The sequence below is a fragment of the Alicyclobacillus herbarius DSM 13609 genome (genome assembly GCF_000430585.1).
Lineage (GTDB): Bacteria > Bacillota > Bacilli > Alicyclobacillales > Alicyclobacillaceae > Alicyclobacillus_G > Alicyclobacillus_G herbarius.
On sequence record NZ_AUMH01000017.1, the window covers coordinates 1 to 55620 of the forward strand.

The window sequence follows — 55620 nt, forward strand, 5'->3', positions numbered from 1 at the left end:
CCACGCGTACCCATACCGAACACGACCGTTAAGCCCTCCAGCGCCGATGATACTTGGAGCGGGAGCTCCTGGGAAAGTAGGACGTTGCCAGGCGAGGGAAGGACACCGAAAGAAAGCACCCTGAGGTGAGCAGGACTCATCTCAGGGTGCTTTTTTTGGTGATGCTGCGGGGCTATTCGGTAGGCTCAATCTCGAAGCCGAAATCCTCAATCATCCCCCAATCGGCCTCGGCCGCCTGTCCTGGTGCGCCTGGTTCAGACGCCGCCCGCCGAGCGTCGCTTAGCGGGCACCCGGCGCCCTAGCGCTGCATGCAAAGCAGCCTCAGACGGCGCCTTTAGCCGCATCCTTAATCAGAGGTCTCTTTCGTGCTCGCCGCACTCTCTCTGCCGCCATCAGCCAGGAGTCCATGCAGGAACAAGTCACCGAACACCTTGGTGATTTCCTTCGCGTCGAGCGCACCTTCTGGACGGTACCAGCGATACACCCAGTTGCATGCGCCGAGCAGCGCCAACGCCGTAATCTTGGGCTCCTCGACGGTAAATTCGCCGCTCTCCTTCCCGTCAATCAAAATCTGCGTCCACAAATTGAGATAACGGTCCGTCAAGTCCTGAATCACCCGATGTTGCGGTTCTCCAAGCGAGAACGCTTCCCGCAGCAATACCGTCGTGGTCTGCAAATTTGAGATGGAAACCGTAAGATGGTTTTCGATGGCTTGAACGAGTTTTTCACGCGCGGACATCTCCGAGTGTAGAACTTGCTCAAGCCGTTGGTTAAAGTCGGTAATCGCCTGGTGCGCGATTTGCAACAACAGGTCCTCTTTCGAATGAATATAATGGTATAAACTGCCCTTTTGCAGTCCGACTTCGTCCGCGATGTCCTGGACCGAAGTGGCGTGGTACCCTTTCTGCTCAAACAACTTTACAGCCGCAAGCGCAATCTCTTTTTGTTTATTTGAAGCCACCGAAGGACCAACCTTTCTTCCGTGATTCAACAAACGACTTGCAAAAAAGTGTAGCGCCAAAATCCCAGAGGGTCAACGACCGGTTGGTCGGCCGGGAAGCGTCGTGCCTGATCGCAAATTTCATGGTTTGACACGGTCGGAAAGCGGGCAACCTAAAATGTGTTTAGTTTTTTTCACCACGGGTTGCAATTCTCAGTGCAAGCGATATAATAAGGTCAAGGTTAGTCAAAGTCAATGAAGGACAAAGTCAAACGACGTTTATCCGGGTCGGCGTTCATCGATCGGATCATCGAGACGTTCATCGGAACGTCATCCAGGTCTTCGGTGTCGATCCGCTCGTTTGACCGAGTGACCCGAAGCGAGGGGGAGTTCATTGGCTGGGAGCATGTCTGACTACATCGAGCAGCACCTCAAGCGGATTTTGGAACAAAGTCCGTCTGGGGTGATTGAGTTGCAGCGAAGTGAATTGGCTGAGCTTTTCGAGTGCGTACCATCGCAGATCAACTACGTCATCAGTACTCGTTTTTCGGCGGAGCAAGGCTATATCGTCGAGTCCAAGCGGGGCGGCGGCGGATACATTCGCATTCGCCGCGTACGGTTCGGGGGTGACCAGCCGTTGGTCCACGCCGCGCGGACGGTCGGCGACAGCCTGTCCCAGCGGGAGGCGGAGGGCCTCATCCAACGGTTGCAGCAGGAAGGGCTACTCAGTGCGCGCGAAGCCGCAGTGTTTAAAGCAGCCGTCAGTCGGGACGCACTGTATGTCGATCTCCCCTATCGAGATCAACTGCGCGCCCGTTTGATGGTCCGCATGCTGCTCGCGCTGGCGGTCGAAAGCGAGTGATTCAGGGAGGGGACAGCGGTGCTCTGTCAACGTTGTCAACAGCGGCCGGCAAGTGTTCAGTTTACCAAGATTGTCAACGGACAAAAGAGCGTTCAGCACTTATGCGAACAATGTGCTCGTGAGCAGGGCAACTTCTTCGCAGCACCGATGCAGGCGCTCGATTTCAATCACCTGCTCAGCGGGCTCTTGAACATGGAGTCGTCGCCAGGTTATGCGCCGGTTCAGGTCCAGGCTCGCTGCAGCAACTGCGGCATGACCTATCAGCAGTTCACCAAAGTCGGCCGCTTGGGCTGCCCAACGTGCTACGAGAGTTTCGCCGCCCGGTTGGAGCCGTTATTGAAGAGGATTCAAAACGGGACCGAGCACATTGGCAAGATTCCTATCCACGCCGGGAAACAGGTGCAGCTGCGAAAGAACCTCGAACGCCTGCGCCAGCAGTTGAAGCAAGCGGTCGCGTTCGAGCACTTTGAGGAAGCCGCCCGGCTTCGCGACGAAATTCGCAGCCTCGAGCAGCAACTGGAATCGAATCGGGGGTGAGCCGATGTCTCTGAGCGATTTTCTCCGCAACGCCACCAGTCGGTGGATGAAAGACGGGGGGCCGGAAGACGACATTGTCGTCACCAGCCGTGTGCGCATCGCTCGGAATCTCGAGGGTGTGCCGTTTCCAATACTCCAGACGGACAGTCACGCCAATCAGGTGATTGAAACCGTGCGCCAGGCGATGCAGGCCCCGGAGTTTCAAGCCCTAGGCAAGTTTGACCTGCTGCGGTGCTCCGACACCTCGGCGCTCGATCGCCAGGTACTGGTTGAGAAACACCTCATCAGCAAGGACCTGGCGGCCGCCGAACGGCACGGTGCCGTCGCCCTGCGTGAGGATGAACTCGTTAGCATCATGCTGAATGAGGAGGATCACCTCCGTATCCAGTGCATTCTCCCAGGGCTGCGCCTACAGGAGGCGTGGGACCTCGCGAACAAAGTGGATGACGCTCTGGAAAGCCACATCGTCTACGCGTTTGACGAACGGCTCGGGTACCTGACGGCCTGCCCGACCAATGTCGGTACGGGCATCCGGGCCTCGGTCATGATGCACGTCCCCGGTCTTGTCCTGACCGGCCAGGTAGAGCGCATGCTGGGCGCCGTGTCCCATGTCGGGTTGACCGTCCGGGGAATTTACGGAGAAGGCACCGACTCGGCAGGAAACCTGTTCCAGGTGTCGAATCAAGTGACACTTGGCGAATCCGAACAGGAAATCATTCAGAACCTGAGCAGTGTTGTACAGCAGTTAATCGACCATGAACGATCCGCCCGCCGCTATCTCCTCTCGGAGATGCGCGAAGGCCTGGAGGACCGGGTTTGCCGCTCGTTTGGCATTCTTGCCTACGCGCGGCGGATGGACTCCAAGGAATCCCTGCAGCGACTGTCGGACGTACGTCTTGGGATTGACTTAGGCATCATCAAGGGCGTCTCGGCGGGCATCCTCAAAGAATTGATGGTCATGACTCAGCCGGCGTTCTTGCAGAAATATTATAATGAAGAGCTTTCACCCGCTGAACGAGACATCCGGCGTGCCGCATTGATTCGTGAACGACTCAGAATGGATGATATGGAGGTGCGTTGACATGTACGCTCGTTTTACCGAGAGAGCCCAAAAGGTGTTGGCTTTGGCACAGGAAGAGGCGGCTCGTCTGCGTCACCCGGGAGTCGGCACAGAGCACATCCTGCTCGGCCTGGTCCGGGAAGGCGAGGGCATCGCCGCGAAGGCGTTGGCGAGCCTCGGCGTCAGCGCGGACAAGGTGCAGGCGGAGGTGGAGAAGATTATCGGGCCTGGGCAGAGCCAGGTTGGCCCAATGACCTATACGCCGCGTGCGAAGAAAGTGATTGAACTGTCGATTGACGAAGCGCGCAAACTGAACCATACGTACGTCGGAACGGAGCACATCCTCCTTGGTCTCATCCGCGAAGGCGAGGGCGTGGCGGCCCGCGTACTGGGCAACCTGGGCGTCAGTTTGAACAAGGCCCGCCAGCAGGTCCTGCAGCTGTTGGGTGGGGATGTGGTTGACGGCGGTCCGGATAAGGAGGCCGCCGGCACGCCGACGCTGGACAGCTTGGCTCGCGACCTGACGCAGATGGCGCGGGACGGCAAGCTCGATCCGGTCATCGGACGCAACCAGGAGATTGAACGGGTCATTCAGGTGCTCTCTCGGCGGACGAAGAACAACCCGGTGCTGATTGGGGAACCGGGTGTCGGGAAAACGGCCATCGCCGAAGGGTTGGCTGAGCGCATCATTGCCGGCGAGATCCCAGAGACCTTGCGCAACAAGCGAGTCATGGTACTCGACATGGGCACGGTGGTCGCCGGCACCAAGTACCGCGGCGAGTTTGAGGACCGATTGAAGAAGATTATGGAAGAGATCCGCCAGGCGGGCAACGTCATTCTGTTTATCGACGAGCTGCATACCTTGATTGGCGCCGGCGGGGCGGAAGGCGCGATTGACGCTTCCAACATCCTCAAGCCGGCCTTGGCCCGCGGTGAGCTACAGTGCATCGGCGCCACTACGCTTGACGAATATCGCAAGCACATTGAGAAGGACGCCGCGTTGGAACGTCGCTTCCAGCCGATTATGGTCGACCAGCCGACCCCGGAAGAGGCGGTGCAAATCCTGCACGGCCTGCGCGACAGGTACGAGGCGCACCACCGCGTTAAGATTACCGATGAGGCCTTGGAGGCGGCCGTCAAGCTGTCTGACCGGTACATTACCGACCGGTTCCTGCCGGACAAGGCGATTGACCTCATTGACGAAGCCGCATCCCGCGTGCGCCTGCGCACCCGCACTGCACCGCCGAACTTGAAAGAGCTTGAACAACGGTTAGAGCGCGTGCGCAGCGAAAAAGACGCGGCGGTCCAGAGCCAGGAATTCGAAAAGGCTGCGGCCTTGCGCGACCAGGAGCAGAAACTCAAGCAAGAACTGGAGGAGCGCAAGGAAGAGTGGAAACGGCAGCAAAACGATAACGACGTCAAAGTGACCGCGGAGGATATCGCCTACATCGTGTCGTCGTGGACAGGCATTCCGGTCAAGCAGCTGGCCCAGGAAGAATCAGAACGCCTGATGAATCTGGAGCAAATCCTGCACGACCGGGTTATCGGCCAAGACGAAGCGGTGACCGCTGTGGCCCGCGCCATCCGACGCGCCCGGGCCGGGCTCAAAGACCCCAAGCGGCCCATCGGATCGTTCATCTTCCTCGGCCCCACCGGCGTGGGCAAGACCGAGCTGGCGCGCGCCTTGGCGGAGGCGATGTTCGGCGATGAAGACGCGATGATCCGCATTGACATGTCGGAGTTTATGGAGCGCCATTCGACCGCGCGGCTGGTCGGCGCGCCTCCCGGATATGTGGGTTATGAGGAGGGCGGCCAACTGACCGAAAAAGTCCGGCGCAAACCGTACTCGGTGGTTCTGCTCGACGAAGTTGAAAAGGCACACCCGGAGGTGTTCAACATCCTCCTGCAGGTGCTTGACGACGGCCGACTGACGGATGGTAAGGGGCGCACCGTGGATTTCCGTAACACGGTCATCATCATGACCTCCAACGTCGGCGCCGAGATGATTCGCAAAGGCGGCACGCTCGGCTTTAAGCCGGACACGGCGCACGAGTACCAGGGCATGAAAGACAAGGTGATGGACGAGCTCAAGCGCACCTTCCGGCCAGAGTTCCTCAACCGGATTGACGAAATCATCGTCTTCCATCCGCTAGATGAAGCGCAGATTTCGCGCATTGTCGACCTGATGGTGCGCGACCTGCAGAAGCGTCTGCAGGAGCAGGAGATTGAATTCACCTTGACCGACGCGGCGAAACAGTTCTTGGCCAAAGAAGGGTTCGATCCGCAGTACGGCGCGCGTCCGCTCAAGCGTGCGATTCAGCGCCACATTGAGGATAAGCTGTCCGAGGCGCTGCTCAGCGGCGAGGTCAAGCGGGGAGACAAGGTCCGTCTGGACGTGGAGGACGGAGCGCTCAAGGTGGAACCGGCGCTGGCCGAAACGACCTGATGAAATAGTCGTTTCGCTGAGTCCGTAGCGGTAGCATGATTCCGTCGCGGCGGGGAGAAATCCCCGCCGTTTGCATGTACAAGATTTGATACTTCATCGGCCCTCGCTTGCGGTATGATGAGTACGTATGGGGGCGGTGCCGGTGGCAAAAGTCAAGAGCCGTTATGTATGTCAAGCATGTGGATACGAGACCGTAAAGTGGTTTGGCCACTGCCCGGGTTGCGGCGAGTGGAATACCGCCACGGAGGAGAAGCCGCCTGTAAGGCCAGAACGCCGGTCATGGATAACGGGAGGCAGTGGCGTCTGTCCGCTCGTCTCCGTACCGGCGATGGAGAGTCACCGCGTGGCGAGTGGCATCAAGGAGCTGGACCGGGTGCTCGGGGGCGGCGTGGTGGCCGGATCGCTCATCCTGGTTGGCGGAGATCCGGGAATCGGCAAATCAACGTTGCTGCTCCAGGTTTCACAACAGGTGGCGAAAACCGGCGATGTCCTGTATGTATCAGGTGAGGAGTCGGTGCAGCAGATTAAGCTCAGGGCGGAGCGCCTGGGAACACTGAATGAGCACCTGTACGTCCTGGGGGAGACAGAGATGGAGCGGGCGCTGGCCGTCGTCGACGAGGTCAAGCCCCAGTTCGTTATCATCGACTCGATTCAGACGGTCTATTCGTCGGCGCTCTCCTCGGCGCCAGGCAGCGTCTCCCAGATCCGTGAGTGCACCGGGATGCTGCTTGAGGTGGCCAAGCGCCGGAACATTGCGACCTTCATCGTCGGGCACGTGACCAAAGAGGGCAATCTGGCCGGGCCCCGGGTGCTCGAACATATGGTTGACGCGGTGCTTTACTTTGAAGGGGAACGGCATCATACTTATAGAATATTGAGGGCAGTAAAGAACCGGTTTGGATCGACCAACGAGCTAGCGATTTTCGATATGAAAGAAGATGGGCTGCGGGAGGTCGCCAACCCTTCCGAGCTGTTTTTATCGGAACGCGGTCACCACGCACCTGGATCAGCCGTGACGGCTGCGATGGAAGGGTCACGCCCTTTGTTGGTGGAGGTTCAGGCGCTGATTGCGCCGTCCGGTTTTGCGAACCCGCGCCGGATGGTGACGGGAGCCGACTATAACCGGATGTGTCTCATCCTGGCGGTGCTGGAACGGCGGTTAGGGTTGCGTTTGCAAAACGCGGATGCTTATGTCAACATCGCAGGCGGGGTGAAAGTCGACGAGCCGGCCGTGGATCTGGGCCTGGCGTTGGCCTTGGTCTCGAGCTACCATGACCGGGCTTTGCCCAAAGACGACGTGTACATTGGTGAAGTGGGCTTGACGGGCGAAGTCCGCTCCGTCGGCCGTTTGGAGCAGCGTATCCGGGAGGCGGATAAGCTGGGCTTCGGTCGGTGTTTGGTCCCGGCGCGCAGCATGCGTGGCTTGAAATTGAATCTAAACATCGAGGTTGTTCCAGTAGAGTCGCTGCATGACGCGATGCAGCAGGTGATGTAGGGGTGTCGGAATGCGGGACGAGAGCAAGCGGGAAGTAACCTTCAACAAGACGCTGCGAATGGTGGCGCCTGGAACCGTACTGCGGGAAGGGATGGAAAATATCCTCCGGGCGAATACGGGCGCTTTGATTGTGGTTGGCGCCACGGAAATGGTTCTTAGCCTGATGGACGGCGGCTTTTCCATCCAGTGTGACTTGACGCCCTCGAATCTATACGAGCTGGCCAAAATGGATGGGGCCATCATTGTCAGTGAAGACCTGAAGAAGATCCATTATGCAAACACGAATCTCAACCCCGACCATAAACTGCCGACGTCGGAAACCGGGACGCGCCACCGAACGGCGGAACGGGTCGCGCGGCAAACCGGGCAGTTGGTCATATGTATCTCCCAGCGTCGAAACGTAATCACATTATATCAGGGCAACTTCAAATACGCCTTGAAAGACATCGGGGTCATCCTGACAAAAGCAAATCAGGCCATGCAAACCCTGGAGAAGTATAAGGCCGTCCTGGATCAAGCTCTGACCAACCTTAGCGCGTTGGAATTCGAGGAACTCGTCACCCTACAGGAAGTGACCACGGTCCTGCAGCGGGTTGAACTGGTCCTGCGCATCAAGGCGGAGATTCGCCGATACATCACAGAACTGGGGAGCGAAGGCCGGCTCATCAGCATGCAATTGGAGGAATTGGTATCCCGGGTCGATGAAGAAGCGTATCTGCTGGTGAAGGACTATATGGCCCCTGGACAGGAACGTACGCCGCACCAAATTTTGTCCGACATTCACGCCCTGGACTCGGAGCAGTTGCTGGACGGACTGGTGTTGGCGCGGATTCTGGGCTATCACAACGTGACCAACATCAGTGACGAGCCACTGTCATCCAGAGGTTACCGGATTTTGAATAAGATTTCGCGCTTGCCCCAGCCCATCATTGAGAATCTGGTGGAACACTTTACATCACTGAGCAACATCCTTTCGGCCAGCATCGAAGACCTCGATCAAGTCGAAGGGATTGGCGCGGTACGGGCGCGCACGACCCGCGAGGGGCTGAAACGAATCCAAGAGCAGGTCTTTATAGACCGCCATATCTGAGTACAAGGAAGTGCAGGTCAGGAAGCACAAGCCCGTAAATAGAAGTTGGGCCAGGTGATGGGGCGGATTGTCCAAGGAGGGTGTTCATTGTTCATTAAAGCCATCCCAAGTCTGCTGACCGTGGGAAATTTAATTATCGGGTTTCTGGCCATCGTCAGCGCGTTCCAAGGTCGTACGGCTGAAGCGGCTCTCCTTGTCATCGCGGGCATGATTCTGGACGGCCTGGATGGACGCGCCGCACGGTGGCTGCACGCGGAGAGCGCGTTTGGGAAAGAACTGGACTCATTATCGGATATTATTACCTTTGGCGTCGCCCCGTCCCTCATTATGTATCAGGAGGTGCTGCACGCCTTAGGGTGGGCGGGCACCCTGCTGGCGGTTTTGTTCCCGGTTTGCGGCGCCCTGCGTTTGGCGCGCTTTAACATCCAAACCCGATCCACGAACTATTTTGTCGGTCTCCCAATTACTGCGGCGGGCGGGATTTTGGCGACGATGGCTCTGTATGGGGATTTAATCCGTTACTCTCAGGTGGCTTTGCCGATTGGGATGTTGATTTTGGCGCTGCTCATGGTTAGCCGCGCTCGTTACCCGAATTTCAAGAAGGTGGCCTTTCCACGCTCGGCGATTGTCGGTGTACCGCTGCTGGTTGTCTGTGTATACCTGTTGTTTCGCTATCATTACGCCGGGCTGAACCGGCTGATTTTTGTGCCACTGGCATTGTACGCGGTGTATGGATTCAGCCGCGCCATACGGCGACGGTTGCGGCGCGCCCGGCATGATGCGGAGATGAAGCCGTATAAACCTGGAGTAAAGTAAGTCGATGAAAGTGGCTCAATGAAAGTGGCTCGACAGTCCTTCTGGAAAGGCCCCTAGAAAAAGGCCCCGGTCTGCGATAACCCGCAGACACGGGGCTTTTGACGCACCTGGCAGGGGGTGTTACACTAAGGGCATCACCCCAATATTTTGCAGGGATTTGGCCTTATTTTGGACTTATTGTTCGTTTTGTTATCCTTTTTCTTCCGCTATCACGCAAAGCCGCCCGGATTTTGAGAACGGTTCAAGGATGTTCGGATATGGTCAGAGGTATACGGGGGTTATTGGGATGCAAAACTTTTTCGTATGCCGACTCATTCGGAGCGGTTTGACCATCCGAATTTTGCCCATACTCGTATTAGGAGGTGAATCATTCGTATGTTGAAGAGATTTGTCCATCTGTTTTTTGCCGTGATTGGGGTGGTCCTCGGGTATACGTTTGCCCCGGACTTATTCACAGAAGTCTTCCATTTGTCTTCCAGGCTCTTTACCTCTCGCCTGTTCGGTGCGGCTTTAGGCGGTGCGATTTTCGTTTTGACGACAACCTGGCTGGTCAATTACTTGACCGCCCTCATTCGTTGGCTGGAAGACAAGTTGCAAAAAACACCGTTGGCGGATATCATCGGCGGCACCATTGGCATGGTTATCGGCCTGCTCGTGACGTACCTGTTTGCTCCGGCGCTGCGCACGATTCCTTTGGTGGGTCTGCCGATACAGTTTTTTGTCACGCTGCTATTGGCCTACATCGGCTTGCGCATCGGTTTCACCAAGCGAGAAGAACTGGTGGGGTTATTCGCCGGAAAGCTGTCCCATCGGGAGAAAGACAAAGACAAGGAACGGGATAAGAAAACTGGCTTCCGTCCGGGCGAAGCAAAACTGCTCGATACCAGTGTCATTATCGACGGGCGGATCGCCGACTTGGTGGAGACCGGTTTTCTGGACGGGGTCCTGGTGATTCCGTCGTTCGTCCTGGAGGAATTGCAGCATATCGCCGACTCCTCCGACGTTCTCAAGCGCAACCGCGGTCGCCGCGGGTTGGACGTACTGGGCCGTATCCAAAAAGACTCCAAGGTCCGCGTCCAGGTCATGGAAATAGACTTTGACGACATCCAAGAGGTCGACAGCAAGCTGGTGCGGCTGGCCAAACAGATTCAAGGCAAAGTCGTCACGAATGATTTCAACTTGAACAAGGTTTGTGAGTTGCAGGGCGTCCACGTCTTAAACATCAACGACCTAGCCAACGCACTCAAACCGATTGTGTTGCCGGGCGAGGAGCTGAACGTCCAGGTCATCAAAGATGGCAAAGAACACAACCAGGGTGTCGCCTATCTGGATGACGGCACGATGATTGTGATTGAGGGTGGCCGCGAGTACATCGGTGGCCGCGTGGAAGTGCTGGTTACCAGCGTGCTGCAAACCTCAGCGGGGCGGATGATTTTTGCCAAACCGAAGCTGCTGGAAAAAGCTTTATGAAACGGGGCCAGGGCGTATAACGCGGGTTTCCTGAGCCTGGCGGAGTCAGCCGCGCGATGTTGGTGCGAAACCAGCGATATGGTATATAATGAGTAGAGTACGCGATGAGCGATGTGTTACGGGACCGGCGCTGTCTGTGCCGGTCCTTTCGTAGGATGAGGGGGATTTCGGGTGCGAATCGGTCTGGGCTTTGACGTGCATCCGCTGGTGGAAGGGCGGCCGCTCGTCCTCGGCGGCGTGACCATCCCGTTTGAACGCGGACTGGATGGCCACTCCGACGCGGATGTGGTGCTGCATGCGGTGATGGACGCGATGCTGGGGGCTTTGGCGTTAGGGGATATTGGCCAGCACTTTCCGAATACGGACAGCCGGTATCGCGGCGCGGATAGCCGCGCACTGGCGCGCCAGGTGTATCAGTTGGTACAAGCGCGTGGCTACCGACTGGGCAACCTCGATGTGATGGTGCTGTGTGAGCGGCCCAAGCTGGCGCCCCACATTCCGCAGATGCGCCAGGGGATGGCGGAGCTGTACCAGGCGCGGGTGGAACAAATCAGCGTCAAGGCGACGACGGCAGAACGTTTGGGTTTTATTGGCCGTGAGGAGGGTATTGGGGCGCAGGCTGTGGTTTTATTGACGGCAGCGGAATAAAGTCTACGATACGGCGGGAGAGATGGGACACAATGAGCATCCGTGTGCGTTTTGCACCAAGCCCAACCGGGCACCTACATATCGGCGGGGTCAGGACCGCCTTGTTCAATTGGTTGTTTGCCCGTCACCATGGCGGAAAGTTCATTCTGCGCATAGAAGATACTGATTTGGAGCGCCACGTGGAGGGGGCCGAGGCGGAGATGCTCGCCGGCTTTCGCTGGCTGGGCATGGAATGGGATGAGGGCCCAGACATCGGCGGTCCTAAGGGGCCCTACCGATGTACCGAGCGGCTGCCTCGTTATGAGGCTGCGCTGAAGCGGCTGGTAGAAGCCGGCCTGGCTTACCCTTGCTTCTGCACGGCCGAAGAACTAGAGGCCGAACGGGACGCCGCCTTGCGCAAGGGCGTTGCTCCCCGTTACAGTGGCCGCTGCCGACACTTAAGTGAAAGTGAGCGCCAAGCGCGCCTGGCGGCTGGCGTTCCACACACCTGGAGATTGGCCGTGGTACCCGGACAGACCCTGACCGTATCGGACCAAGTTCGCGGCCGGATCGAGTTTAAGAGCGATGATTTGGGGGACTTCGTCATCGTCAAAACGAACGGGATACCGACCTACAACTTCCAAGTGGTGGTCGACGACGCCCAGATGGAGATTACCCATGTCATTCGTGGCGAGGAACACCTGTCCAACACCCCGCGGCAGCTGTTGGTTTATCAAGCCCTGGGCTACCCGGTCCCCGTCTTCGCGCATCTGCCGCAGGTTTTGAACGAGCAAAAAAAGAAGCTGAGTAAGCGCGATCCGAACGTACAACCGGTGGACGCCTACCGGCAGCAGGGCTACCTGCCAGAAGCGTTGGTCAACTTCCTGGCGCTCTTGGGCTGGTCGCCGGGAGATGAAACGGAGATCCTTTCCCTGTCCGAACTCTGCCAGCGCTTTGACCTCGACCGGGTCGGCGTCAGCGGGGCCGTGTTTGACCCGCAAAAGCTACACTGGATGGCCAACCAATACTTTAAATCCGCCGACCTGGCGCGCGTGGTCGATTTGGTGGCGGACAGACTATCGCAGCGTGGTGTGGCGCTGCCCGAAGGCTGCGGCCGCGATTGGTTGGCGGGCGTGGTGGAACTGTATCAGGAGCAGTTAGCCTGTGCGGACGAGTTTGTCGATTTGGCAGCCGGGTTTTTCACCTCTCGGGTGACGCTCGACGACGAAGCGAAAGAGGTGTTGGCGGATTTAAAGGCGCGGGACGTGGTGCGCCGCTATCTGGAGCTGGTGGAAGCCGATGCCGAGCCGTGGACCGTCGAGGCAAGCAAGGCTCGCTTCCGTCGCATCCAGCAGGAACTGGGTGTGCGCGGGCGCGGACTGTATATGCCGGTGCGGGCGGCGTTGACCGGAACTGTGCACGGTCCAGACCTGCAAAAGACGATTGCTCTTTTGCCGCGCGGTTGGGTGCAGACACGATTAGCCAACGCATTGGGATAAAACGGATGTGTGGGAGTGGGAGGAGGTTATCACGTGGCGATTTGGCTCTACAACAGCCTGACGCGGACAAAGGAGAGGCTGGAGACCTTAGAACCTGGGAAGGTACGGTTCTATGCCTGCGGTCCGACGGTATACAACCTGTTCCACATTGGCAACGCGCGGATGTTTGTTGTCTTTGACATGATTCGCCGCTACCTGGAATACCGCGGTTATGAGGTGCGATACGTTCAGAACTTCACCGATGTGGACGACCGCATCATTGGACGCGCCAATGAATTGGGCATTGGGGTGCGCGAGGTGGCCGACACGTACATCCAGGCGTACTTTGAAGACGCCGACCGGCTTGGGATTCGGCGCGCCAATGTACACCCGAGGGTGACCGAGTGCATCCCCGAGATCATCCGCTTCATTGAGGACCTCATCGCGAACGGCCACGCCTATGTCGTCGGCGGGGATGTCTACTTCGACACTTCGTCTTTCCCTGAGTACGGGAAACTGTCACACCAGTCGATTGATGAGATGCAGGCCGGGTTTCGCATCGAGGTCAACGAACAGAAGCGCAATCCGGCAGACTTCGCCCTTTGGAAGGCGGCCAAACCGCATGAGGAGTTTTGGCAGAGCCCGTGGGGGCCGGGGCGTCCCGGGTGGCACATTGAGTGCTCGGTGATGAACTTCATCTATCTCGGGGAGCAGATAGACATCCACGCGGGCGGCCGGGACTTGATCTTCCCCCATCATGAGAACGAGATCGCCCAGAGCGAGGCGCACAATCACAAACCGTTTGCCCGCTACTGGCTGCACAACGGGACGCTCAACATCAATGGCGAGAAGATGTCCAAATCGACCGGCAACTTCATTATGACGCGGGACCTGCTGGAAAAGCGGCCTGCCTTGGCGATTCGATTCTTCTTGTTGTCGGCCCAGTACCGTCATCCACTCAATTACACCGAAGAAGCGATGGACCAGGCAGAACAGGCGCTCGATCGCATTCGTCGCTGCCTGCGCAACCTCGACCACCGCGAACAGGGCCTGGCTGAGCTGCCTCAGTACCTGGCCGCCAATCTGCCGGACGATGAGGACGAGGTCGCGGGGGCTGCGGACGCCGTGCGCAGCCAGTTCATTCAGGCGATGGATGACGATTTCAACTCGGCGGACGGCATTGCGGCCATCTTTGAGGGTGTGCGGGAAGCCAATCTGTACCTGGAGAAAGACCTGGTTTCTGCGGCGGGGATTCGTCGCTGGCGGGCGGTCCTACTGGAGCTGCTCGATGTCCTTGGCCTTCGGCCCGAGGAGACGCCGGACCTCCTGGAGGCGGACATCGCGGCTTTGCTTGAGGAACGGCGGGAAGCGCGGGCGCGCCGCGACTTTGCTCGAGCCGACGCGATTCGCGACGAACTGGCGGCCCAGGGTATCGTCATAGAGGACACTCCGCAAGGGACACGGTGGTATCGCCAGTGATGACCGAGGTTCCGTGGCGCGACCTCTCGCCGTTGGCCCTGGCCTATCTGGGGGATGCTGTGTGGGAGTTGGTGGTGCGTCGGCACGTGATTGCCCGTGGCAATCGCCGCCCGGATGACCTGCACAAGGCGGCCACCAGTTATGTCCGTGCCGATACCCAAGCCCGCCTGGCGAACGCCCTGTGGGCGGAGTTGACCGAACCGGAGCAGTCGATGCTACGCCGCGGGCGGAATGCAAAGGCAGGACACGTGCGCAAAAGCACCGATGTCGTATCGTATCGCTACAGCACCGGCTTTGAGAGCCTGATTGGCTATTTGTATGCCAGCGGCCAGGAGGGACGCCTGGCCGCCCTTTGCACGCGCGCCTTGGCGCTGGTGGACGAATGGGAGGTTCAATCATGACGACGGACAAGCCAGCCAACGTGGTCGCCGGCCGACACCCGGTGCTCGAGGCACTCAAGGCGGGACGACCGATTTCCCGGATTGTGGTGGCCGAAGGCGCAGAGGGCGGCAGCCTTCAGGAAATCCTCAGGCGTGCCCGGGAAGCGGGTGTCGTCGTGCAACGGGCGCCGCGGCACAGCTTGGCCCGCGTCGGCGGCGCTGGCCACCAGGGCATCATCGCCTACGTGGCCGCCCACGCCTACGCGGAGTTGGACGAGGTGTTGGCCGTGGAGCGCGGGCAGGCGCCGCTTTTGGTCCTGCTCGATGAAGTGGTCGATCCGCACAACCTAGGGGCCGTGATTCGCACTGCGGACGCGACCGGGGTGCAGGGGGTTGTGGTGCCCAAACGCCGTTCTGCGCCACTTTCCGAGGTGGTTGCCAAGGCGGCGGCCGGGGCGCTCGAGTATGTCCCTGTCGCGCGTGTCAGTAACTTGGTCCAAACCATGGAGCGCCTCAAACAGGCCGGATATTGGCTGGTCGGTACGGATGCCCGCGCCGAGGCGCTGTATACGGAGGTGGACTACACGGGGCCCATCGCAGTTGTCATTGGGGCCGAAGGCAAGGGGCTCAGTCGGCTGGTGAAGGAGCACTGTGATTACTTGGTGCGTCTGCCGATGCAAGGCCACGTGCAGAGCCTGAACGCGTCGGTGGCGGCGGGGGTGCTCCTGTATGAAATCGTCCGGCAGCGCCAAGGGTAAAGCCCGCGGCGGGCGCCACAGCGCGTGCTTGATTGTTGACGGCTACAACATCCTCGCCCGCCAGGCAGAGCGGCGTTTGACGGCCATTCCGCACCTCGAGGCGAAACGGGATGACCTCGTGGCCGCCCTGTCGGAGTATGGGGCCTTTTCAGGTCAGCAGGTCATCGTGGTGTTTGACGCCGGTCGCACCCCGGAAAAAGAAGCGGACGAACAGCGGCGTTGGGTGCGGATCATTTACACCGCCCCCGGGGAGACAGCGGACGGGCGGATTGAGCGGCTGGTTTACGAGCTTAAGGACAAGTTTCACCAGATTACCGTGGCCACCTCCGATGCGGCAGAGCAGCAGGTCGCCTTTGGTGGGGGTGCGCTGCGCATCAGTGCGGGGGAGCTGATTCGCCGCTTACAAGACGCGCGATCGCGGATTGAGCGTGCCACCGGGCAGATGCAATCGACGCAGCCGCGGCTGCACGAGGCGCTGAGCAGCGAGGTCGCAAAAAAACTAGAAGATTGGCGGCGGCAATGAGATCTAGCGTTGATTCTGTGAGATTACATAATGTATAATGTCCACACATCCAGAGCTGGATTCGGGGTGATTCGTTTTGCCTACGCAGGCGTCTACAGGGCCGCGTGAGCGATATGAAGACATGACCGACGAGGAGTTGGTCGCGGCCGTGCACCAAGGGGACGACGAAGCCCTGGAATTCCTCATCCACAGGTACCGCAATTTTGTACGCGCCAAGGCCCGTTCCTATTTCCTCATCGGTGCCGACCGGGAAGACATCGTTCAGGAAGGCATGATTGGGCTGTTCAAATCCGTCCGGGACTTTCGTGAAGACAAACTGACCTCGTTTAAGGCATTCGCCGAGTTGTGTGTGACGCGTCAAATTATCACCGCTATTAAAACGGCTACGAGGCAGAAGCATATTCCTTTGAATTCCTATGTCTCTCTTGACAAGCCCATTTACGACGAGGATTCAGACCGGACACTGCTTGACGTCCTCTCCACCGTCCGCGTGGCGGATCCGGAAGACATGGTCATTCACCAGGAAGAGTTTGACGCGATTGAGGTCACCATGTCGGAGCTTTTAAGCGACCTTGAACGCAAGGTCCTGATGTTGTACCTGGATGGGCGCTCCTATCAGGAGATTGCCGTAGACTTGGATAGACACGTCAAATCGATTGATAATGCGCTGCAACGAGTGAAGCGCAAGCTGGAAAAGTACCTGGCCTACCGCAACGTTTATGCATAGCCCAACCTCTCGTTATGTTGACACTGTGCCTCCCCTGTGATAATGTAATTAAAGTCTGCGCAGGTGCACGTCTGCCCTATGGCGGTGCGTCCTGGTAACGTGTCGGCGAGGGAGGTGCCCCAGAATGCGTGTCGTCATCACCATGGCTTGCACCGACTGCAAGCAACGCAATTATACGACGGTGAAGAACAAAAAGAACGATCCGGACCGGCTTGAGCTCCGGAAGTTTTGTCCATACTGCAAAAGTCACACGGTGCATCGTGAGACTCGCTGAGCGCCTGATTCTGCGCGTACGGCCTCTGAACCCGCCGGGCGACGCGGGGCAGGGGCAAGCAGTATGTCGGCGAAGAGAGGTCTGACAGGTGGCGGAACATCACGTTAGTCCGGAAAACGAAATTCAACCCAAGCCGCGCCGGACGGGCGTCATCACGTTCTTTTCCGAAGCGGTAACGGAATTGAAACGGGTGCGCTGGCCGGGGCGGCGCGAGGTTGTTGGGTATACGGCTGCCGCGCTGGCGACCTGTCTGGTGATGGGGCTCTTGGTCTGGCTGTTTGACGTTCTTATCGGCTGGGCGGCGTCCCGCGTCGGCATCCTCTAAGAAGAGGGCGTTGGTAGCTGAGTCCCGATGCCGTCCGAACGAGCGGAAACGACTTGGGATAGGGGGTGCGGGGCGTTCCGCCCTCGCCATGGAGAATCTCGAGAAGCAGTGGTACGTAATTCATACCTACTCGGGTTATGAGAACAAGGTGAAAAACAACCTGGAGAGTCGCGTCCAGACGATGGGCATGGAAGATAAAATCTTCCGCATCGTCGTTCCGACCGAGGATGAGCTGGAGATTAAGAACGGCAAGCGGCGGGTGGTGCAGCGCAAGGTGTTTCCAGGGTACGTCTTGGTCGAGATGATTATGACCGACGACTCCTGGTACGTGGTGCGCAATACCCCGGGCGTCACAGGGTTCGTCGGATCCGCTGGCGGCGGATCAAAACCGGTGCCGCTGCTGCCGTCCGAAGTCAACGCCATCCTGGCCCAAATGGGCGCCGAGGAGGTCAAGCCGCGCGTCGATTACGAGATCGGCGAAGCGGTACGAATTATACACGGGCCGTTTGCGGACCTGGTGGGCACTGTGGAAGAGATTAACCTGGACCAGGAGAAGTTGCGGGTGCTCGTATCCATGTTTGGGCGCGATACCCCTCTGGAGCTGGACTTCACCCAGGTCGAGAAGCTCGTCTGACGACAGACACACGGACGTACTGAAGGTGTATTGTAGGTGAGAGACTAGGCTCGCGCCTGGCTGGGCTGGGACGAGCCTGTTCTCTGGCTGCGGCATGCGCGTAGACGCTGTTGCGGCTGTTGCTGTGGACCTCTTTCCCTGAGCCCGTCGTACCGCCTTGCGGAGGCGGGCGGTCTGGGCCGGGTCCACGTGGGAGGGCGTACGCCCGTATGACCACAGCTTGTGGCAAAGGAGGTGGACAGGTTGCCGAAGAAGATTATCAAGGTTGTCAAGCTGCAGATTCCTGCAGGCAAAGCCACTCCGGCGCCGCCGGTGGGTCCGGCTCTTGGTCAGGCCCAGGTCGGCAACATTATGGGATTTTGTAAAGAATTCAACGCGCGTACTGCGGATCAGGTGGGTCTGGTTATCCCGGTCGTGCTGTACGTGTATGAAGACCGCTCTTACACGTTCGAACTCAAGACGCCCCCTGCAGCCGTGCTGCTGAAGAAGGCCGCGGGGATTGAGTCCGGATCGTCAGAGCCGAATAAGAAGAAGGTTGCGACCATCAAGCGCGCCAAGGTGCGCGAGATTGCGGAGCAGAAGATGCCGGACCTCAATGCGGCTTCCGTGGAGGCGGCCATGCGGATGGTCGAAGGCACGGCTCGCAGCATGGGGATTGTGATTGAAGACTAACCCTGCGTGTCCGGATAACTGCGAATCACGAATCAGGGTCCCTTGTGGGAGGTCTTGCACCGCAAAACCACATGGAGGTGAAATTGTGGCTCGGAAATCGAAACGTTTCCAGGAAGCTGTGCAGCGTGTGGACCGTACGAAAGAGTACGAACCCCGCGAAGCGATTGAGCTGTTGAAGCAGGTCGCCACAGCGAAGTTTGACGAGACGGTGGAAGCTGCCGTCCGGCTCGGGGTTGACCCGAAGAAGCAGGACCAGCAGATCCGTGGCGCGGTCGTGCTGCCGCACGGCACGGGCAAAACGGCGCGTGTGCTGGTGTTCGCCAAGGGAGACAAGGCGAAGGAGGCGCAGGCGGCGGGCGCCGATTTTGTCGGTGACGACGACTTGATTCAGAAGGTGGCACAGGGCTGGATGGACTTTGATGTAGTGGTGGCCACGCCCGACATGATGGGCTCAGTGGGTCGCCTCGGACGCATCCTCGGTCCGAAAGGCCTGATGCCGAACCCGAAGACCGGTACGGTTACGTTTGAAGTCGCCCGCGCGGTCGAAGAAATCAAGGCCGGTAAGATTGAATACCGTCTTGACAAGGCCGGCAACATCCATGTCCCGATTGGTAAGGTCTCGTTTGATGTGGATGCCTTGCTTGGCAACCTGCGGACGTTGGTCGACGCGCTGCAGAAGGCGAAGCCGGCGGCAGCGAAAGGCCAGTACTTCCGCAACCTGTCCATCTCCAGCACGATGGGCCCGGGCATCCGGGTGAACGTGCAGCGGTTGGTGGCGGCGGAATAAGGCGTATCTACGTGTCCAAGACTCGCCGGGCGCCGAGGGTTGACCGCTCGGCGTCCAGCGGTTAAGATGGAACGTGCCAAATGAATACCGGATGAACCGTAGACAGTAGGTCCAACCACTGGACAATGGAGGACGGAGGTCTTCCGCCTACCGAGGTTCGCGATTCGTCGTCTCCGATTGGGAGAATCGCGCCCCGCGTCTGCGGAGGCGCGTTTTTTATGCGGCGATTGCGTATGGCGATGCGTCGGTTCATCCCAATTGAAAAAGAGGGTGTCCGGAAAGGGGTCAGGTAAGACCCAAGCAGTGCAAGGAAGCTAGCCCAAAATGCGATCCGAGCGTACGTTTTTCGGTACGTGAGGGAGCATTTTGGGCGCTGACGAAGCAATGCGCCGGGGAGTTCTGACCCCTTTCCGGACATGCAGAAAAAGGGAGGTGGGTTTCGTGACCACAGTACGCGAGGAGAAAGAAAAGCTGGTGCAAGAGATTGCCGACAAGTTCAGCCGCAGCAAAGCTGTGATTGTGGCGGACTATCGCGGACTGAACGTGGCGGAGTCGAACGAGCTGCGCAAGCAGCTGCGCGAGGCGGGCGTCGAATTCAAGGTTCTCAAGAACACGATGACCCGGCGTGCGGCCGAAAAAGCGGAGGTTCCTGGTCTGCAGGAGTTCTTCGTCGGTCCGTCGGCTCTGGCCTTCGGCTATGACGATCCAGTCGCGCCCGCGAAGGTCCTGCACGAATTTGCCCGCTCGCACAAAGCCCTGGAGCTGAAGGGCGGACTCGTGGAGGGTCGCGTCATTACGGCGAAGGAAGTCGAAGGTTTGGCCAGCCTGCCGTCCCGCGAAGGCTTGCTGTCGATGCTGCTTAGCGTCATGCAGGCGCCGGTGCGCAACCTGGCGTACGCCATCAAGCAGGTGGCGGAGCAGCAGGGCGGCGAAGCGGCGGCTGCGGAGTAAGGAGAGTTCGATGGTTCCTGCGGCACTCCGCGCAGCACGGGTGGCGTGAAGGTCTGACCGATACGCTCTTATCACCATGTTGTGCAAGCGTGCAGCGTGAAATCTGCGGCGTGAATGCTGCAAGAAGAATACAGGGAGGCGTAAAACGTGACGAAAGAGGAATTCATTGAAGCCCTGAAGGGCATGACGGTTTTAGAGTTAAACGATTTGGTCAAGGCTATTGAGGAAGAATTTGGCGTGACCGCCGCTGCTCCGGTCGCCGTCGTAGGCGGTGCCGCTGCGGGCGGTGGCGAAGAGGCTGCCGAGCAGACCGAATTCGACGTCATCCTGGCCAGCGCGGGCGCTTCCAAAATCGGCGTCATCAAGGTTGTCCGCGAGATTACCGGCCTCGGCCTGAAAGAGGCCAAAGAGCTGGTTGACAACGCGCCGAAACCGATTAAGGAGAAGGTCTCGAAAGAGGACGCCGAGGCCATGAAGGCCAAGTTGGAAGAGGCGGGCGCGACGGTCGAAATCAAGTAAGACCGCGACGCCCGGCATGGGCATGGCGAGTGGTGTGGTGGGCGTCGGCCGGACAACCGGCGGCGCCCACTTGTAGTCTGGGCCGCGTGGCGGTGGTTGTGGAACGGTTGCCGGAAACGGCTGTGACTCACTTTGACTGGAGGCGCGACATGAGCGAGCATTACTTCTCCACCCAGCCCACGAGCGAGCGCCAGCGGCGGACCGTTTCGGTCCGGGCTCGGGGGATTGCGGCCGAGCTGGTCACCGACCGGGGCGTGTTTTCCAAGCGTGGCCTGGATTACGGAACGCGTGTCTTGGTGGAGACGGCGCGGTTGCCCGAACAGGGACAGATGGTCGACCTGGGTTGTGGCTACGGGGCGGTGTCGGCGATACTCGCTCGCGCTTATCCGGATACCCGCTGGCTGCTGTTGGATGTCAATCAACGGGCGTTGGAATTAGCCAGCCTGAACCTTGCGTTTGCCCGCGGGCGGGTGGACATCCGAGCCAGCGACGGCTTTGCTGGAGCTCCGGAAGTATTGGCCGACGCGGTGCTTTTGAATCCGCCCATTCGTGCCGGAAAGGCGACGGTCTACCGTTTATTCCGAGAATCGTTCGACCACCTCATCGCCGGCGGTCGGTTCTGGGTTGTGATACAGAAGAAGCAGGGGGCTGACAGTGCGCGTGCAGAGCTGGCGCGCGTCTTCCCGGAGGTGGAGACGGTGGAGCGTTCCGGCGGCTATCACGTCATTTGCTGTACGAAGCATTGACATCGCTATTCGACTATGATAAAGTCTTTTAATGCAAATTCTATCGTGTGGACGGGGGATGTATGACCATCAAACGTGTCGACGATAGATGAAGATAGTTGAATACCGGATGGACGAAAAATGTGGTTCACAGCAACCTCATTTTATTTTTGTATTGTCTAGGGCATGTTGAAATCGGCATGAGAGGTGACGGCTTTGCGAGGACACATGGTCAAGTATGGGTGGCGCGAACGTCGGTCGTACGCCCGTATTCACGAGGTCTTGGATCTGCCGAATCTGATTGAGATTCAACAGAAGTCCTACCAGTGGTTCCTTGAAGAAGGGCTACGCGAAATGTTCGCCGACATCTCGCCCATTCAGGACTTTACCGGCAATCTCGTGCTGGAGTTTATCGACTACAGCCTCGGCGAGCCTAAGTATGACGTAGAAGAGTCCAAGGAACGGGATGTCACGTACGCTGCGCCGTTGCGGGTGAAGGTGCGCCTGCTGAACAAAGAGACCGGCGAGGTCAAAGAGCAGGAGGTCTTCATGGGTGACTTCCCGCTGATGACCGAGACCGGAACGTTCATTATCAATGGCGCTGAGCGTGTCATCGTCAGTCAGCTTGTCCGTTCTCCCAGTGTTTATTTTAACAGCAAAATCGATAAAAACGGCAAGCAGACCTTTGCGGCCACTGTGATTCCAAACCGCGGCGCTTGGCTCGAGTTCGAGACGGACGCCAAGGACATCGTGTATGTTCGCATTGACCGCACCCGTAAGCTGCCGATTACCGTACTCCTGCGCGCCTTGGGTCTCGGGACGGATCAAGAGATCATCAACTTCCTTGGGGAAGACGAGTACCTGCGCAACACCCTGGACAAAGACACCACCGATTCGACCGAGCGCGCGTTGATTGAGATTTATGAACGTCTGCGCCCGGGCGAGCCGCCCACGATTGAAAATGCGCGTGCGCTCCTCGCCTCTCGCTTTTTCGATCCGAAGCGGTACGACCTGGCCAACGTTGGTCGCTACAAGATGAATAAGAAGCTGCACATCAAGAACCGCTTGCTCAACCAGCGCTTGGCGGAGACCTTGGTTGATGCGGATACGAATGAAATCGTTGCTGAGGCGGGGCAAATCCTCGACCGGCGCACGCTTGACAAGCTCCTGCCGCGACTGACGGGCAACGTCGGGCGGCTGCGTCTGCGGGCCACGCCGGAGTTGACCGACGAAGAGGAAATTCCGGTGCAGATGGTGAAAATCTTTGCCCCCAATGAGGATGGCCGGATTCTGCACGTGGTCGGCAACGGGGACATTCCGAAGACGGTGAAACACATCACCCCGGCGGACATCCTTTCGGCCGTCAGCTACTTCTTCAACCTGTTGCACGGGGTGGGCACGACCGACGACATCGACCACCTCGGCAACCGCCGCCTGCGTTCCGTCGGCGAGCTGCTGCAAAACCAGTTCCGCATCGGCCTGTCGCGTATGGAACGTGTGGTGCGCGAGCGGATGTCGATTCAGGATGCCAGCGCCATCACGCCGCAGGCGCTGATCAACATCCGGCCGGTGATTGCGGCTATTAAAGAGTTTTTCGGTTCCAGCCAGCTCTCGCAGTTCATGGACCAGACCAACCCGCTGGCCGAGTTAACACACAAGCGTCGTCTGTCGGCATTGGGTCCGGGCGGCCTGACGCGTGAGCGAGCGGGCTTTGAAGTGCGTGACGTGCACTATTCGCACTACGGCCGCATGTGTCCGATTGAGACGCCGGAAGGTCCGAATATCGGCCTGATCAACTCGCTGTCCACGTACGCCAGGATCAACGAGTACGGGTTTATTGAAACCCCCTATCGACGGGTCGATCCGGACACCGGTGTGGTAACGGACCAGATTGACTATCTGACGGCGGACGAGGAAGAGAACTACATCATCGCCCAGGCCAACGCTCCGTTGACCGAGGATGGGCGCTTTGCCTCGGATGAAGTGGTGGCGCGCTTCCGCGAGGACGTCATCACGGTTCCCTGGCAGCGGGTCGACTACATGGACGTCTCGCCGAAGCAGGTGGTTTCGGTAGCGACGGCGCTAATTCCGTTCCTCGAGAACGATGACGCCAACCGTGCGTTGATGGGTTCGAACATGCAACGCCAGGCGGTGCCGCTGCTTGTGACGGAGGCGCCTTTGGTCGGCACGGGCATGGAGCATCAGGCGGCCAAAGACTCGGGCGTCTGCGTCGTGGCCAAGCGCGGCGGCGTGGTCGAGCGCGTAACGGCGCGCGAGATCTGGGTGCGCACTGAACATGTGGTGGACGGCAAGACGGTCACTGGGGATTTGGATAAATACAAGCTGCTCAAGTATACACGTTCCAACCAGAACACGTGCATCAACCAGCGCCCGATTGTCCGGGAAGGCCAGCGGGTGCAGGCGGGGGATATCCTGGCTGACGGTCCGGCGACGGAAAATGGGGAACTCGCTCTCGGCCGCAACGTCCTGGTCGCGTTTATGACCTGGGAAGGGTACAACTACGAAGACGCGATTCTCCTCTCCGAGAAGGTAGCCAAAGAGGACATCTACACCTCGATTCACATTGAGGAGTACGAGTTGGAGGCGCGCGACACCAAGCTTGGACCGGAGGAAATCACCCGCGACATTCCGAACGTGGGTGAGGACGCGCTGAAGAACCTTGACGAGCGCGGCATCATCCGGATTGGCGCGGAGATTCAGGCGGGCGACATCCTGGTCGGCAAGGTGACGCCCAAAGGCGTGACCGAACTGACGGCGGAGGAGCGTCTGCTGCACGCCATTTTCGGCGAGAAAGCGCGGGAGGTGCGCGACACCTCGCTGCGTGTGCCGCACGGCGGCGCCGGCATTGTGGTGGACGTGAAAGTGTTCACGCGCGAGAACGGGGACGAACTGCCCGCCGGCGTCAATCAGCTGGTGCGCGTCTACATCGCCCAGAAGCGCAAGATCTCCGAGGGCGACAAGATGGCTGGCCGGCACGGAAACAAAGGTGTTGTGGCCCGCATCCTGCCGGAGGAAGACATGCCGTTTCTCGAGGACGGAACGCCGGTCGAGATTGTTCTCAATCCGCTGGGCGTGCCATCGCGCATGAACATCGGCCAGGTGCTGGAGACTCACCTGGGCATGGCGGCCAAGGCGCTGGGCGTACACATCGCGACGCCGGTATTCGACGGGGCGACGGCAGAGGACGTGTTCGACACGTTGGAGGAGGCTGGTTTTCCCCGCGACGGCAAACAGGTCTTGTACGACGGGCGTACGGGTGAACCGTTCGACAACCGCGTGACGGTGGGCTATGTATACATGCTCAAGCTGGCGCACCTGGTCGACGACAAGATTCACGCTCGGTCCACTGGGCCGTACTCCCTGGTCACCCAGCAGCCGTTGGGTGGCAAGGCGCAGTTTGGCGGCCAGCGCTTTGGCGAGATGGAGGTGTGGGCGCTCGAGGCCTACGGTGCTGCCTACACCCTGCAGGAGATTCTCACCGTCAAGTCGGACGACGTGGTCGGCCGCGTCAAGACCTACGAGGCGATTGTCAAGGGCGAGAACGTGCCAGAGCCGGGTGTGCCTGAGTCCTTCAAGGTGTTGATTAAGGAGCTGCAGAGCCTCGGGATGGACGTGAAGATCCTCAGCGAGGATGAGCAGGAGATTGTCATCCGGGAGAGCGACGAAGACGACGATGCGGGTGAGAAATTGAATCTCAACCTTGAGGTGCGCGAAGTCGGAGACTGACATACCGGGTACGCTGACGCCCCTCGAGGGGGGGCGGCGTGCTGGCGCATGAGAGCAGCGACGAGTTTGCCGAAAGGGAGGATTCCCCTTTGTTAGACGTCAATAACTTCGAGTTTATGAAGATTGGTCTCGCCTCGCCGGAGAAGATCCGCTCGTGGTCGCATGGGGAGGTCAAAAAGCCGGAGACCATCAACTACCGCACGCTGCGTCCGGAAAAGGAAGGGCTGTTCTGCGAGAAGATCTTTGGTCCGACCAAGGACTGGGAGTGTCATTGCGGCAAGTATAAACGGGTTCGCTACAAGGGCGTCGTATGTGATCGCTGCGGCGTCGAGGTGACGCGGTCGAAAGTGCGCCGGGAACGGATGGGTCACATTGAGCTGGCGGCTCCCGTCTCTCACATCTGGTACTTCAAAGGCATTCCCAGCCGTATGGGCTTGGTGCTCGACATGTCGCCGCGTGCGCTGGAGGAGGTCATTTATTTCGCCTCCTACGTAGTAACCGACCCAGGCGATACCCCGCTCGAGAAAAAGCAACTGCTGAGCGAGAAGGAGTACCGCTCCTATCGGGATAAATACGGCTACGCCTTCGAGGCGGGGATGGGCGCGGAAGCCATCAAGAAGCTCTTAGTCGAGATTGACCTGGACCGTGAGGTCGAGGCCTTGAAGGAAGAGCTGCGCACCGCGCAGGGACAGCGTCGCAACCGCGCCATCAAGCGGCTGGAGGTGCTGGAGGCGTTCCGCAGCTCCGGCAACCGCCCGGAATGGATGATTCTTGAGGCCCTGCCGGTCATCCCGCCCGACCTGCGGCCGATGGTGCAGCTGGACGGCGGCCGCTTCGCGACCTCCGACTTGAACGACCTGTACCGCCGCGTCATCAACCGGAACAACCGCCTGAAGCGGCTGCTTGACCTGGGCGCGCCGGACATCATCGTCCAGAACGAGAAGCGGATGCTGCAGGAGGCGGTGGACGCCCTGATTGACAACGGCCGCCGTGGTCGCCCGGTGACAGGGCCTGGCAACCGCCCGCTCAAGTCGTTGTCGCACATGCTCAAAGGGAAGCAGGGCCGGTTCCGTCAGAACTTGTTGGGTAAGCGCGTCGACTACTCGGGTCGATCCGTCATCGTGGTCGGCCCTGAGTTGCGCATGTTCCAGTGCGGTCTGCCGAAGGAGATGGCGCTGGAGCTGTTTAAACCGTTCGTGATGAAGGAACTGGTCGCGCGCGGCCTGGCTCACAACATCAAGAGCGCCAAACGCAAAGTGGAACGGGTTTCGCCGGAAGTCTGGGACGTGGTCGAGGACGTCATCAAAGAGCACCCGGTTCTGCTCAACCGTGCGCCGACACTGCACCGCTTGGGCATCCAGGCGTTCGAGCCGGTGCTCGTGGAAGGCCGCGCCATCAAGCTGCATCCGCTGGTGTGTACGGCGTACAACGCGGACTTCGACGGTGACCAGATGGCCGTGCACGTACCGCTCTCCGCAGAGGCGCAGGCGGAGGCGCGGCTGCTCATGCTGGCTGCGCACAACATCCTCAGTCCGGCCTCCGGCAAGCCGGTGGTCACGCCAACCCAGGACATGGTGCTCGGTCCTTACTACCTGACCATCGAACTGGCCGGCGCCAAGGGCGAGGGTCGCGTCTTCACCGGGCCGGATGAGGTGCACATGGCGTTGCAGCAGCGCGAGATCAGCCTGCACGCGCGGATTGTCCTGCCGGCGGCGAGCCTGGATAAAGTCTGGCGGGACGCGCGGCAGGAGCAGGCGATGCTCATCACCACCGCCGGGAAACTGATTTTCAACGAGATCTTCCCGCGCGAGTTCCCGTATCTGCACTCGGGCGCCAAGACCAACCTGGTCGACGGGACTCCAGACGAGACCTTTGTCTTCGAGAAGGGAGCCAATCTCCGTGAGGCGGCACAGAACCGGCCGATTGCCAAGGCCATCATCAAGAAGGACCTGGGCAACATCCTGGCCGAGTGTTTCCGCCGCTATGGCACCACCACGACCTCGGAAATCCTTGACAAGGTCAAGCGGTTGGGGTTCCACCACTCGACGCTGGCTGGCATCACAATTTCCGTCGCCGACATCGTGGTGCCCGAGGAAAAGAAGACCATCATCGCTGAAGCGGACGAGCGTCAGCACAAGCTCGAGATGCAGTACCGGCGCGGCTTGATTACGGACGATGAAAAGTACATCTCGTTCAGCCAGATTTGGACAGAAGCGAAAGAACGGGTCACCGACACGCTGATGAAGAGCATGCACGAGCTCAACCCGATTTACATGATGGCGACGTCTGGGGCTCGCGGTAGCACTTCGCAGATTACCCAGCTGGCCGGGATGCGCGGACTCATGGCCAACCCGTCCGGCCGCATCATCGGGTTGCCGATTAAGTCCAACTTCCGCGAAGGCTTGACAGTGCTGGAGTACTTCATGTCGACCCACGGCGCCCGCAAGGGTCTGGCCGACACGGCGCTGCGTACGGCAGACTCCGGTTACCTGACCCGCCGCCTGGTCGACGTGGCGCAGGACGTCATCGTCCGCGAAGAGGATTGCGGCACCGACAAGGGTCTCAAGGTGATGGAGATCCGTGACGGGCGTGAAGTGATTGAGGAATTGCGGGATCGACTGGATGGACGGATTGCCTTCCAGGACGTGTATCACCCAGAGACGGGTGAGAAGCTCGTGGGCAAGAATGAGATGATTGATGCCGAGACGGCGTCCCGTATTGAGGAGGCCGGCATCAAGGAGGTCACCATCCGTTCCGTGCTCACGTGCCGCACGCGGCATGGCGTATGCGTCAAGTGCTACGGCCGCAACCTGGCCACCGGCAAAGAAGTGGAGATTGGCGAATCGGTCGGCATCATCGCCGCCCAGTCCATCGGCGAGCCGGGTACGCAGCTGACCATGCGTACGTTCCACACCGGCGGCGTGGCGGGCGACGACATCACCCAGGGTCTCCCGCGCGTGCAGGAATTGTTTGAGGCGCGCAACCCGAAGGGGCAGGCGGTCATCACGGAGTTTGACGGCAAGGTCATCGACATCCGCGAAGGCAAGGATAAGCGCGAGATTGAGATTGAGGGCGAGAGCGAGACGAAAGTCTACGCGATTCCGTACGGATCGCGCATCCGTGTCAGCGTGGGCCAGGTCTTGGCCGCGGGCGATGAGCTCACCGAAGGCTCGGTCGATCCGAAGGAGATGCTGCGGGTTCGGGGTCTTCAGGGTGTGCAGAACTACCTACTGCGCGAAGTGCAGCGCGTGTACCGGATGCAGGGCGTGGACATCAACGACAAGCACGTCGAGGTCATGGTCCGACAGATGCTGCGGAAGGTGCGCATCCTCGATGCCGGCGATACGGATCTCCTGCCGGGGACCTATGTGGACCTGCACGAGTTCGAGCAGGCCAACCAGAAGGTGCTGCTGGAAGGTCGCGATCCGGCCGTCGCGCGCCCGGCTCTGCTCGGCATCACCAAGGCGTCGCTGGAAACCGATTCGTTCTTGTCAGCGGCATCGTTCCAAGAGACGACCCGCGTCTTGACCGAAGCGGCCATCAAGGGCAAGGTGGACCGGTTGCTTGGACTCAAGGAGAACGTCATTATCGGCAAGCTGATTCCGGCGGGTACTGGCATGGCCCGTTACCGGCGGTTGCGCCTGGTTTCCGATGATGATCCGCAGGCGGAGAACAACTTGGATACCCAGGAAACGGCGACAGTGTCGGTCAGCGACTGAGGGCCGGCGACCGAACCCGAGCGCGGGGTGCTGGGCGCCCCGCGCCGACCTCCTCGAACTGCCCATCGGTTGTTGACAGTCCGCTTTTTGCGGTGATAGAATCGTTGAGTGTGCCTTGAGCATGGTCGTTATTTTGGGGGAGGCTTTGCCATGTCTCTCGAACGCATACGCCTCGCGAGGAAACGAATTATCGGGACCAACCAAACGACGAAGGCACTCCAGCAACAGCAGGTGGTACAAGTCTTTGTCGCGAAAGACGCGGAGGAGCGGGTTACTCGTCCGGTCGTGGCGCTAGCCCGCGAACGCGGAATTCCCGTAGAGTGGATTGAATCCATGAAGGAACTCGGCAAGGCTTGCGGTATCGAGGTGGGAGCGGCGACGGCCGCAATCCTTGAGGAGTAGCGTGCCGGCTGTCTGAGCAGCTGCGCGTCGTGCCCCACCCGAGGGTTTTTCCGTGTGTGGGCACGGACCACCAGGCACTGTGGACATGACAATCGCGTCTGTGACGGCGATTGGATCTTTGGAAGGAGGTGCAACGATGCCGACGATTAATCAGCTGGTCCGTAAAGGCCGCAAAGTGATTGCGAAGAAATCGACCGCACCGGCGTTGCAGAAGGGGTACAACAGCTTTGAGAAGAAGCTGACCGACCTGCCGTCTCCGCAGAAGCGCGGCGTGTGTACCCGTGTGGGCACCATGACGCCGAAGAAGCCGAACTCGGCGCTGCGGAAATACGCCCGTGTGCGTTTGACGAATACGTATGAAGTTACGGCTTACATCCCGGGTGAGGGTCACAACCTGCAGGAACACTCGGTGGTGCTGGTGCGCGGTGGTCGCGTCAAAGACCTGCCGGGCGTGCGCTATCACATTGTCCGTGGGGCGCTGGACACGGCGGGCGTGAAAGACCGCCAGCAGGGACGTTCGAAGTACGGGGCCAAGCGTGCCAAGAAGAAGTAATATGCGGTGAAGCGGCCGCAAATCTGCGGCGAAACGGCCGCGCTGAAAACCGGGCAAGCCTGTGCCTGGACGGCCGCAAGTCGACCGCTTGGGCGCAGGGCTGACGGAAAAACAGGAAGGGGGGCGCATGCATGCCGCGTAAAGGTCCGGTCCCGAAACGGGACGTGATGCCAGACCCGGTGTACGGGAACAAGATGGTGACGCGTTTAATCAACAAAGTCATGGTCGACGGCAAGAAGGGCACGGCCCAGCGAATCGTTTATTCGGCCTTGGAGCAGGTTCGCGAGCGCAGTGGTAAAGACCCGATGGAGGTTTTTGAGGAGGCGCTGCGCAACGTCATGCCGGTGCTCGAAGTCAAGGCCCGTCGCGTAGGTGGTTCGAACTACCAGGTGCCGGTGGAGGTGCGTCCGGAACGGCGTATCACCTTGGGATTGCGGTGGCTTGTCACTTACGCGCGCGAGCGCGGGGAAAAGACGATGATTGACCGTCTGGCCAACGAGTTGCTGGACGCGGCCAACAACACCGGCGGCGCCGTGAAGAAGAAGGAAGACACGCACCGCATGGCAGAGGCGAACAAGGCGTTCGCGCACTACCGCTGGTAAGAGCCGGAACGCCGCAACGAAGCGAGTGTCTAGACGGAAGGAGGGTGTTCATTGGCTCGGCAGTTTCCTTTGGAAAAGACGCGCAACATCGGCATCATCGCGCACATTGACGCGGGTAAGACGACCACGACGGAGCGCGTGCTTTTCTATACCGGCCGCGTGCATAAGATTGGCGAAGTGCACGAGGGCGCCGCAACGATGGACTGGATGGTGCAGGAGCAGGAGCGCGGCATCACGATTACGTCGGCCGCGACAACCTGCCAATGGCGAGGCCATCGCATTAACATTATCGATACACCCGGCCACGTAGACTTCACGGTTGAAGTGGAGCGGTCTCTGCGCGTCCTGGACGGGGCGGTCGGCGTGTTTGACGCCAAAGGCGGCGTCGAACCGCAGTCTGAGACGGTGTGGCGGCAGGCGGATAAATATCACGTGCCGCGGATTGCGTATGTCAACAAGATGGACATCCTCGGCGCAAACTTCTTGGATTGCGTCGAGCAGATGCGGACGCGCCTGGGGGCGAACGCGGTTCCGATTCAGCTGCCGATTGGCGCGGAGGACTCGTTCGTTGGTCTGGTCGACCTGGTGGAGAACCGGGCCATCATCTACACGGATGACTTGGGGACCACGTCGGAGGCGCGCGAGATTCCGGACGATATGAAGGACCTGGCGGCTGAGTATCGAACGAAATTGATTGAGGCCGTCGCCGAGCTGGACGAAGAACTTATGATGAAGTACCTCGAAGGTGAGGAAATCACCGTCGAGGAACTGAAAGCCGGCATCCGCAAAGGCACGTGTGCGGTGCAGCTGTTCCCGGTGTTGTGCGGATCGTCCTACCGGAATAAAGGCGTCCAGCCGATGCTTGATGCGGTGGTCGATTACCTGCCGTCCCCGATTGATGTTCCGGCTATTAATGGGACAACGCCAGAGGGCGAACCGGTGGAGCGGCACTCGTCCGATGACGAGCCGTTTGCCGCGCTGGCCTTCAAAATCATGAGCGATCCGTTCGTCGGTAAGTTGGCCTTCTTCCGGGTCTACTCCGGGACGCTGAGCAGCGGATCGTACGTGCTCAACTCGACCAAGGGCAAGCGCGAGCGCATTGGCCGTATCCTGCAGATGCACGCCAACCACCGGGAAGAGATCGATATGGTGTATGCGGGTGACATTGCGGCGGCGGTCGGGCTGAAGGACACGACAACCGGGGATACGCTCTGCGACGAGAAGAACGTCGTCATCTTGGAGTCGATGGAATTCCCGGAGCCGGTTATCAATGTCGCCATCGAGCCGAAGACCAAGGCGGACCAGGACAAGATGGGCCTTGCGCTGGCGAAGCTGGCCGAGGAAGACCCGACCTTCCGTACGTGGACCGACCAGGAGACTGGTCAGACCATCATTGCGGGGATGGGCGAGCTGCACCTCGAGATCATCGTGGACCGGCTGCAGCGTGAGTTTAAGGTGGCGGCGAATGTGGGTCAGCCGCAGGTTGCCTACAAGGAGACCATTACTCAGCAGGTGGACCAGGAAGGCAAGTTCGTCCGCCAGTCGGGTGGTCGCGGTCAGTACGGACACGTCAAGATTATCCTCGAACCGCTGGAGCGGGGCGCGGGGTATGTGTTCGAGAACAAGATTGTGGGCGGCGCCATCCCGAAAGAGTATATCCCTGCCGTCGACGAGGGCATCCGCGAGGCGATGCAAAACGGCGTCATCGCGGGCTACCCGATGCTCGATGTTAAGGTAACGCTCTACGACGGGTCGTATCACGAGGTGGACTCCTCGGAAATGGCGTTTAAGATTGCTGGGTCAATGGCCCTCAAGGCGGGCGCCCAGAAGGCGGGCCCGGTTCTCCTCGAACCGATTATGAAGGTCGAGGTCACCGTGCCTGAAGAGTACATGGGCGACATCATGGGGGATATCAACTCCCGCCGCGGCCGCGTGGAAGGCATGGAAGCGCGAGCTGGCGCCCAGGTCATTCGCGGTTACGTCCCGCTGTCCGAGATGTTCGGGTACTCGACCAGCCTGCGGTCCCGGACGCAAGGACGCGGTACCTATACCATGGAATTTTCTCGGTACGAGGAAGTTCCGAAAAACATCGCTCAAGAGATCATCGCCAAACACAAGGGCGAATGATAAAAAGGAGTGAATCTCGATGGCAAAAGCGAAGTTTGATCGCAGCAAGCCTCACGTAAACGTCGGCACGATTGGTCACGTCGACCACGGCAAGACGACCCTGACGGCGGCCATTACCACGATTCAGGCGCAGAAGGGCAAGGCCCAGGCGCAGAAGTACGAGGAGATTGACAAGGCTCCGGAAGAGCGCGAGCGCGGTATCACCATTAACACCGCGCACGTGGAATACGAGACGGACAAGCGCCACTACGCGCACGTCGACTGCCCGGGTCACGCGGACTACGTGAAGAACATGATTACCGGTGCCGCGCAGATGGACGGCGCTATCCTGGTCGTTTCCGCTGCGGACGGCCCGATGCCGCAGACCCGCGAGCACATCCTGTTGGCCCGTCAGGTCGGCGTTCCGTACATCGTGGTCTTCCTCAACAAGTGCGACATGGTCGACGACGAAGAGTTGCTCGAACTGGTCGAGATGGAAGTCCGCGAACTGCTGAACGAGTACGAGTTCCCTGGTGACGATGTCCCGGTCATCCGCGGTTCGGCACTCAAGGCGCTCGAGGGCGACCCTGAATACGTAAAGAAGATTGAAGAGCTGATGGACGCGGTCGACGAGTACATCCCGACTCCGGAGCGCGACACCGACAAACCGTTCCTGATGCCGGTCGAAGACGTGTTCACCATCACCGGTCGTGGCACGGTCGCCACTGGCCGTGTCGAACGCGGCGTGCTCAAGGTCGGCGACGAAGTGGAGATTGTCGGCCTGCGCGATGACGCACTGAAGACGGTCGTCACGGGCGTCGAGATGTTCCGCAAGCTCCTCGACCAGGCGCAGGCGGGTGACAACATCGGTGCGCTGCTGCGTGGTATTGAACGCAAGGACGTGGAGCGTGGCCAGGTTATCGTCAAGCCCGGCTCCATCAAGCCGCACACCAAGTTCAACGCTGAAGTGTACGTCTTGACGAAGGAGGAAGGCGGGCGCCACACCCCGTTCTTCAACGGCTATCGTCCGCAGTTCTACTTCCGCACGACGGACGTGACCGGGGTGGTCAACCTGCCGGAGGGTACCGAGATGGTCATGCCTGGCGACAACGTGACGATGACCGTTGAGTTGATTTCGCCGATCGCGCTCGAAGAAGGCACCCGTTTCGCGATTCGCGAAGGCGGCCGTACGGTGGGCGCTGGCGTGGTCAGCTCGATTGAAGCCTAAGGTTTTAATCGACGTGACGGTACACGCTTGAATCAAGTATCGGAAAGGGAGACGCAAGCCCCCTTTCCGGACAACCGTTGAAACGTCAATCGACTACAGGGGTGAGGGGGCTGTTCCTTCACCCCTGTTTTGGTAATGGCCGGAGAGGGCCGCGACAGACCTTGTGTTCTGTGGCGGCGTTTAGTATAATTTCGCATGTTGGTCTCTGACAGCGATGAGGCCGGAGGTTGCCTATGTGCCAAACGCCATATGGGCACCACTAGGGTTCTTCGGTGGAGCGTGTCCACTAGATTGGGCGATGAGGGGGGAAACATATGGCGAGGCAAAAAATCCGTATTCGACTGAAAGCCTATGATCACGAGATTCTTGACCAGTCGGCTGAGAAAATTGTTGAGACCGCGCGTCGGTCTGGGGCCGGAGTGTCTGGGCCGATTCCGTTGCCGACGGAGAAGCAGGTGATTACCATCCTGCGTGCTCCGCACAAGTACAAGGACTCGCGTGAGCAGTTCGAGATGCGGACGCACAAGCGGCTCATCGACATCCAGAATCCAACCCCGCAGACGGTCGATTCGTTGATGCGCCTGGACTTGCCGTCTGGCGTCGATATTGAAATCAAGCTGTAAGTTCGGTTTTAAGGGTAATATGGGCAGATCTGCCCGTAGGCATGCGCCAGCCCACCACCTTGTTTGCTTGAGCGGGGATTACGCGCGTGCCGAGGCGCGTGAGTGAACGCGCTGATCGATGGGAAAGTGGATTTGTTTGTAGGGGGTGCAGACATGAAAGGCATCTTGGGTCGCAAACTCGGCATGACCCAGGTCTTCGACCAGGACGGCCGAGTGGTGCCGGTGACCGTGATTGCCGCGGGACCGTGCATCGTGTTGCAGAAGAAGACACCCGAGACGGATGGATACAGCGCTATCCAGCTTGGGTTTGGCGACAAGAAACCGAGCCGCGCCACGAAGGCAGAGCAAGGCCATGCGGCGAAGGCGAACACGGCGGCAAAACGGTATGTGCGTGAGCTGCGAGGCGTGGATGTAGACGCCTACGAGGTCGGCCAGCAGCTGGGTGCGGACGTGTTCAGCGAAGGGGACGTCGTGGACGTCATTGGTGTATCGAAGGGCAAAGGATACGCCGGCCCTATCAAGCGCCACAACCAGGCTCGTGGACCGATGGCGCACGGCTCGAAGTATCACCGTGGCGTCGGATCGCTCGGCGCGATTGCGCCAAACCGCGTCTTTAAAGGTCAGACGATGGCTGGCCGCATGGGTGGCGAGCGCACGACGGTCCAAAACCTGACCGTTGTCCGCGTGGATGCGGAGCGGAACCTGCTGCTCGTGAAGGGCTCGATTCCCGGGCCGAGAAACTCGTTTGTGACGGTGCGCAGCGCCGTGAAGGCAAACGCGAAATAAGGATCGAAAGGAGGCAGACTGATGCCGAAGGTGACCGTGTACAACATGGCAGGCGAACAGGTAGGCGAGATCGAGCTGTCGGATAAAATTTTCGCGGCGCCTGTCCGTCCGGATTTGATGCACCAGGTGGTCTTGATGTATCTGAACAATGCCCGGCGGGGCACGCACAGCACCAAGGGTCGTTCGGAAGTGCGCGGAGGCGGACGCAAGCCGTGGCGGCAAAAAGGCACCGGCCGTGCGCGTCAAGGCAGCATCCGGGCTCCGCAATGGAAAGGCGGTGGGGTGGTCTTTGGGCCAAAGCCGCGTGAGTACAAGATGAAGGTGCCGAAGAAGGTCCGGCGTGCAGCTCTGTACAGCGCTTTGACGTCGAAGGTGGACGAGGGCAAGCTGATTGTGCTGGACAATCTCGAGTTGCCGGAGATTAAAACGAAACACGTGGTGGCGTTGTTGCGGCAGTTGAATCTCCAGAAGCCGCTCATTGTCGACGCTGAGGTGAACGAGAAGGCACTTCTGTCTGCCCGCAACCTGCCTGACGTGAAGTACGTCTCGGCCGGTGGAGTGAATGTCTACGACGTGCTGCGTCACGGCCATTTGGTCCTGACCCGCGATGCCGTCGAGAAGGTCCAGGAGGTGTTCGCGTAATGGACCCGAGAGACCTGATTAAACGGCCGGTGATTACCGAGAAGTCGACCGAGCTGATGGAGCAGGGCAAGTACGTGTTTGAAGTCGACAAGCGCGCCAACAAGACCGAGATTCGCCGGGCGGTGGAGAAGCTGTTTGGCGTGAAGGTGGCAAAAGTCAACACCCTGCGTGTGCCGGGTAAGACCAAGCGCGTGGGGCGTTTTGTCGGCCGGACCCCGGAATGGAAAAAGGCTGTCGTCACCCTGCGCCCAGATTCGGATCCCATCCGCATCTTTGGCGAAGACGCGTAAGAACGCGAGATTTGACTGAAAAAGGAGGTTGACACGGTGGGTATCAAAAAATATCGGCCGACCTCCCCGGGACGTCGATTCATGTCGGTTTCGACGTTCGAGGAGATTACCACCGACCGGCCGGAGAAATCCCTGCTGGCGCCGCTGAAAAAGAACGCCGGGCGCAACAACCAGGGCAAGATTACGACCCGCCACCATGGCGGCGGCCACAAGCGCCGCTACCGCATCATTGACTTTCGCCGGAACAAGGACGGCATCCCAGCGAAGGTTGCGACGATTGAATACGACCCGAACCGATCTGCTCGCATCGCGCTGCTCCACTACGCGGATGGCGAGAAGCGCTACATCATCGCGCCGCACGGCTTGAAGGTTGGGGACGTTCTCATGTCTGGCCCGGACGCGGACATTCGCCCGGGGAACACCCTGCCGCTGGCCAGTATCCCGGTTGGTACAGTCATTCACAACGTAGAACTGAAGCCGGGGCGTGGGGCGCAGTTGGTGCGCGCCGCCGGTGCGTCGGCGCAGCTGATGGCGAAGGAAGGCGACTACGCGCAGGTGCGCCTGACTTCCGGCGAGGTGCGCCTCATCCGCCTGGAATGCCGCGCAACCATCGGCCAGGTCGGCAACCTAGATCATGAGAATATCCGCATTGGGAAGGCTGGGCGCTCGCGCTGGCTGGGCCGTCGCCCGACCGTCCGCGGTGTCGTGATGAACCCGGTCGACCACCCGCACGGCGGTGGTGAAGGTAAGGCACCGATTGGTCGGAAGTCGCCAATGTCCCCCTGGGGCAAGCCGACCTTGGGCAAGAAGACGCGCAAGAAGAACAAGCCGTCTGATAAGTATATTGTTCGCCGTCGCAAAAAGTAAGACAGGTGCTTGGCCGCGTCCGCGCGGCCGGGCGAATGCGGCATGAGGCTTAAGGGTGGAAACAGTACGCGTTTTAGACTTTGGTCTCGTGGAAAGGAGGCTGCACTTTGGGACGTTCGCTGAAAAAGGGGCCGTTTTGTGACGCCTATCTCCTGAAGAAGGTCGAGGAGTTGAACAAGACCGGCGAGAAGCGGGTGATTAAGACTTGGTCGCGTCGTTCGACCATTTTCCCGCAGTTTGTCGGGCATACCTTTGCGGTACATGATGGTCGCAAGCACGTGCCCGTGTACATTACGGAGGATATGGTCGGCCACAAGCTCGGTGAGTTTGCTCCGACCCGTACGTTTAAGGGACACGCCGGAGACGACCGTTCGTCGCGTTCCCGCTAAGTTCATCGGTTTGAAAGGATGGTGACAACATGGAAGCGGCACAGACGACTCGTGCGCGTGCGAAATATATCCGCATTGCTCCGCGCAAGGTGCGCTTGGTCGTGGATTTGATCCGCGGCAAGCGGGTGGGTGAAGCTCTCGCCATCCTTCGGCTGACCCCGCGCGGCGCCTCGCCGGTGGTCGAGAAGGTTCTTCGCTCGGCGATTGCGAATGCGGAAAACAACCATAACATGGATGTCAACCGCCTCTACATCAAAGAGGCGTACGTCGACCCAGGTCCGACCTTGAAACGGTTCCATCCCCGGGCGCAGGGACGTGCTTACAGCATCATGAAGCGGACCAGCCACATTACGGTCGTGGTTGCGGAGAAAAAGGAGGGATAAGTCGGCATGGGTCAAAAGGTCAATCCGGTCGGAATGCGGATCGGCATCATTCGCGACTGGGAATCGAAGTGGTACGCGGATAAGAAGAACTACCAGGACCTGTTGCATGAGGACCTGAAGATTCGTGAATACATTGCCAAGCGGCTGAAGGACGCTGCGGTGGCTGAGGTCGACATTGAGCGTGCAGCCAACCGCATCAACGTCATCATTCATACGGCCAAACCGGGCATGGTCATCGGCAAGGGCGGTTCGGAAGTGGACGCCTTGCGCAACGCCTTGAGCGCGCTCACCGGCAAACGGGTGCACATCTCCATCTCTGAGATTAAGCAACCGGACTTGTCGGCTCGTCTCGTGGCGGAGAATATCGCCAGCCAGTTGGAACGGCGCGTTGCCTTCCGGCGGGCGATGAAGCAGGCGATGCAGCGTTCTCTGCGGGCCGGCGCGAAAGGTATTCGCGTGCAGGTCTCCGGACGCTTGGGTGGTGCGGAAATCGCGCGTACGGAAGGGTATTCGGAAGGGACCGTGCCTTTGCATACACTGCGGGCAGACATTGACTACGCGCTGGCGGAGGCGCATACCACGTACGGGCGGATTGGAGTGAAAGTGTGGATTTACCGCGGCGAGGTGCTTCCGAAACGCCGTCGGACCGTTGAGGAAGGAGGCAACTGATTATGTTGATGCCAAAGCGCGTCAAGCATCGCAAGGAGCACCGCGGTCGCATGAAGGGTGTCTCCAAGGGCGGCACTGAAGTGACGTTCGGCGAGTACGGGCTGCAGGCGTTGGAACCCGCGTGGGTGACCAACCGTCAGATTGAAGCGGCTCGTATTGCGATGACTCGTTACATCCGGCGTGGTGGTAAGGTCTGGATTAAGATCTTCCCGAGCAAGCCGGTGACTCAGAAGCCTGCGGAAACCCGTATGGGTAGCGGTAAAGGCTCCCCGGAAAAATGGGTGGCTGTGGTGAAGCCGGGCCGAGTGCTGTTTGAACTGGCCGGCGTCAGCGAAGAGGTCGCGCGGGAAGCGATGCGCTTAGCCGCACACAAGCTTCCGATTAAGACGAAGTTTGTCAAGCGCGAAGAAGTGGGTGGTGAAGCGGATGAAAGCCAGTGAGCTGCGCAACTTGTCGACCGAGGAAATCGAGAACAAGGTCAACGAGTTGAAGGACGAGCTGTTTAACCTGCGTTTCCAGTTGGCGACGGGTCAATTGGAGAATCCCATGCGCATCCGCCAGGTCCGCAAAGACATCGCGCGCGCGAAGACGATTCTCAAGGAACGCGAACTCGGAATCGGTTGATTCGGAAAGGGGGATGTCCAGTGGAGCGGAACTTTCGCAAGGTGCGCGTCGGTAAGGTCGTCAGCGACAAGATGGACAAGACGATTGTCGTAGCCGTCGAGGAGCGCGTGATGCACCCGTTGTACGGCAAGACCGTGCGTCGTACGAAGAAGTTCAAAGCGCACGACGAGAACAATGAGGCCAAGGTAGGCGACGTGGTGCGCATCATGGAGACCCGTCCGCTTTCGAAGGAGAAGCGGTGGCGCCTGGTCGAAATCGTGGAGAAGGCTGTTATCATCTGAAGCTAGCGGGCAGAGGGAGGAGGTCTGACGATGATTCAACCACAGACCCGACTGGTCGTGGCGGACAACACCGGTGCGAAGGAGATTATGTGCTTCCGCGTGCTGGGTGGTTCCAACCGCAAGACGGCAAACATCGGCGACGTGATTGTCGCGTCCGTGAAGAGTGCAACACCCGGTGGCGTTGTCAAAAAGGGCGACGTGGTCAAGGCGGTTATTGTGCGCAGCAAGCGCGGGTTGCGGCGCCCGGACGGATCGTACATCCGCTTTGACGAGAACGCCGCGGTGATTATCCGTGAGGACAAGAGCCCGCGCGGAACGCGTATCTTTGGTCCAGTGGCGCGTGAACTGCGCGATCGCGATTTCATGAAAATCATCTCCCTGGCGCCGGAAGTGCTGTGAGCCAGGGGCGCACGATTGGGGGTGTCCGTATGCCGAAGCTGCACGTCAAGACCGGCGACAAAGTGGTCGTCATCGCCGGCAAGGACAAGTCGAAGACAGGCAAAGTGCTGAAGGTGTTTCCGAAGCAACAGCGCGTGCTGGTCGAAGGCGTGAACATCGTCAAGCGCCACACGAAGCCGAACTTCAAGTACCCTGAGGGCGGCATCATCGAGAAGGAGGCGCCTATCCACGTCTCCAACGTGATGCATGTCGATCCGAAGACCGGCGCGCCAACGCGCATTGGTTACAAGGTGTTGGAAGACGGGCGCAAGGTGCGTTACGCGAAAAAGTCTGGCGAAGTGATTGACTGAGTAGCCAGGTGAAAGGAGGGACCGAAGTGGCCCGTTTGCAGGAGCATTACAAGAATCACGTGGTTGGCGAGTTGATGAAGCAGTTCAACTACAAGTCCATCATGCAAGTTCCACGGATTGAAAAAGTCGTGGTCAACATGGGATTGGGCGAAGCCGTGCAGAACCCGAAGGTGATTGACGCGGCGGTCGACGACCTTACCCGCATCACCGGCCAGAAGCCGGTCGTCACCCGGGCGAAAAAGTCGATTGCCCAGTTCCGTATCCGCACCGGCATGCCGATTGGCGCCAAAGTGACGCTGCGCGGCGAGCGGATGTACCACTTTCTCGATAAATTGATGAACATCGCGCTCCCCCGTGTGCGCGACTTCCGCGGTGTTTCGCCGCGGGCGTTTGACGGTCGCGGCAACTATACCCTGGGGTTGCGCGAGCAGCTCATCTTCCCGGAAATCGACTACGATAAGGTCGATAAGGTGCGTGGCCTGGAAGTTGTGATTGTGACCACGGCGCCGACGGACGAAGAGGCGCGTGCTCTGTTGACGGCGATGGGAATGCCGTTCCGACGTTCCTGAGTCAAACTGAACTTGGGAGGATTGATGACGTGGCAAAGAAGTCGATGATTGCCAAGGCCCAGCGGAAGCCAAAGTTTAGCACGCGCGCGTATACGCGCTGCCGTATCTGCGGTCGGCCCCACTCGGTGCTGCGCAAGTTTGGCATCTGCCGCATTTGCTTCCGCAATCTGGCCTACAAGGGTCAGTTGCCGGGTGTGAAAAAGGCGAGCTGGTAAGAGGAAGGAGGTAATTCCACGATGGTGATGACGGACCCAATTGCAGATATGCTAACGCGCATCCGCAACGCGAACGCGGTTGGACACGACAAGGTCGAGGTGCCGGGTTCCAACCTGAAGCGTGCCTTGGCGGAGATCCTGAAGCGCGAAGGGTACATTCGTGACGCGGAGTTCATTCCGGACGACAAGCAGGGCATCATTCGCCTGTTCCTGAAGTACGGACGCAACCAGGAGCGGGTGATTACGGGCCTGAAGCGGATCTCGAAACCGGGGCGGCGCGTGTATGCGTCTCGGGATGAGATTCCCCGGGTTCTCGGCGGACTGGGTATTGCCATCTTGTCGACGTCCAAGGGCGTTCTGACGGACAAAGAGGCCCGCAAACTGGGTGTCGGCGGCGAGGTTATCTGTTACATCTGGTAAACTGCAGAACGGAGGTGCAAACATGTCCCGAATTGGCCGCAAACCGATTCAAATCCCTGCTGGCGTCGAGGTCTCCTGCCAAGGCCAGGAGGTCGTGGTGAAGGGCCCGAAAGGAACCCTGACGCGGCGGGTCCACCCGGACATGAAAGTGGTCGTGGAAAACGGGCAGATTGTCGTTGAACGGCCGAGCGACAACAAGTTGCACCGCAGTCTGCACGGCACCACCCGCAGCGTCCTGGCGAACATGGTCGAGGGCGTGACCAACGGCTACTCGAAGAGCCTGGAGTTGGTCGGCGTGGGCTACCGTGCGGCAAAAAGCGGCAACAAGGTGACCTTGTCCCTCGGTTTCTCGCATCCGGTGGAGCTCGATCCGGTCGAGGGCATCGAGATTGAGGTTCCGGCGGCGAACAAGCTCGTGATTCGCGGCATTGACAAGGAACTGGTCGGCGAGTATGCCGCAAAGGTGCGGAGCATCCGTAAACCGGAGCCGTATAAAGGCAAAGGCATCAAGTACGAAAATGAAGTCATTCGCCGCAAAGTCGGTAAGACTGGTAAGAAGTAAGCGGACGGGCTGAGGAAGGAGGGGCATGTATGATTAGCAAGGAAGACCGCAATCTGGCGCGCAAACGGCGGCACCTGCGGGTGCGCAAACGCGTTTCGGGCACGCCGGAGCGTCCTCGTTTGAACGTGTACCGTTCCAATAAGCACATCTACGCCCAGGTCATCGATGATGTGGCCGGGCACACCCTCGTCAGCGCCTCGACGCTCGATCCGGAGCTGCGCGAACAGGTGAGCAACGGAGGCAACGTGGAGGCGGCCGAAAAGGTCGGCACCCTTGTAGCCAAGCGGGCTTTGGAAAAGGGCATTGAGACGGTCGTGTTTGACCGCGGCGGATACTTGTACCATGGGCGTGTGCAGGCGTTGGCGGAAGCGGCGCGTGCAGCCGGTTTGAAATTCTAAACGAGAGGAAGGTGTCGTTGTGCGTATCGATCCGAATCAGCTGGAGCTGTCCGAGAAGCTGGTGACTGTCAACCGCGTGTCGAAGGTCGTCAAGGGTGGCCGCCGCTTCTCGTTCTCGGCCCTGATGGTCGTCGGCGACGGGAACGGCCACGTCGGCGCGGGTCTGGGCAAGGCCTCTGAGGTTCCGGAGGCCATCCGCAAAGCGGTTGAAGACGCGAAGAAGAACCTGATTCAAGTGCCGATGAAGGGCACCACGATTCCGCATGAGGCGATTGGTCACTTTGGTGCTGCTCGGGTGCTCATCAAGCCGGCGCCGGAAGGTAGTGGTGTGATTGCGGGTGGCCCGGCGCGTGCGGTGCTCGAATTGGCGGGGATTAAGGACATCGTCACCAAGTCGCTGGGTTCGCGGAACCCGATTAACATGGTTCACGCGACGCTGGACGGCCTGAAGCAGCTCAAGCGTGCGGAAGAGGTGGCTCGCCTGCGCGGCAAGAGCATTGAGGAAATCCTGGGATAAGGGAGGGTTACCGATGGCGAATAAATTGGCGATTACCCTCAAGCGCAGTCCCATTGGTCGGCCCGAGCCGCAGCGGCGCACGGTGAAGGCGTTGGGCTTGCACAAGTTGAACGAGACCGTGGTCCATGACGACAGCCCGACCATTCGCGGCATGATTAACAAGGTCGTGCACTTGGTCGAAGTGCAAGTTGTCGAATCGAACTGAGCGAGGGGGTGGATGGAATGCAGCTGCATGAATTGAAGGGCAATGAAGGTGCGCGCCACAGCCGCAAGCGTGTGGGCCGGGGGAGCAGCTCGGGGATGGGCAAAACCTCGACCCGCGGTCAGAAGGGCCAATGGGCCCGCTCGGGCGGCGGCGTACGGCCAGGGTTTGAAGGCGGTCAGACGCCTTTGTTCCGTCGACTGCCAAAGCGCGGCTTTACCAATGCGCGCTTCCGCAAAGAGTATGCGGTGGTGAATCTGTCGCAGCTCAGCGAGCTACCAGAAGGTACGGTGGTAACCCCCGAGTTCCTGAAGGAACAGCGGATTGTTCGCGACCTCAAGGACGGGGTGAAGGTTCTGGCGGGTGGCGACTTGACGGTAAAGTTGACCGTTCGGGCGCACGCATATTCGGCTGCTGCCAAGGCGAAGATTGAAGCGGCAGGCGGCACCGCTGAGGTGATCTAAATTGCAGACCTTCCTAAACCTGTGGAAGCTCAAGCACCTGCGGCGGCGAATCTTATTTACGTTGTTCATGATTGCGGTGTATCGCATTGGCACGTATATTCCGGTGCCGGACATGAACACCGCCCTCTTGAACAACCCCAGCAATCAAAACCCGCTGTTCGACCTGTTGAACATGTTCTCGGGCGGTGCGTTTTACCGCTTCTCGATCTTTGCGATGAGCGTGACGCCGTACATTACGGCGTCCATCATCGTGCAGTTGCTGCAGACCGGTGTGATTCGGCGGTTTGAGGAGTGGAGCAAGGAAGGAGAAGCGGGCCGGCGTAGGCTCACGCAGGTGACGCGTTATCTGACCGTGGCACTGGGGCTGGTGCAGGCTGCAGGGCTCACATTCTCATTCCACAGGGGAGGCCTGCTTTACGAGGATACCTGGTGGTGGTATATCGTCATTGTCATTGCGCTGACCGCCGGTGATACCCTACTGATGTGGTTCGGTGAGATGATCACCGAAAAGGGGATTGGCAACGGCATCTCCATCATCATTTTCGTCAGCATCATTGCGCGCCTTGGTCAGCTCGGCCAAGAGGTGTACACCAAGTGGTTCGTTCCCAACCCTGGCGACTGGTTTATGAACGGACTCAAGGTCTTGCTTTTGGTTGCCGGTGTGGTGCTGATTTTCGGGTTGATTGTATTTGTGCAGCAGGCCGAGCGCAAGATTCCGGTCCAGTATGCCAAGCGTGTGGTCGGCCGCACCATCTACAGCGGTCAGCAGACGCACATCCCGCTTAAGGTCAACGCGGCGGGTGTGATTCCGGTGATTTTCGCCAGTTCGTTGCTCATGCTGCCGTATATGGCGGCCTCGTTCTTCCAGAAGCACGCCTGGGCACAATGGATTATGCGCTACCTGTATCCGAACTCAGGATGGTTTATCGCGGCGGAGGTCGTATTCATCATCCTGTTTACGTTCTTCTACACGCACGTGCAGATTAACCCGCAGCAGCTGGCGGAGCAGTTGCAAAAGCACGCGGGGTACATTCCCGGTGTCCGGCCTGGGGACGAGACGGAGTTGTACATCGTGCGCGTGGTCAACCGGATTACGGTTTTCGGATCCGTCTTTTTGGGGGGCATTTCGGTTCTACCGTTCCTGCTCTTGTCAGGGGCAGGCTTGACGTCGGTTTACTTCGGAGGCACCTCACTGTTGATTATCGTGGGTGTCGCGCTCCAGACGCTGCAGCAGCTGGAAGGGCAGCTGTTGCAACGCCACTATCGCGGGTTCATCCGTTGATCAATTCTGGGGGGAGAGACGGGATGCAAATCGTCTTACTAGGTATGCCCGGGGCCGGCAAGGGCACCCAGGCGGCCCGCATTCGCGAGGATTATGGCTTGGTGCACATCTCGACCGGTGATATGTTCCGGGCAGCGGCCGCGATGGGGACGCCCCTTGGCCAAAAGGTCAAAGGGTACCTGGATAGTGGCAAGTTGGTGCCGGACGACGTGACGATAGAAGTGGTGCGTGAACGATTGCGCCAGCCGGACGCGGAGCAGGGATTCCTCTTGGACGGTTTTCCACGGACCCTGCCGCAGGCAGAGGCGCTCGATGCGATGTTGACGGAGATTGGCCGTGACCTGAGTGCCGCGTTGTACATCCACGTGCCGCAAGAGGTCCTGTTGTCCAGGATGACTGGACGTCGCATCTGCCGCGCATGCGGGGCGACGTATCACGTGGTGTTTCAACCACCTCGCCAGGAGGGCATTTGCGACCGCTGTGGAGGCGAGTTGTATCAACGCAGCGACGACACCGAGGAAGCCGTGAAGACCCGCTTGCAGCAGTACGCGCACACGGCGCCCCTGGTCGAATATTATCGGAAGCGGGGACTGCTGCGGCAGGTGGACGGGCAACGCCCGATTGATGATGTGTATGCCGAGGTGAAGAAGGTCTTGGCCGAACTCGGTGCTTGAGGTGAGAGACGACATTGAGGCAGCCGGAGTTGCCTGAACTAGGCCGCATTGTGGAAGTCACGCACGGCAGGGACCGTGGGTTGTTTGCCGTGGTCATTGGCTATGGCGGTGACCGTTTTATCCTTGTCGCCGACGGACGCTTGCGCAAAGCGGACAAACCCAAAAAGAAAAATGTCGCGCATGTTCGACGAACGTCGTTTCTGGCGGAGGAGATCCGAGTCGCGCTACAAACCGAGGGGCGCGTGACCAACGCCCAGCTGCGCCATGCCTTACGTGTGGCGTTGCCCGAGTTGCTGACACTTGATGGAGATCCGAAAGGGGGCGCAGGAGATGGCGAAGGATGACGTCATTGAAGTGGAAGGCACTGTGATTGAACCGCTGCCGAACGCCATGTTTCGGGTTGAATTGGAGAATGGGCACAAGATTCTCGCCCACGTCTCGGGGAAGATTCGCATGCATTACATCAAGATTTTGCCCGGTGACCGTGTGACCGTCGAACTCTCGCCCTACGACCTGACGCGTGGCAGAATTACCTACCGGTACAAGTAACTGATGCTGGAGATTTTGCGGGATTTCCGGTATCATAGGGAGGTTGGGATTGGACGTATGTCCACCACCGCCCTCCCGGAATTCACGACATTCTCGGAGCGGTGGTCCTGCCGAATCCGAGATGTGAGGAGGGATCAAGGTGAAGGTTCGCCCATCGGTCAAGCCGATTTGCGAGAAGTGCAAGGTGATTCGGCGTAAGGGCACCGTCATGGTGATCTGCGAAAACCCGAAACACAAACAGCGCCAGGGATGAGTCGACCTGGGCGGCGCATTTCGCGCGGCCCGATATCGCGCGCCCGTTTCGGGGCGTACGGCTCTTCCGGCACAACGATGAGGCGCAATCACGATTGCAGCGCGGCTGCCTAAGGGGGCGAGTACGCCCGCTTGGGGCTGTCATCGTGTTGATGTATAGATTTACGCAGCACATAAGTTGGAGGTGGAAACCCGAATGGCTCGTATTGCAGGCGTGGACTTGCCTCGCGACAAACGAGTGGAGATCGGTTTGACCTATATTTACGGCATTGGCCGTACAACGGCGAACAAGATTCTCCAGGAGACTGGCATCAACCCGGATACGCGGGTGCGCGACCTGACGGAGGACGAGGTCGTCCGTCTGCGCGAAACGATTGACCGCAACTACAAGGTAGAAGGTGACCTCCGGCGTGAGGTGGCTTTGAACATCAAGCGGTTGATTGAAATCGGATCGTACCGCGGCATGCGGCACCGCAGGGGGCTCCCGGTGCGCGGTCAGCGGACGAAGACCAATGCGCGCACGCGCAAGGGCCCTCGCCGCACGGTGGCGGGTAAGAAGAAGTAATCCGGTTAAGGGGGTAGTACGATGCCGAGAGGAAACCAGCGACGCACCACAGGCGCTGTGCGCACGAAGCGGCGTGATCGCAAAAACGTGGAATTTGGGGTCGCCCACATCAAGTCGACCTTTAACAATACGATTGTCTCCATTACGGACCAGAGCGGGAACGTCATTTCGTGGTCTTCCGCAGGCAATGTCGGCTTCAAGGGCTCGCGCAAGAGCACCCCGTTTGCTGCGCAGATGGCGGCTGAGGCGGCTGCTCGTACGGCGATGGAGCACGGCATGAAGCAGGTGGAGGTTGCGGTGAAGGGTCCGGGCGCCGGGCGTGAAGCGGCCATCCGTTCGCTGCAGGCGGCGGGGCTGGAGGTCACGGGGATTCGCGACGTGACGCCGATTCCGCACAATGGTTGCCGGCCGCCGAAGCGCCGCCGCGTCTGAATAAGACACTGGCCGCCGCGACGACGAATGGAATGTCGAGATGTGATTTCAAGAAGCTACGGCGAGAACAGGTATAGATGAAAGTGGAGGTGTCAAGACTAGAATGGCAAGATATACCGGACCGGTCTGTCGGCTGTGCCGCCGTGAAGGCGTCAAGCTGTATCTGAAGGGTGAGCGCTGCCTCGGACCGAAGTGTGCGATTGACCGCCGCGCGACCGTACCGGGTCAGCACGGCCAGGGTCGCCGCCGCAACCCGTCGGAGTACGGGCTGCAGCTGCGTGAGAAGCAGAAGGCGCGTCGTTTCTACGGCGTTTTGGAGAAGCAGTTTGAGCGTTACTATGAGGATGCGGCGCGGCGTCAGGGCATTACGGGTGAGACCCTGTTGCAGACGTTGGAGAGCCGGCTGGACAATGTCGTGTACCGTTTGGGCTTTGCGGCCTCTCGTCCGGAGGCGCGTCAGTTGGTCCGTCATGGGCATTTTGAAGTGAACGGCCGGCGTGTGAACATCCCGTCCTACCTGACCAAGGTTGGCGACGTGATTACCATCCGCGAAAAGAGCCGTTCCCTGTCTCGGTTCAAGGAACTCCTGGAAGCGGCTGAGAGCCAGACGGTCAGCCCGTGGCTGGAGCGCGACCTGGCGAACTTTACCGGCAAGGTGCTGCGTCTGCCTGCCCGCGAGGAGATTGATACGCCAGTTGCAGAGCAGATGATTGTCGAGTACTACTCGCGGTAATGGGCTGCACCGGGAACGGTGAGGCTGCCAGGCAAAGCGAGGGGGGTTACGGATGATCGAAATGGAGAAGCCGAATATTGAGGTTGTGGAGAGTACGGGTACGTACGGCAAGTTTGTCGTAGAACCGTTGGAACGTGGATATGGTACGACTTTGGGCAACTCGCTGCGCCGCATCCTGTTGTCATCGATTCCCGGTGCTGCCGTGCGGTCGGTGAAGATTGAAGGGGTGCTGCACGAGTTTTCGACCATTCCCGGCGTTGTGGAGGACACGACGCAAATCATCCTGAATCTCAAGCGGCTCTCACTGAAGATACATTCCGATGAGGAAAAAGGGCTGGTGATTGACGCCGAGGGTCCGGGTGAAATCAAGGCGGGCGATATCCGCGGGGACTCCGATGTGGAGATTATCAATCCCGACCTGCACATTGCCACCTTGACGGACGGGGCTCACCTGTATGCGGAACTTCGAGCCGGTCGTGGCCGTGGGTATGTCCCGGCTGACCGGAACAAGGGAGAGCAGCAGGAAATCGGCATCATCCCGATTGACTCCATCTATTCACCGATTACGCGCGTGAACTTTACGGTGGAGAACACCCGTGTCGGGCAGGTTACCGACTACGATAAACTCACCCTCGAAGTCTGGACGGATGGCAGCGTGGCACCGGAAGAGGCAGTGAGTATCGGGGCAAAAATCCTGACGGATCACCTAGCGTTGTTTGTCGGCCTGACAGACAGGGAGCACGAGACCGATGTGCTGGTGGAGACGGAGGATGCACCGGCCGACAAGTCGCTGGACGTCCCGATAGAGGAACTCGACCTATCGGTGCGCTCCTACAACTGTCTGAAGAGGGCGGGCATCAACACAGTGGGTGAATTGTGCTCCAAGACGGAGGACGAGATGATGAAAGTCCGCAACCTGGGGCGCAAGTCGTTGGAAGAAGTGATTGAGAAATTGGCGGCGATGGGACTCAGTCTGCGTCAGGAAGACTGACCCGCGCTTCGATATACCGGGTACGAGGAGGCGAACACGGTGGGATATCGCAAATTGGGTCGGCCCAGCGGTGCGCGTAAGGCGCTCTTGCGCAGCCTTGTCACCGATTTGTTCATGTACGGGCGCATTGAGACGACTGAGGCCAAGGCGAAAGAGGTTCGCCGGATTGCCGATAAGATGATCACGCTGGCGAAGCGTGGCGACCTGCACGCACGGCGTCAGGTGGCGGCCTACGTGCGCCGTGAGCGCGAAGAGAATGAAAAGCGTGACGTGATTCAGAAGCTGTTCGATGAGATTGCGCCGCGTTTCGCGGAGCGCAACGGCGGTTACACACGCATCATCAAGGTCGGACCGCGCCGCGGCGACGCTGCACCGATGGTGTATATTGAGTTGGTGTAACGGAGGATTTGCGGTCTGCGGATGAGCCGGGGGCGGGGATGCCGATGGCCAAGATTCGCATGGTAATCGCATATGACGGGACAGACTTCCACGGGTTCGCCAGGCAGCGAAACCTAAGGACGGTGCAGGGAACGCTGGAGGCGGCGCTGCAACGGGTCTTGGGGATACCCGTGGAAGTCTTTGGTTCTGGACGAACGGACGCGGGCGTCCACGCGCGAGGTCAGGTCGTGCACTTCGACCAGCCGTATGGACCACCTGCAGAACGCTATCCGTTCATTCTGGGCCGCCTGCTGCCCAGAGACTTGATGGTGGTTTCGGCAGAGGAGGCGCCAGAAACGTTCCACGCGCGTTTTTCGGCGGTCGGGAAGGTCTACCGTTACACACTGCAGCGGGCGGACGAAGAAGACATTTTTACACGCCGCTACGCGTGGCATGTACCGGGTTCGCTGGACGAGTCGGCGATGCGCCGTGCGGCGGATGCGCTTATCGGTGAACACGACTTCACCAGCTTTTGTGCCGCCACGACGCCGGTGGAGGATAAGCGCCGCAACGTTTACGCCATCGACTTTGCGAGGCGGGGCACCTACCTCGATATCTACTGCCGGGGGAATGGCTTCCTGCAATACATGGTACGTATCATCGTGGGTACGTTGGTTGATGTCGGGCACGGGCGGATTTCCCCCGAGCAAATCCCACGTATCCTTGCGGCCCGCGACAGGCGTCTGGCCGGGCAAACAGCGCCTCCCTACGGCCTGGCGTTATGGCAAGTTCAATATCCGTCTTGACGTTTACCGATAATTATCATAGACTACAACTTAGTGTCTTTTACCCACTGCCCCCCGTTACAGTGTGGAAAGAAGAACGGTTGTCTGACCATCGCTATAGATGATGGACACGCTTCAAACGCTTCAAAGTGGAACATGAGCTAGTCCGCTGCCTATCGCGGCGGTTGCAAAGCAAGTCGGGAGGGACTCGCATGCGAACGACGTACATGGCGAAGCCGAACGCCGTGGAGCGCAAGTGGTACGTGATTGACGCGACCGGCTGGCGCGTTGGCCGTTTGGCGACGGAAATTGCGAAGATCTTGCGCGGTAAGCATAAGCCAGAGTTTACGCCGCACGTGGATACGGGCGATTTTGTGATTGTGACGAACGTGGAGAAGGTTGTTCTGACCGGCGACAAGTGGCAGCAGAAGATGTACCGCCGTCACTCCGGGTATCCCGGTGGTCTCAAGGAAACGCGTGCGATTGACATGCTGCGCACCCATCCAGAGCGTATCCTGGAGAGTGCAGTCCGCGGCATGCTGCCGCATAACTCGCTTGGCCGCAAGCAGTTCACGAAGCTGAAGCTATATGTTGGACCGGATCATCCGCATCAGGCTCAGCAGCCCATTCCCTGGGAGCCCACGGGTAAATAACGACGGAGGAGGTACCCTGACCCATGGCACAAGTCCAGTATCTTGGCACCGGTCGGCGCAAGCACTCCGTGGCACGCGTCCGGTTGGTGCCTGGCGATGGTAAGTTCATCGTTAATCATCGTGATATGAACGAATACTTTCCGTTGGAGACGCTGCGCCTTATCGTCAAGCAGCCACTCCTGTTGACCGAAACTTTGGGGCGCTACGACGTCTATGTGAACGTCTACGGCGGCGGCATCTCTGGCCAGGCTGGTGCGGTCCGGCATGGCATTGCCCGTGCGTTGCTACAGGTCAATCCAGAGTTGCGCCCGGTCCTCAAGAAGGCCGGTCTGTTGACCCGAGATGCACGCATGAAGGAACGGAAGAAGTACGGTCTGAAAGCGGCTCGCCGCGCGCCTCAGTTCTCGAAGCGCTAAGGCGACAGCCTGCAAAGCCAAACGCTTGCGGCACGCGTTCGTGACTGCGGAATGTTCCCCGTTACGAATCGTGCGGCACGGTTGAAAATGCGTGTCTAGAGAGCTCTGACCCATTCCGGACAACTTGTTACAGGGCACCGATGAGGTGCCCTTTTTTCATGAATTTCACGTGCTTGCATACACTGTATTGGACGAGACTGACCTTGGGCGCAAGGCGCCGCTTGGGGGCGAGTCCAGCGTGAAGACATGGCATCTTTGCCGGTGGCAACAGCGGATTGTTCGTATCCTGTGCGGAATCGCTGTTACTTTGGCCCTGATAGGGATTTCTCCAGCCCACGCACAGCCTGATTTCCAAGAGCCGAATCTTGTCGGCCAAGTGATTGTGTTGGACGCAGGCCACGGCGGACCGGACGGGGGGGCCTGCTCTGCCGACGGGGTACTGGAAAAGACGATTACCCTGGCGATTGCCAAGCGCACCGCGGCCTGGTTGCAGCGGGCCGGGGCGACGGTCTACTTGACCCGAACCACCGATACCGATTTAGCTACCGATGCGGACCGGGCAGCACGACGGCGTCACCAGGGGGACTTGCGTGAGCGTGTACGTTTTATCCGTCGCCACGACCCCGACGTGTGCGTCATCATTCACTGTGACGCGGTTCCGTCGCCAAGGTGGTCTGGGGCGACCACGCTCTACTACCGTGACAACCCAGACGGGAAGCGGTTGGCCAAGGTGATGCAGGACACGTTTCGCGAGACACTCCTGCCCACCGACCGCGAACCCAAGTCCAACGACACCCTGTACATCCTACGCCGGGTGCACGGAGCCACGGCGCTCGCGGAAGTAGGCTTTTTGTCCAATCCGTACGAAGCGAAACACTTGGAAACGCCCGCGTATCAGGACCGTGTGGCATTGGCCTTGTACCTGTCCATCGTCCGCTACCTTGGTGGAGAGGGTTTCGAGGAGAATCCTCCGGAAGAGACGGAGTGACGCCGGGCTCGAGGTGGTCCGCACACGCACTCATAAGGAGGGATGATGGGTGACACGCCGACAGGTGAAACGCGGCTCGATAATGGCTGTCCTCGGCGGCGCCGCGCTCCTCATGGGATTGTCCATCTTTGTCCACCACCCATGGCAGCGGCTGCCGGCCGAAGCTACGGCGGACGAGCACCCACCGTCTGTCTGTCGGCTGGCCCCAACACACCTGGTATGGCGCGGCCGGCCCGTTTATCGGCTGTGGAACCCATCCCCTCATCCCCTCCACCACATCGCCCTCAACAGCCTGTCGGAAGAACCCCTCGTTCTTCTCGCTATCACCTCCACTGCGAATCCACCGCGCTTTTGCGATCCGCTCGCCAACCCAACCTATACGCTGCCTGCGGGGGGCTCGCTGTGGTTTGTAGGCCCGAAGCCGCCGCCCCTGAAAATCATCGTCCACTGGCAGGATGCCGAGGGTCGCATCCACCATGAGTTCGACGCCTCCGAGACGAATGGTGTACACTAAGAAGAGGGACGAAAGATTCCCTGATAAAGGGGGTACATCCATGGTCGACGAACGTCAGATTCGCGAAGCGCTCCGGGATGTCGAAGACCCGGAAATTCATAAAAGCATTGTCGAGTTGGAGATGGTGCGCAATATCACCATCCAGGGAACACATGTCGCCGTGGAGATTGCCTTAACCATCGGCGGCTGTCCGCTCCGTACGACCATCGAACAGGCGGTGCGCGAGAAGCTGTTGGCTCTCGACGGGGTGGAAAGCGTCGATGTCCGGTTGAGTACGATGAGCGAGGAGGAGCGCGCGAAGTTTGCCGCCAAGCTGCGTGGACCGCAGCGGGAACAAAAGGTCCCGCCGCTGTTGCAGCCGGACGCCGGCGTGGAGTTCATCGCCGTAGCCTCGGGCAAGGGGGGCGTCGGTAAGTCCACCGTGACCGCCAATCTGGCCCGGGCTCTGGCTCATCAGGGTGTGAAGGTTGGGGTGATTGACGCCGATATTTACGGGTTTAGCATCCCCAGCATCTTTGGCATCAAGAAACAACGTCCGACCGTCATCGACGACCTCATCATCCCCATTGAAGTCGAAGGGGTCAAGGTCATCTCGATGGACTTCTTTGTTCCAGAGAACAATCCGGTCGTCTGGCGCGGTCCGATGCTGGGCAAGATGCTGCGCAACTTCTTTGGAGAGGTCCACTGGGGAGATGTCGAACTGGTACTCCTAGATCTGCCACCAGGAACCGGGGACATCGCCTTAGACGTTCACCAACTGCTCCCCAAGAGCAAGGAGATTATTGTGACCACACCGCAGACTGACGCCGCGGACGTCGCGGTTCGGGCAGGCTTAATGGGGATACGCACCCAGCACGAGATCCTCGGTGTGGTGGAGAACATGGCTTGGTACGAATGCGCCGGATGCGGCGAACGCGCGTATCTGTTTGGCCGAGGCGGTGGTGACCGCGTCGCTGCGGAACTGCGCAGCCCGGTGTTGGCGCAGATTCCGATGGCAGCGCTGGCCGACGAGCAATCTTCCTTGTTCGCCCCCGACACGCCCCAGGGCCGAGCGTTCCAAGCGTGCGCCGACGAGGTTTTGCGCCGCATTCGGTTGCGCGGCAACAATCCGGCCGTGGCTCACTGACCCCACACACTGGTGGGGCAGTCACACATCGGTCGATAGACATCCAAGCAAGAGGACCCCGCGTCCATGCGAGGTCCTCTTGATCTATCGCGCGACGCGAACGGCGGTCTTTGTCAGCCGCCGCTGCCGCCAGCACCGCCACCTCCTCCACCGGACGATCCGCCCCCCTGACCGCCCTGGCCACCTTGCCCTTGTTGCCCGCCTTGTTGCTGTCCGGCCTGCTGAATCTGGTCGGCCACCGCCGATTTCAGGGCTTGCTCAAACTGCATACGGAAGCTAGGGGTCTGCAGGGCGTCCGTCATGATTTTCATGATTTGTCCACGGAACTGTGGGGTTTGAAAGAGGCTCTGAAGGTGGTTCGTGAAGTCTGGAGACTTCAACAGCACCAACATGTCCTTCTGATACTCCGGGTCTTTCATCAGCTGTTTGTTGACAGACACGAGTTCTGGCTGCACCGCCTTGGCTAGGGCAGCCGCAAACTTCGGGTCCTTTGCCTGCTGGGCTAAAAAGGACTGGCTTTGTTTGGACTGTAACTGCTTCTCTAACGCCTGACGAATGTCCGACTCGGAGACGGTCAACTGTTGCTTTGTTTGGGGATCCCGCAGGGCCTGGGCGATGGCTTCCCGCCCTTCCTTGGAATTGAGGATGTCGACCACCATCTGTTTGGTGGTGCCATAGTCCTGTCCACCACCACCTGCACCGCCGCCCGCACCCGATACCTCGGCTTGTGCGCCCCCTTCCGATCCGCATCCGACTCCAACGAGCGCGATCATGGCGAGTGCACTCACCAGCCTTTTCGCCTTCATTCGCCACACCCCCTGCCTTCCTCCGGCGTCGCACGGGTTCACGCGGCTAGTATGTCGACGGTGAGGCCGGAGTATACGTTCGATTCGACGTTCGACACACTCCTGTGCGTTCGGCAAGGTACTGTGGATTCGATAACATCCAATCAAGACATGTAGGAATCGTTGGAGTATTGGAACCTATCTGGGCATTGGAGTATCATGGTATCAGACGGAGGGGGACGGGTGGATGCGACTCAATCAGCTCGTGTTTCTCGTGGCCAGCACAGTCCTTGTCGGGGCGGTGGTCGGTTTCGCGACAGCGGCGGCCGGAATGGTTCACGTGGCGTGGTATCGCGGATTGACGGAGGGCGCGTTCCTGGCGACTACCAGCCTGATGGGTTTTTGGGCCTTCCTGACGCTGAACTTTGTGGCGCGCATAAGCTTGCCGCGGCGGGTCTGGCGCTGGGCGCAAGCGCTGTTTTTACTACTCGCCTTATTCGATATGCTGTGGTATCGATACCGGCTTGAGACTTTGGCACACCCTGGGGCGTCCGCGCCGTACAGTATCTACCTCGTACAGGGCTTGTGGCCGTTTTTGGTGGCATTGGTAGGCGCCGCCGCGAAACGTCGCCTGTCGGGAGCGGGGAGTTTTATTCCGACCGCGTTCTACCTGTACGTGTTTACGATTATCGATTGGCTCTTGGTGATTAAATCGCAGGCCAATGCGGCCATTGTCAATCAAACCGGTCTGGTGATGATGGCCTGTAACCTCTATATGATTCTCATCTTTGGCAAGCTGTTGTCAGGCGGATCGCCGTCGCGGACGGAACCGACGCAATCCCAAACCGTACATCCGCGGACTTATCCATCGACCCACCTGACTCCGAGTGAGGAACGCTGACGGGGCAGGCCCCT

General features: G+C 59.4%; 70 protein-coding genes and 1 rRNA gene. 69 read left to right on the plus strand and 2 right to left on the minus strand.

The features are described from left to right. Positions 1-93, plus strand: a 5S ribosomal RNA gene (rrf, locus tag H522_RS20625); the annotation flags it as partial. A 253-nt stretch (positions 94-346) separates the two neighbouring features. Here rrf and H522_RS19175 read toward each other — a convergent pair. Next, positions 347-961, minus strand: a complete 615-nt coding sequence (locus H522_RS19175) for a TetR/AcrR family transcriptional regulator (protein WP_051344222.1) — start codon at positions 959-961, stop codon at positions 347-349. A gap of 385 nt (positions 962-1346) precedes the next feature. On the opposite strand from H522_RS19175, the gene H522_RS0112030 reads away from it, so the two are divergent. From H522_RS0112030 to H522_RS19185, 67 genes are all read left to right on the plus strand, one after another. Continuing rightward, positions 1347-1802 carry a CtsR family transcriptional regulator gene (locus H522_RS0112030; RefSeq protein ID WP_035453775.1) on the plus strand — a complete coding sequence of 152 codons (456 nt, stop codon included), beginning with the start codon at positions 1347-1349 and terminating at the stop codon, positions 1800-1802. Positions 1803-1820: 18 nt separating this feature from the next. After that, positions 1821-2339 (plus strand): UvrB/UvrC motif-containing protein, encoded by a 519-nt coding sequence (locus tag H522_RS0112035; protein WP_026962502.1) that lies wholly within the window; start codon positions 1821-1823, stop codon positions 2337-2339. A 4-nt stretch (positions 2340-2343) separates the two neighbouring features. Beyond that, positions 2344-3420, plus strand: coding sequence for a protein arginine kinase (locus H522_RS0112040; RefSeq protein ID WP_026962503.1), 1077 nt, complete (start codon positions 2344-2346; stop codon positions 3418-3420). 1 nt (position 3421) lies between these two features. After that, the gene (locus H522_RS0112045; RefSeq protein ID WP_026962504.1) at positions 3422-5845 is read left to right on the plus strand and encodes an ATP-dependent Clp protease ATP-binding subunit; all 2424 of its coding nucleotides are present in this window, start codon (positions 3422-3424) and stop codon (positions 5843-5845) included. A 142-nt stretch (positions 5846-5987) separates the two neighbouring features. Beyond that, on the plus strand, positions 5988-7340 hold the full coding sequence (gene radA / locus H522_RS0112050; protein WP_026962505.1) for a DNA repair protein RadA: 1353 nt from the start codon (positions 5988-5990) through the stop codon (positions 7338-7340). Positions 7341-7350: 10 nt separating this feature from the next. Then, complete coding sequence (disA, locus tag H522_RS0112055; RefSeq protein WP_026962506.1) at positions 7351-8430, plus strand: DNA integrity scanning diadenylate cyclase DisA; 1080 nt, start codon at positions 7351-7353, stop codon at positions 8428-8430. A gap of 87 nt (positions 8431-8517) precedes the next feature. Then, a complete protein-coding gene (gene pssA, locus H522_RS0112060) occupies positions 8518-9246 on the plus strand; it encodes a CDP-diacylglycerol--serine O-phosphatidyltransferase (RefSeq protein ID WP_026962507.1) in 729 nt (242 codons plus the stop codon). Between the two features lie 375 nt (positions 9247-9621). Further along, entirely contained in the window at positions 9622-10716 is a 1095-nt protein-coding gene (locus H522_RS0112065; protein WP_026962508.1) for a PIN/TRAM domain-containing protein, read from the plus strand. 171 nt (positions 10717-10887) lie between these two features. Next, positions 10888-11364 (plus strand): 2-C-methyl-D-erythritol 2,4-cyclodiphosphate synthase, encoded by a 477-nt coding sequence (gene ispF / locus H522_RS0112070; protein ID WP_026962509.1) that lies wholly within the window; start codon positions 10888-10890, stop codon positions 11362-11364. Between the two features lie 32 nt (positions 11365-11396). Then, positions 11397-12842, plus strand: coding sequence for a glutamate--tRNA ligase (gltX, locus tag H522_RS0112075; protein ID WP_026962510.1), 1446 nt, complete (start codon positions 11397-11399; stop codon positions 12840-12842). A gap of 33 nt (positions 12843-12875) precedes the next feature. After that, on the plus strand, positions 12876-14300 hold the full coding sequence (cysS, locus tag H522_RS0112080) for a cysteine--tRNA ligase (RefSeq protein ID WP_026962511.1): 1425 nt from the start codon (positions 12876-12878) through the stop codon (positions 14298-14300). Continuing rightward, positions 14300-14701, plus strand: coding sequence for a Mini-ribonuclease 3 (locus H522_RS0112085; protein ID WP_026962512.1), 402 nt, complete (start codon positions 14300-14302; stop codon positions 14699-14701). Before cysS ends, H522_RS0112085 begins: the two co-directional genes overlap by 1 nt. Then, a complete protein-coding gene (gene rlmB, locus H522_RS0112090; protein ID WP_035453763.1) occupies positions 14698-15438 on the plus strand; it encodes a 23S rRNA (guanosine(2251)-2'-O)-methyltransferase RlmB in 741 nt (246 codons plus the stop codon). The genes H522_RS0112085 and rlmB overlap by 4 nt, the downstream gene beginning before the upstream one ends. Next, complete coding sequence (locus H522_RS0112095; RefSeq protein ID WP_026962514.1) at positions 15410-15961, plus strand: NYN domain-containing protein; 552 nt, start codon at positions 15410-15412, stop codon at positions 15959-15961. Before rlmB ends, H522_RS0112095 begins: the two co-directional genes overlap by 29 nt. Positions 15962-16037: 76 nt before the next feature. Beyond that, positions 16038-16688: an RNA polymerase sporulation sigma factor SigH gene (gene sigH / locus H522_RS0112100; RefSeq protein ID WP_026962515.1), complete on the plus strand. Its 651-nt coding sequence runs from the start codon at positions 16038-16040 to the stop codon at positions 16686-16688. 124 nt (positions 16689-16812) lie between these two features. Further along, the gene (gene rpmG / locus H522_RS0112105) at positions 16813-16962 is read left to right on the plus strand and encodes a 50S ribosomal protein L33 (RefSeq protein WP_026962516.1); all 150 of its coding nucleotides are present in this window, start codon (positions 16813-16815) and stop codon (positions 16960-16962) included. Between the two features lie 88 nt (positions 16963-17050). Beyond that, entirely contained in the window at positions 17051-17287 is a 237-nt protein-coding gene (secE, locus tag H522_RS0112110; RefSeq protein WP_245578102.1) for a preprotein translocase subunit SecE, read from the plus strand. 88 nt (positions 17288-17375) lie between these two features. Further along, a complete protein-coding gene (gene nusG, locus H522_RS0112115; protein ID WP_026962518.1) occupies positions 17376-17921 on the plus strand; it encodes a transcription termination/antitermination protein NusG in 546 nt (181 codons plus the stop codon). 243 nt (positions 17922-18164) lie between these two features. After that, entirely contained in the window at positions 18165-18593 is a 429-nt protein-coding gene (rplK, locus tag H522_RS0112120; protein ID WP_026962519.1) for a 50S ribosomal protein L11, read from the plus strand. Positions 18594-18678: 85 nt separating this feature from the next. Beyond that, positions 18679-19380 (plus strand): 50S ribosomal protein L1, encoded by a 702-nt coding sequence (gene rplA / locus H522_RS0112125; protein ID WP_026962520.1) that lies wholly within the window; start codon positions 18679-18681, stop codon positions 19378-19380. 441 nt (positions 19381-19821) lie between these two features. Then, positions 19822-20331 carry a 50S ribosomal protein L10 gene (gene rplJ / locus H522_RS0112130; RefSeq protein WP_026962521.1) on the plus strand — a complete coding sequence of 170 codons (510 nt, stop codon included), beginning with the start codon at positions 19822-19824 and terminating at the stop codon, positions 20329-20331. Between the two features lie 147 nt (positions 20332-20478). Then, a complete protein-coding gene (gene rplL / locus H522_RS0112135; RefSeq protein ID WP_026962522.1) occupies positions 20479-20850 on the plus strand; it encodes a 50S ribosomal protein L7/L12 in 372 nt (123 codons plus the stop codon). A gap of 29 nt (positions 20851-20879) precedes the next feature. Then, on the plus strand, positions 20880-21596 hold the full coding sequence (locus tag H522_RS0112140) for a class I SAM-dependent methyltransferase (protein WP_245578103.1): 717 nt from the start codon (positions 20880-20882) through the stop codon (positions 21594-21596). Between the two features lie 195 nt (positions 21597-21791). Further along, complete coding sequence (gene rpoB, locus H522_RS0112145) at positions 21792-25322, plus strand: DNA-directed RNA polymerase subunit beta (protein WP_026962524.1); 3531 nt, start codon at positions 21792-21794, stop codon at positions 25320-25322. A gap of 89 nt (positions 25323-25411) precedes the next feature. After that, positions 25412-29041 carry a DNA-directed RNA polymerase subunit beta' gene (rpoC, locus tag H522_RS0112150; RefSeq protein ID WP_026962525.1) on the plus strand — a complete coding sequence of 1210 codons (3630 nt, stop codon included), beginning with the start codon at positions 25412-25414 and terminating at the stop codon, positions 29039-29041. A gap of 150 nt (positions 29042-29191) precedes the next feature. Then, the gene (locus tag H522_RS0112155) at positions 29192-29443 is read left to right on the plus strand and encodes a ribosomal L7Ae/L30e/S12e/Gadd45 family protein (protein ID WP_026962526.1); all 252 of its coding nucleotides are present in this window, start codon (positions 29192-29194) and stop codon (positions 29441-29443) included. Between the two features lie 136 nt (positions 29444-29579). Next, positions 29580-29996, plus strand: coding sequence for a 30S ribosomal protein S12 (rpsL, locus tag H522_RS0112160; protein WP_026962527.1), 417 nt, complete (start codon positions 29580-29582; stop codon positions 29994-29996). Between the two features lie 131 nt (positions 29997-30127). After that, complete coding sequence (gene rpsG / locus H522_RS0112165; protein ID WP_026962528.1) at positions 30128-30598, plus strand: 30S ribosomal protein S7; 471 nt, start codon at positions 30128-30130, stop codon at positions 30596-30598. A gap of 51 nt (positions 30599-30649) precedes the next feature. Beyond that, the gene (gene fusA, locus H522_RS0112170) at positions 30650-32725 is read left to right on the plus strand and encodes an elongation factor G (protein WP_026962529.1); all 2076 of its coding nucleotides are present in this window, start codon (positions 30650-30652) and stop codon (positions 32723-32725) included. 19 nt (positions 32726-32744) lie between these two features. Then, positions 32745-33932, plus strand: a complete 1188-nt coding sequence (tuf, locus tag H522_RS0112175) for an elongation factor Tu (protein ID WP_026962530.1) — start codon at positions 32745-32747, stop codon at positions 33930-33932. Positions 33933-34246: 314 nt separating this feature from the next. Continuing rightward, positions 34247-34555, plus strand: coding sequence for a 30S ribosomal protein S10 (gene rpsJ / locus H522_RS0112180; RefSeq protein ID WP_026962531.1), 309 nt, complete (start codon positions 34247-34249; stop codon positions 34553-34555). A 153-nt stretch (positions 34556-34708) separates the two neighbouring features. After that, on the plus strand, positions 34709-35341 hold the full coding sequence (gene rplC / locus H522_RS0112185) for a 50S ribosomal protein L3 (RefSeq protein WP_026962532.1): 633 nt from the start codon (positions 34709-34711) through the stop codon (positions 35339-35341). A 21-nt stretch (positions 35342-35362) separates the two neighbouring features. Then, positions 35363-35983: a 50S ribosomal protein L4 gene (gene rplD / locus H522_RS0112190; RefSeq protein ID WP_026962533.1), complete on the plus strand. Its 621-nt coding sequence runs from the start codon at positions 35363-35365 to the stop codon at positions 35981-35983. Further along, entirely contained in the window at positions 35983-36273 is a 291-nt protein-coding gene (rplW, locus tag H522_RS0112195; protein WP_026962534.1) for a 50S ribosomal protein L23, read from the plus strand. The genes rplD and rplW overlap by 1 nt, the downstream gene beginning before the upstream one ends. A gap of 36 nt (positions 36274-36309) precedes the next feature. After that, positions 36310-37140: a 50S ribosomal protein L2 gene (gene rplB / locus H522_RS0112200; RefSeq protein ID WP_026962535.1), complete on the plus strand. Its 831-nt coding sequence runs from the start codon at positions 36310-36312 to the stop codon at positions 37138-37140. Between the two features lie 107 nt (positions 37141-37247). Then, positions 37248-37529 carry a 30S ribosomal protein S19 gene (gene rpsS, locus H522_RS0112205; protein ID WP_026962536.1) on the plus strand — a complete coding sequence of 94 codons (282 nt, stop codon included), beginning with the start codon at positions 37248-37250 and terminating at the stop codon, positions 37527-37529. Positions 37530-37558: 29 nt separating this feature from the next. Next, positions 37559-37912 (plus strand): 50S ribosomal protein L22, encoded by a 354-nt coding sequence (gene rplV / locus H522_RS0112210; protein ID WP_026962537.1) that lies wholly within the window; start codon positions 37559-37561, stop codon positions 37910-37912. 6 nt (positions 37913-37918) lie between these two features. Next, entirely contained in the window at positions 37919-38581 is a 663-nt protein-coding gene (gene rpsC, locus H522_RS0112215) for a 30S ribosomal protein S3 (RefSeq protein ID WP_026962538.1), read from the plus strand. Between the two features lie 2 nt (positions 38582-38583). Next, positions 38584-39021: a 50S ribosomal protein L16 gene (gene rplP, locus H522_RS0112220; protein WP_026962539.1), complete on the plus strand. Its 438-nt coding sequence runs from the start codon at positions 38584-38586 to the stop codon at positions 39019-39021. Further along, positions 39008-39205, plus strand: coding sequence for a 50S ribosomal protein L29 (gene rpmC, locus H522_RS0112225; protein ID WP_026962540.1), 198 nt, complete (start codon positions 39008-39010; stop codon positions 39203-39205). The genes rplP and rpmC overlap by 14 nt, the downstream gene beginning before the upstream one ends. A gap of 20 nt (positions 39206-39225) precedes the next feature. After that, positions 39226-39486 carry a 30S ribosomal protein S17 gene (gene rpsQ / locus H522_RS0112230; protein WP_026962541.1) on the plus strand — a complete coding sequence of 87 codons (261 nt, stop codon included), beginning with the start codon at positions 39226-39228 and terminating at the stop codon, positions 39484-39486. Positions 39487-39516: 30 nt separating this feature from the next. Further along, the gene (gene rplN / locus H522_RS0112235) at positions 39517-39885 is read left to right on the plus strand and encodes a 50S ribosomal protein L14 (RefSeq protein WP_026962542.1); all 369 of its coding nucleotides are present in this window, start codon (positions 39517-39519) and stop codon (positions 39883-39885) included. Positions 39886-39914: 29 nt separating this feature from the next. Further along, positions 39915-40235 carry a 50S ribosomal protein L24 gene (rplX, locus tag H522_RS0112240; RefSeq protein WP_081412104.1) on the plus strand — a complete coding sequence of 107 codons (321 nt, stop codon included), beginning with the start codon at positions 39915-39917 and terminating at the stop codon, positions 40233-40235. A 26-nt stretch (positions 40236-40261) separates the two neighbouring features. Further along, on the plus strand, positions 40262-40804 hold the full coding sequence (gene rplE, locus H522_RS0112245; RefSeq protein WP_026962544.1) for a 50S ribosomal protein L5: 543 nt from the start codon (positions 40262-40264) through the stop codon (positions 40802-40804). Between the two features lie 29 nt (positions 40805-40833). After that, on the plus strand, positions 40834-41019 hold the full coding sequence (locus tag H522_RS0112250; RefSeq protein WP_026962545.1) for a type Z 30S ribosomal protein S14: 186 nt from the start codon (positions 40834-40836) through the stop codon (positions 41017-41019). A 21-nt stretch (positions 41020-41040) separates the two neighbouring features. Continuing rightward, on the plus strand, positions 41041-41439 hold the full coding sequence (gene rpsH, locus H522_RS0112255; protein ID WP_026962546.1) for a 30S ribosomal protein S8: 399 nt from the start codon (positions 41041-41043) through the stop codon (positions 41437-41439). Positions 41440-41461: 22 nt separating this feature from the next. After that, positions 41462-42001, plus strand: a complete 540-nt coding sequence (gene rplF, locus H522_RS0112260) for a 50S ribosomal protein L6 (RefSeq protein ID WP_026962547.1) — start codon at positions 41462-41464, stop codon at positions 41999-42001. 29 nt (positions 42002-42030) lie between these two features. Then, on the plus strand, positions 42031-42399 hold the full coding sequence (rplR, locus tag H522_RS0112265) for a 50S ribosomal protein L18 (protein WP_026962548.1): 369 nt from the start codon (positions 42031-42033) through the stop codon (positions 42397-42399). 19 nt (positions 42400-42418) lie between these two features. Continuing rightward, complete coding sequence (gene rpsE / locus H522_RS0112270) at positions 42419-42916, plus strand: 30S ribosomal protein S5 (RefSeq protein ID WP_026962549.1); 498 nt, start codon at positions 42419-42421, stop codon at positions 42914-42916. A 13-nt stretch (positions 42917-42929) separates the two neighbouring features. Next, positions 42930-43121 carry a 50S ribosomal protein L30 gene (gene rpmD, locus H522_RS0112275; RefSeq protein WP_026962550.1) on the plus strand — a complete coding sequence of 64 codons (192 nt, stop codon included), beginning with the start codon at positions 42930-42932 and terminating at the stop codon, positions 43119-43121. Positions 43122-43138: 17 nt separating this feature from the next. Next, positions 43139-43582 (plus strand): 50S ribosomal protein L15, encoded by a 444-nt coding sequence (rplO, locus tag H522_RS0112280; protein WP_026962551.1) that lies wholly within the window; start codon positions 43139-43141, stop codon positions 43580-43582. A 1-nt stretch (position 43583) separates the two neighbouring features. After that, positions 43584-44864, plus strand: a complete 1281-nt coding sequence (secY, locus tag H522_RS0112285; protein ID WP_026962552.1) for a preprotein translocase subunit SecY — start codon at positions 43584-43586, stop codon at positions 44862-44864. A gap of 23 nt (positions 44865-44887) precedes the next feature. Next, a complete protein-coding gene (locus tag H522_RS0112290) occupies positions 44888-45538 on the plus strand; it encodes an adenylate kinase (protein ID WP_026962553.1) in 651 nt (216 codons plus the stop codon). Between the two features lie 14 nt (positions 45539-45552). Then, positions 45553-45882 (plus strand): KOW domain-containing RNA-binding protein, encoded by a 330-nt coding sequence (locus tag H522_RS0112295; RefSeq protein WP_026962554.1) that lies wholly within the window; start codon positions 45553-45555, stop codon positions 45880-45882. Continuing rightward, positions 45869-46087: a translation initiation factor IF-1 gene (gene infA / locus H522_RS0112300; RefSeq protein ID WP_026962555.1), complete on the plus strand. Its 219-nt coding sequence runs from the start codon at positions 45869-45871 to the stop codon at positions 46085-46087. The genes H522_RS0112295 and infA overlap by 14 nt, the downstream gene beginning before the upstream one ends. Positions 46088-46226: 139 nt before the next feature. Next, positions 46227-46340: a 50S ribosomal protein L36 gene (rpmJ, locus tag H522_RS0112305; protein ID WP_007505902.1), complete on the plus strand. Its 114-nt coding sequence runs from the start codon at positions 46227-46229 to the stop codon at positions 46338-46340. Positions 46341-46535: 195 nt separating this feature from the next. Next, a complete protein-coding gene (gene rpsM / locus H522_RS0112310) occupies positions 46536-46904 on the plus strand; it encodes a 30S ribosomal protein S13 (protein WP_026962556.1) in 369 nt (122 codons plus the stop codon). 21 nt (positions 46905-46925) lie between these two features. Further along, complete coding sequence (rpsK, locus tag H522_RS0112315) at positions 46926-47336, plus strand: 30S ribosomal protein S11 (protein WP_035453768.1); 411 nt, start codon at positions 46926-46928, stop codon at positions 47334-47336. A 103-nt stretch (positions 47337-47439) separates the two neighbouring features. Then, positions 47440-48069, plus strand: coding sequence for a 30S ribosomal protein S4 (gene rpsD, locus H522_RS0112320; RefSeq protein ID WP_026962558.1), 630 nt, complete (start codon positions 47440-47442; stop codon positions 48067-48069). 52 nt (positions 48070-48121) lie between these two features. Beyond that, positions 48122-49060 carry a DNA-directed RNA polymerase subunit alpha gene (locus H522_RS0112325; protein WP_026962559.1) on the plus strand — a complete coding sequence of 313 codons (939 nt, stop codon included), beginning with the start codon at positions 48122-48124 and terminating at the stop codon, positions 49058-49060. Between the two features lie 39 nt (positions 49061-49099). Then, positions 49100-49459 (plus strand): 50S ribosomal protein L17, encoded by a 360-nt coding sequence (gene rplQ / locus H522_RS0112330; protein WP_026962560.1) that lies wholly within the window; start codon positions 49100-49102, stop codon positions 49457-49459. 44 nt (positions 49460-49503) lie between these two features. Beyond that, on the plus strand, positions 49504-50244 hold the full coding sequence (truA, locus tag H522_RS0112335) for a tRNA pseudouridine(38-40) synthase TruA (protein ID WP_026962561.1): 741 nt from the start codon (positions 49504-49506) through the stop codon (positions 50242-50244). Positions 50245-50435: 191 nt separating this feature from the next. Further along, on the plus strand, positions 50436-50876 hold the full coding sequence (gene rplM, locus H522_RS0112340; protein WP_026962562.1) for a 50S ribosomal protein L13: 441 nt from the start codon (positions 50436-50438) through the stop codon (positions 50874-50876). 23 nt (positions 50877-50899) lie between these two features. After that, positions 50900-51292 (plus strand): 30S ribosomal protein S9, encoded by a 393-nt coding sequence (rpsI, locus tag H522_RS0112345; protein WP_026962563.1) that lies wholly within the window; start codon positions 50900-50902, stop codon positions 51290-51292. A gap of 238 nt (positions 51293-51530) precedes the next feature. Then, positions 51531-52280, plus strand: a complete 750-nt coding sequence (locus tag H522_RS0112350) for an N-acetylmuramoyl-L-alanine amidase (RefSeq protein WP_026962564.1) — start codon at positions 51531-51533, stop codon at positions 52278-52280. Between the two features lie 49 nt (positions 52281-52329). Continuing rightward, complete coding sequence (locus tag H522_RS20630) at positions 52330-52794, plus strand: hypothetical protein (RefSeq protein WP_051344225.1); 465 nt, start codon at positions 52330-52332, stop codon at positions 52792-52794. Between the two features lie 40 nt (positions 52795-52834). Beyond that, positions 52835-53920, plus strand: a complete 1086-nt coding sequence (locus tag H522_RS19185) for an Mrp/NBP35 family ATP-binding protein (protein ID WP_035453771.1) — start codon at positions 52835-52837, stop codon at positions 53918-53920. 113 nt (positions 53921-54033) lie between these two features. Here the strand turns inward: H522_RS19185 and gerD are convergent, their stop codons facing one another. Continuing rightward, positions 54034-54726 (minus strand): spore germination lipoprotein GerD, encoded by a 693-nt coding sequence (gene gerD / locus H522_RS19190; protein WP_051344226.1) that lies wholly within the window; start codon positions 54724-54726, stop codon positions 54034-54036. 226 nt (positions 54727-54952) lie between these two features. On the opposite strand from gerD, the gene H522_RS0112370 reads away from it, so the two are divergent. Beyond that, entirely contained in the window at positions 54953-55606 is a 654-nt protein-coding gene (locus H522_RS0112370; protein ID WP_026962565.1) for a KinB-signaling pathway activation protein, read from the plus strand. The last annotated feature ends 14 nt before the right edge of the window (positions 55607-55620 follow it).

What these genes read in the sequence shown, in the direction of transcription:
- H522_RS0112030 (WP_035453775.1), top strand. Translation starts at nt 1,347, where the DNA reads ATGTCTGACTACATCGAGCAGCACCTCAAGCGGATTTTGGAACAAAGT.
- H522_RS0112040 (WP_026962503.1), top strand. Translation starts at nt 2,344, where the DNA reads ATGTCTCTGAGCGATTTTCTCCGCAACGCCACCAGTCGGTGGATGAAA.
- H522_RS0112045 (WP_026962504.1), top strand. Translation starts at nt 3,422, where the DNA reads ATGTACGCTCGTTTTACCGAGAGAGCCCAAAAGGTGTTGGCTTTGGCA.
- disA (WP_026962506.1), top strand. Translation starts at nt 7,351, where the DNA reads ATGCGGGACGAGAGCAAGCGGGAAGTAACCTTCAACAAGACGCTGCGA.
- H522_RS0112065 (WP_026962508.1), top strand. Translation starts at nt 9,622, where the DNA reads ATGTTGAAGAGATTTGTCCATCTGTTTTTTGCCGTGATTGGGGTGGTC.
- gltX (WP_026962510.1), top strand. Translation starts at nt 11,397, where the DNA reads ATGAGCATCCGTGTGCGTTTTGCACCAAGCCCAACCGGGCACCTACAT.
- H522_RS0112085 (WP_026962512.1), top strand. Translation starts at nt 14,300, where the DNA reads ATGACCGAGGTTCCGTGGCGCGACCTCTCGCCGTTGGCCCTGGCCTAT.
- rlmB (WP_035453763.1), top strand. Translation starts at nt 14,698, where the DNA reads ATGACGACGGACAAGCCAGCCAACGTGGTCGCCGGCCGACACCCGGTG.
- H522_RS0112095 (WP_026962514.1), top strand. Translation starts at nt 15,410, where the DNA reads ATGAAATCGTCCGGCAGCGCCAAGGGTAAAGCCCGCGGCGGGCGCCAC.
- rpmG (WP_026962516.1), top strand. Translation starts at nt 16,813, where the DNA reads ATGCGTGTCGTCATCACCATGGCTTGCACCGACTGCAAGCAACGCAAT.
- nusG (WP_026962518.1), top strand. Translation starts at nt 17,376, where the DNA reads ATGGAGAATCTCGAGAAGCAGTGGTACGTAATTCATACCTACTCGGGT.
- H522_RS0112155 (WP_026962526.1), top strand. Translation starts at nt 29,192, where the DNA reads ATGTCTCTCGAACGCATACGCCTCGCGAGGAAACGAATTATCGGGACC.
- rpsL (WP_026962527.1), top strand. Translation starts at nt 29,580, where the DNA reads ATGCCGACGATTAATCAGCTGGTCCGTAAAGGCCGCAAAGTGATTGCG.
- rpsG (WP_026962528.1), top strand. Translation starts at nt 30,128, where the DNA reads ATGCCGCGTAAAGGTCCGGTCCCGAAACGGGACGTGATGCCAGACCCG.
- tuf (WP_026962530.1), top strand. Translation starts at nt 32,745, where the DNA reads ATGGCAAAAGCGAAGTTTGATCGCAGCAAGCCTCACGTAAACGTCGGC.
- rpsJ (WP_026962531.1), top strand. Translation starts at nt 34,247, where the DNA reads ATGGCGAGGCAAAAAATCCGTATTCGACTGAAAGCCTATGATCACGAG.
- rplC (WP_026962532.1), top strand. Translation starts at nt 34,709, where the DNA reads ATGAAAGGCATCTTGGGTCGCAAACTCGGCATGACCCAGGTCTTCGAC.
- rplD (WP_026962533.1), top strand. Translation starts at nt 35,363, where the DNA reads ATGCCGAAGGTGACCGTGTACAACATGGCAGGCGAACAGGTAGGCGAG.
- rplW (WP_026962534.1), top strand. Translation starts at nt 35,983, where the DNA reads ATGGACCCGAGAGACCTGATTAAACGGCCGGTGATTACCGAGAAGTCG.
- rplV (WP_026962537.1), top strand. Translation starts at nt 37,559, where the DNA reads ATGGAAGCGGCACAGACGACTCGTGCGCGTGCGAAATATATCCGCATT.
- rpsC (WP_026962538.1), top strand. Translation starts at nt 37,919, where the DNA reads ATGGGTCAAAAGGTCAATCCGGTCGGAATGCGGATCGGCATCATTCGC.
- rplP (WP_026962539.1), top strand. Translation starts at nt 38,584, where the DNA reads ATGTTGATGCCAAAGCGCGTCAAGCATCGCAAGGAGCACCGCGGTCGC.
- rpmC (WP_026962540.1), top strand. Translation starts at nt 39,008, where the DNA reads ATGAAAGCCAGTGAGCTGCGCAACTTGTCGACCGAGGAAATCGAGAAC.
- rplN (WP_026962542.1), top strand. Translation starts at nt 39,517, where the DNA reads ATGATTCAACCACAGACCCGACTGGTCGTGGCGGACAACACCGGTGCG.
- rplX (WP_081412104.1), top strand. Translation starts at nt 39,915, where the DNA reads ATGCCGAAGCTGCACGTCAAGACCGGCGACAAAGTGGTCGTCATCGCC.
- rpsH (WP_026962546.1), top strand. Translation starts at nt 41,041, where the DNA reads ATGGTGATGACGGACCCAATTGCAGATATGCTAACGCGCATCCGCAAC.
- rplF (WP_026962547.1), top strand. Translation starts at nt 41,462, where the DNA reads ATGTCCCGAATTGGCCGCAAACCGATTCAAATCCCTGCTGGCGTCGAG.
- rplR (WP_026962548.1), top strand. Translation starts at nt 42,031, where the DNA reads ATGATTAGCAAGGAAGACCGCAATCTGGCGCGCAAACGGCGGCACCTG.
- rpmD (WP_026962550.1), top strand. Translation starts at nt 42,930, where the DNA reads ATGGCGAATAAATTGGCGATTACCCTCAAGCGCAGTCCCATTGGTCGG.
- rplO (WP_026962551.1), top strand. Translation starts at nt 43,139, where the DNA reads ATGCAGCTGCATGAATTGAAGGGCAATGAAGGTGCGCGCCACAGCCGC.
- H522_RS0112290 (WP_026962553.1), top strand. Translation starts at nt 44,888, where the DNA reads ATGCAAATCGTCTTACTAGGTATGCCCGGGGCCGGCAAGGGCACCCAG.
- infA (WP_026962555.1), top strand. Translation starts at nt 45,869, where the DNA reads ATGGCGAAGGATGACGTCATTGAAGTGGAAGGCACTGTGATTGAACCG.
- rpsM (WP_026962556.1), top strand. Translation starts at nt 46,536, where the DNA reads ATGGCTCGTATTGCAGGCGTGGACTTGCCTCGCGACAAACGAGTGGAG.
- rpsK (WP_035453768.1), top strand. Translation starts at nt 46,926, where the DNA reads ATGCCGAGAGGAAACCAGCGACGCACCACAGGCGCTGTGCGCACGAAG.
- rpsD (WP_026962558.1), top strand. Translation starts at nt 47,440, where the DNA reads ATGGCAAGATATACCGGACCGGTCTGTCGGCTGTGCCGCCGTGAAGGC.
- H522_RS0112325 (WP_026962559.1), top strand. Translation starts at nt 48,122, where the DNA reads ATGATCGAAATGGAGAAGCCGAATATTGAGGTTGTGGAGAGTACGGGT.
- truA (WP_026962561.1), top strand. Translation starts at nt 49,504, where the DNA reads ATGGCCAAGATTCGCATGGTAATCGCATATGACGGGACAGACTTCCAC.
- rplM (WP_026962562.1), top strand. Translation starts at nt 50,436, where the DNA reads ATGCGAACGACGTACATGGCGAAGCCGAACGCCGTGGAGCGCAAGTGG.
- rpsI (WP_026962563.1), top strand. Translation starts at nt 50,900, where the DNA reads ATGGCACAAGTCCAGTATCTTGGCACCGGTCGGCGCAAGCACTCCGTG.
- H522_RS19185 (WP_035453771.1), top strand. Translation starts at nt 52,835, where the DNA reads ATGGTCGACGAACGTCAGATTCGCGAAGCGCTCCGGGATGTCGAAGAC.
- gerD (WP_051344226.1), bottom strand. Translation starts at nt 54,726, where the DNA reads ATGAAGGCGAAAAGGCTGGTGAGTGCACTCGCCATGATCGCGCTCGTT.
- H522_RS0112370 (WP_026962565.1), top strand. Translation starts at nt 54,953, where the DNA reads ATGCGACTCAATCAGCTCGTGTTTCTCGTGGCCAGCACAGTCCTTGTC.